The 55,631-nt window shown below is 67.4% G+C and carries 57 protein-coding genes (1 of these 57 running past the window's edge); 20 read left to right on the forward strand and 37 right to left on the reverse strand.

What is annotated here, in order from left to right:
- The 4 genes from AB4Y75_RS12955 to AB4Y75_RS12970 form a co-directional block, all read left to right on the forward strand.
- Positions 1-192, forward strand: a 192-nt coding sequence (locus AB4Y75_RS12955) for an HPr family phosphocarrier protein (protein WP_441436296.1), incomplete at its 5' end; no start/stop codon positions are given.
- A 94-nt stretch (positions 193-286) separates the two neighbouring features.
- Positions 287-712, forward strand: a complete 426-nt coding sequence (locus tag AB4Y75_RS12960; RefSeq protein WP_441436297.1) for a helix-turn-helix domain-containing protein — start codon at positions 287-289, stop codon at positions 710-712.
- Between the two features lie 4 nt (positions 713-716).
- Positions 717-1,172, forward strand: coding sequence for a hypothetical protein (locus AB4Y75_RS12965; RefSeq protein ID WP_441436298.1), 456 nt, complete (start codon positions 717-719; stop codon positions 1,170-1,172).
- 94 nt (positions 1,173-1,266) lie between these two features.
- Positions 1,267-1,584, forward strand: coding sequence for a hypothetical protein (locus AB4Y75_RS12970; RefSeq protein WP_441436299.1), 318 nt, complete (start codon positions 1,267-1,269; stop codon positions 1,582-1,584).
- 13 nt (positions 1,585-1,597) lie between these two features.
- On the opposite strand, the gene AB4Y75_RS12975 is transcribed toward AB4Y75_RS12970, so the two are convergent.
- Complete coding sequence (locus AB4Y75_RS12975) at positions 1,598-2,818, reverse strand: PucR family transcriptional regulator (RefSeq protein ID WP_441436300.1); 1,221 nt, start codon at positions 2,816-2,818, stop codon at positions 1,598-1,600.
- Positions 2,819-3,053: 235 nt separating this feature from the next.
- Between AB4Y75_RS12975 and ald the strand changes: the two genes are divergently transcribed.
- Positions 3,054-4,163 carry an alanine dehydrogenase gene (gene ald / locus AB4Y75_RS12980; RefSeq protein ID WP_441436301.1) on the forward strand — a complete coding sequence of 370 codons (1,110 nt, stop codon included), beginning with the start codon at positions 3,054-3,056 and terminating at the stop codon, positions 4,161-4,163.
- Positions 4,164-4,652: 489 nt separating this feature from the next.
- Positions 4,653-6,335 carry an ABC-F family ATP-binding cassette domain-containing protein gene (locus tag AB4Y75_RS12985; protein WP_441436302.1) on the forward strand — a complete coding sequence of 561 codons (1,683 nt, stop codon included), beginning with the start codon at positions 4,653-4,655 and terminating at the stop codon, positions 6,333-6,335.
- 100 nt (positions 6,336-6,435) lie between these two features.
- Here the strand turns inward: AB4Y75_RS12985 and AB4Y75_RS12990 are convergent, their stop codons facing one another.
- From AB4Y75_RS12990 to AB4Y75_RS13010, 5 genes are all read right to left on the reverse strand, one after another.
- Positions 6,436-7,497 carry a Gfo/Idh/MocA family oxidoreductase gene (locus AB4Y75_RS12990; RefSeq protein WP_441436303.1) on the reverse strand — a complete coding sequence of 354 codons (1,062 nt, stop codon included), beginning with the start codon at positions 7,495-7,497 and terminating at the stop codon, positions 6,436-6,438.
- Between the two features lie 216 nt (positions 7,498-7,713).
- Complete coding sequence (locus tag AB4Y75_RS12995; RefSeq protein ID WP_441436304.1) at positions 7,714-9,441, reverse strand: ABC transporter substrate-binding protein; 1,728 nt, start codon at positions 9,439-9,441, stop codon at positions 7,714-7,716.
- 53 nt (positions 9,442-9,494) lie between these two features.
- The gene (locus AB4Y75_RS13000) at positions 9,495-11,705 is read right to left on the reverse strand and encodes a dipeptide ABC transporter ATP-binding protein (protein ID WP_441436305.1); all 2,211 of its coding nucleotides are present in this window, start codon (positions 11,703-11,705) and stop codon (positions 9,495-9,497) included.
- Complete coding sequence (locus tag AB4Y75_RS13005) at positions 11,702-12,688, reverse strand: ABC transporter permease (protein ID WP_441436306.1); 987 nt, start codon at positions 12,686-12,688, stop codon at positions 11,702-11,704. Before AB4Y75_RS13005 ends, AB4Y75_RS13000 begins: the two co-directional genes overlap by 4 nt.
- Positions 12,688-13,671, reverse strand: a complete 984-nt coding sequence (locus AB4Y75_RS13010; RefSeq protein WP_441436307.1) for an ABC transporter permease — start codon at positions 13,669-13,671, stop codon at positions 12,688-12,690. Before AB4Y75_RS13010 ends, AB4Y75_RS13005 begins: the two co-directional genes overlap by 1 nt.
- A 391-nt stretch (positions 13,672-14,062) precedes the next feature.
- Here AB4Y75_RS13010 and AB4Y75_RS13015 point away from each other — a divergent pair, with 391 nt between their 5' ends.
- Entirely contained in the window at positions 14,063-14,482 is a 420-nt protein-coding gene (locus AB4Y75_RS13015) for a universal stress protein (RefSeq protein WP_441436308.1), read from the forward strand.
- 72 nt (positions 14,483-14,554) lie between these two features.
- Here AB4Y75_RS13015 and AB4Y75_RS13020 read toward each other — a convergent pair whose 3' ends face one another.
- From AB4Y75_RS13020 to AB4Y75_RS13040, 5 genes are all read right to left on the reverse strand, one after another.
- A complete protein-coding gene (locus AB4Y75_RS13020) occupies positions 14,555-15,010 on the reverse strand; it encodes a GNAT family N-acetyltransferase (RefSeq protein ID WP_441436309.1) in 456 nt (151 codons plus the stop codon).
- 66 nt (positions 15,011-15,076) lie between these two features.
- Positions 15,077-16,612 (reverse strand): dihydrolipoamide acetyltransferase family protein, encoded by a 1,536-nt coding sequence (locus AB4Y75_RS13025; RefSeq protein WP_441436310.1) that lies wholly within the window; start codon positions 16,610-16,612, stop codon positions 15,077-15,079.
- A gap of 23 nt (positions 16,613-16,635) precedes the next feature.
- Positions 16,636-17,616: an alpha-ketoacid dehydrogenase subunit beta gene (locus AB4Y75_RS13030; RefSeq protein WP_441436311.1), complete on the reverse strand. Its 981-nt coding sequence runs from the start codon at positions 17,614-17,616 to the stop codon at positions 16,636-16,638.
- A gap of 3 nt (positions 17,617-17,619) precedes the next feature.
- Positions 17,620-18,831, reverse strand: coding sequence for a pyruvate dehydrogenase (acetyl-transferring) E1 component subunit alpha (pdhA, locus tag AB4Y75_RS13035; protein ID WP_441436312.1), 1,212 nt, complete (start codon positions 18,829-18,831; stop codon positions 17,620-17,622).
- A 165-nt stretch (positions 18,832-18,996) separates the two neighbouring features.
- Positions 18,997-20,127: a histidinol-phosphate transaminase gene (locus tag AB4Y75_RS13040; protein WP_441436313.1), complete on the reverse strand. Its 1,131-nt coding sequence runs from the start codon at positions 20,125-20,127 to the stop codon at positions 18,997-18,999.
- A 54-nt stretch (positions 20,128-20,181) separates the two neighbouring features.
- Here AB4Y75_RS13040 and AB4Y75_RS13045 point away from each other — a divergent pair, with 54 nt between their 5' ends.
- A complete protein-coding gene (locus tag AB4Y75_RS13045; RefSeq protein ID WP_441436314.1) occupies positions 20,182-20,613 on the forward strand; it encodes a phage holin family protein in 432 nt (143 codons plus the stop codon).
- 88 nt (positions 20,614-20,701) lie between these two features.
- On the opposite strand, the gene AB4Y75_RS13050 is transcribed toward AB4Y75_RS13045, so the two are convergent.
- Complete coding sequence (locus tag AB4Y75_RS13050) at positions 20,702-22,147, reverse strand: hypothetical protein (RefSeq protein ID WP_441436315.1); 1,446 nt, start codon at positions 22,145-22,147, stop codon at positions 20,702-20,704.
- 534 nt (positions 22,148-22,681) lie between these two features.
- On the opposite strand from AB4Y75_RS13050, the gene purB reads away from it, so the two are divergent.
- The 3 genes from purB to AB4Y75_RS13065 all read left to right on the forward strand — a co-directional run bounded on the left by purB (position 22,682) and on the right by AB4Y75_RS13065 (position 25,146).
- Positions 22,682-24,112, forward strand: coding sequence for an adenylosuccinate lyase (gene purB / locus AB4Y75_RS13055; protein WP_441436316.1), 1,431 nt, complete (start codon positions 22,682-22,684; stop codon positions 24,110-24,112).
- A gap of 8 nt (positions 24,113-24,120) precedes the next feature.
- Entirely contained in the window at positions 24,121-24,711 is a 591-nt protein-coding gene (locus AB4Y75_RS13060) for a histidine phosphatase family protein (protein WP_441436317.1), read from the forward strand.
- 216 nt (positions 24,712-24,927) lie between these two features.
- The gene (locus tag AB4Y75_RS13065) at positions 24,928-25,146 is read left to right on the forward strand and encodes a hypothetical protein (RefSeq protein ID WP_441436318.1); all 219 of its coding nucleotides are present in this window, start codon (positions 24,928-24,930) and stop codon (positions 25,144-25,146) included.
- A 13-nt stretch (positions 25,147-25,159) separates the two neighbouring features.
- On the opposite strand, the gene AB4Y75_RS13070 is transcribed toward AB4Y75_RS13065, so the two are convergent.
- The gene (locus tag AB4Y75_RS13070) at positions 25,160-25,456 is read right to left on the reverse strand and encodes a MoaD/ThiS family protein (RefSeq protein ID WP_441436319.1); all 297 of its coding nucleotides are present in this window, start codon (positions 25,454-25,456) and stop codon (positions 25,160-25,162) included.
- On the reverse strand, positions 25,457-26,593 hold the full coding sequence (locus AB4Y75_RS13075) for a WD40/YVTN/BNR-like repeat-containing protein (protein WP_441436320.1): 1,137 nt from the start codon (positions 26,591-26,593) through the stop codon (positions 25,457-25,459).
- Between the two features lie 312 nt (positions 26,594-26,905).
- Here AB4Y75_RS13075 and AB4Y75_RS13080 point away from each other — a divergent pair, with 312 nt between their 5' ends.
- Together AB4Y75_RS13080 and AB4Y75_RS13085 are read left to right on the forward strand one after the other, a co-directional pair.
- Positions 26,906-27,232 (forward strand): metal-sensitive transcriptional regulator, encoded by a 327-nt coding sequence (locus AB4Y75_RS13080; RefSeq protein ID WP_441436321.1) that lies wholly within the window; start codon positions 26,906-26,908, stop codon positions 27,230-27,232.
- 37 nt (positions 27,233-27,269) lie between these two features.
- Entirely contained in the window at positions 27,270-27,512 is a 243-nt protein-coding gene (locus AB4Y75_RS13085) for a heavy-metal-associated domain-containing protein (RefSeq protein WP_441436322.1), read from the forward strand.
- Between the two features lie 114 nt (positions 27,513-27,626).
- On the opposite strand, the gene AB4Y75_RS13090 is transcribed toward AB4Y75_RS13085, so the two are convergent.
- Positions 27,627-28,637, reverse strand: coding sequence for an EamA family transporter (locus AB4Y75_RS13090; protein ID WP_441436323.1), 1,011 nt, complete (start codon positions 28,635-28,637; stop codon positions 27,627-27,629).
- Positions 28,638-28,707: 70 nt separating this feature from the next.
- Between AB4Y75_RS13090 and AB4Y75_RS13095 the strand changes: the two genes are divergently transcribed.
- Positions 28,708-29,247 (forward strand): CGNR zinc finger domain-containing protein, encoded by a 540-nt coding sequence (locus AB4Y75_RS13095; RefSeq protein WP_441436324.1) that lies wholly within the window; start codon positions 28,708-28,710, stop codon positions 29,245-29,247.
- Between the two features lie 27 nt (positions 29,248-29,274).
- On the opposite strand, the gene AB4Y75_RS13100 is transcribed toward AB4Y75_RS13095, so the two are convergent.
- The 5 genes from AB4Y75_RS13100 to dnaB form a co-directional block, all read right to left on the reverse strand.
- Positions 29,275-30,168 carry a cytochrome b/b6 domain-containing protein gene (locus AB4Y75_RS13100; RefSeq protein WP_441436502.1) on the reverse strand — a complete coding sequence of 298 codons (894 nt, stop codon included), beginning with the start codon at positions 30,166-30,168 and terminating at the stop codon, positions 29,275-29,277.
- Between the two features lie 179 nt (positions 30,169-30,347).
- On the reverse strand, positions 30,348-30,623 hold the full coding sequence (locus tag AB4Y75_RS13105; protein ID WP_441436325.1) for a hypothetical protein: 276 nt from the start codon (positions 30,621-30,623) through the stop codon (positions 30,348-30,350).
- 145 nt (positions 30,624-30,768) lie between these two features.
- Positions 30,769-31,377 carry a hypothetical protein gene (locus tag AB4Y75_RS13110; RefSeq protein ID WP_441436503.1) on the reverse strand — a complete coding sequence of 203 codons (609 nt, stop codon included), beginning with the start codon at positions 31,375-31,377 and terminating at the stop codon, positions 30,769-30,771.
- Positions 31,378-31,446: 69 nt separating this feature from the next.
- Positions 31,447-32,775, reverse strand: coding sequence for an MATE family efflux transporter (locus AB4Y75_RS13115; protein ID WP_441436326.1), 1,329 nt, complete (start codon positions 32,773-32,775; stop codon positions 31,447-31,449).
- Complete coding sequence (gene dnaB, locus AB4Y75_RS13120) at positions 32,775-34,151, reverse strand: replicative DNA helicase (RefSeq protein ID WP_066213631.1); 1,377 nt, start codon at positions 34,149-34,151, stop codon at positions 32,775-32,777. The genes AB4Y75_RS13115 and dnaB overlap by 1 nt, the downstream gene beginning before the upstream one ends.
- A 547-nt stretch (positions 34,152-34,698) precedes the next feature.
- Here dnaB and AB4Y75_RS13125 point away from each other — a divergent pair.
- Complete coding sequence (locus tag AB4Y75_RS13125; protein WP_441436327.1) at positions 34,699-35,247, forward strand: hypothetical protein; 549 nt, start codon at positions 34,699-34,701, stop codon at positions 35,245-35,247.
- Between the two features lie 17 nt (positions 35,248-35,264).
- On the opposite strand, the gene AB4Y75_RS13130 is transcribed toward AB4Y75_RS13125, so the two are convergent.
- The gene (locus tag AB4Y75_RS13130; protein ID WP_441436328.1) at positions 35,265-35,906 is read right to left on the reverse strand and encodes an FMN reductase; all 642 of its coding nucleotides are present in this window, start codon (positions 35,904-35,906) and stop codon (positions 35,265-35,267) included.
- 99 nt (positions 35,907-36,005) lie between these two features.
- Here AB4Y75_RS13130 and AB4Y75_RS13135 point away from each other — a divergent pair, with 99 nt between their 5' ends.
- Positions 36,006-36,428, forward strand: a complete 423-nt coding sequence (locus AB4Y75_RS13135; protein ID WP_441436329.1) for a DUF1801 domain-containing protein — start codon at positions 36,006-36,008, stop codon at positions 36,426-36,428.
- Between the two features lie 120 nt (positions 36,429-36,548).
- On the opposite strand, the gene rplI is transcribed toward AB4Y75_RS13135, so the two are convergent.
- The 4 genes from rplI to rpsF are packed head-to-tail and all read right to left on the reverse strand — an operon-like array spanning position 36,549 to position 38,282.
- On the reverse strand, positions 36,549-37,001 hold the full coding sequence (gene rplI, locus AB4Y75_RS13140) for a 50S ribosomal protein L9 (RefSeq protein WP_441436330.1): 453 nt from the start codon (positions 36,999-37,001) through the stop codon (positions 36,549-36,551).
- 17 nt (positions 37,002-37,018) lie between these two features.
- Positions 37,019-37,258, reverse strand: a complete 240-nt coding sequence (rpsR, locus tag AB4Y75_RS13145) for a 30S ribosomal protein S18 (RefSeq protein ID WP_026820365.1) — start codon at positions 37,256-37,258, stop codon at positions 37,019-37,021.
- A gap of 60 nt (positions 37,259-37,318) precedes the next feature.
- Complete coding sequence (locus AB4Y75_RS13150; protein WP_441436331.1) at positions 37,319-37,921, reverse strand: single-stranded DNA-binding protein; 603 nt, start codon at positions 37,919-37,921, stop codon at positions 37,319-37,321.
- Between the two features lie 55 nt (positions 37,922-37,976).
- Positions 37,977-38,282 carry a 30S ribosomal protein S6 gene (gene rpsF / locus AB4Y75_RS13155; RefSeq protein WP_066213614.1) on the reverse strand — a complete coding sequence of 102 codons (306 nt, stop codon included), beginning with the start codon at positions 38,280-38,282 and terminating at the stop codon, positions 37,977-37,979.
- 237 nt (positions 38,283-38,519) lie between these two features.
- Here rpsF and AB4Y75_RS13160 point away from each other — a divergent pair, with 237 nt between their 5' ends.
- On the forward strand, positions 38,520-39,167 hold the full coding sequence (locus AB4Y75_RS13160) for a DUF1345 domain-containing protein (protein ID WP_441436332.1): 648 nt from the start codon (positions 38,520-38,522) through the stop codon (positions 39,165-39,167).
- A gap of 71 nt (positions 39,168-39,238) precedes the next feature.
- Here AB4Y75_RS13160 and AB4Y75_RS13165 read toward each other — a convergent pair whose 3' ends face one another.
- The 12 genes from AB4Y75_RS13165 to AB4Y75_RS13220 form a co-directional block, all read right to left on the reverse strand.
- Positions 39,239-40,276: a CU044_5270 family protein gene (locus AB4Y75_RS13165; RefSeq protein ID WP_441436333.1), complete on the reverse strand. Its 1,038-nt coding sequence runs from the start codon at positions 40,274-40,276 to the stop codon at positions 39,239-39,241.
- Positions 40,251-40,841: an RNA polymerase sigma factor gene (locus AB4Y75_RS13170; RefSeq protein WP_441436334.1), complete on the reverse strand. Its 591-nt coding sequence runs from the start codon at positions 40,839-40,841 to the stop codon at positions 40,251-40,253. The genes AB4Y75_RS13165 and AB4Y75_RS13170 overlap by 26 nt, the downstream gene beginning before the upstream one ends.
- 119 nt (positions 40,842-40,960) lie before the next feature.
- The gene (locus AB4Y75_RS13175) at positions 40,961-42,265 is read right to left on the reverse strand and encodes a M18 family aminopeptidase (protein WP_441436335.1); all 1,305 of its coding nucleotides are present in this window, start codon (positions 42,263-42,265) and stop codon (positions 40,961-40,963) included.
- Positions 42,266-42,351: 86 nt separating this feature from the next.
- Complete coding sequence (locus tag AB4Y75_RS13180; protein ID WP_441436336.1) at positions 42,352-43,077, reverse strand: response regulator; 726 nt, start codon at positions 43,075-43,077, stop codon at positions 42,352-42,354.
- Positions 43,070-44,371, reverse strand: a complete 1,302-nt coding sequence (locus tag AB4Y75_RS13185; protein ID WP_441436337.1) for a sensor histidine kinase — start codon at positions 44,369-44,371, stop codon at positions 43,070-43,072. Before AB4Y75_RS13185 ends, AB4Y75_RS13180 begins: the two co-directional genes overlap by 8 nt.
- A 4-nt stretch (positions 44,372-44,375) precedes the next feature.
- Positions 44,376-45,278: an ABC transporter permease gene (locus AB4Y75_RS13190; RefSeq protein ID WP_441436338.1), complete on the reverse strand. Its 903-nt coding sequence runs from the start codon at positions 45,276-45,278 to the stop codon at positions 44,376-44,378.
- Positions 45,279-45,287: 9 nt separating this feature from the next.
- A complete protein-coding gene (locus AB4Y75_RS13195) occupies positions 45,288-46,262 on the reverse strand; it encodes an ABC transporter ATP-binding protein (protein WP_441436339.1) in 975 nt (324 codons plus the stop codon).
- A gap of 161 nt (positions 46,263-46,423) precedes the next feature.
- The gene (locus AB4Y75_RS13200) at positions 46,424-47,569 is read right to left on the reverse strand and encodes an MFS transporter (protein ID WP_441436504.1); all 1,146 of its coding nucleotides are present in this window, start codon (positions 47,567-47,569) and stop codon (positions 46,424-46,426) included.
- Between the two features lie 26 nt (positions 47,570-47,595).
- Entirely contained in the window at positions 47,596-49,125 is a 1,530-nt protein-coding gene (locus AB4Y75_RS13205; protein WP_441436340.1) for a glycosyltransferase family 87 protein, read from the reverse strand.
- A gap of 191 nt (positions 49,126-49,316) precedes the next feature.
- Positions 49,317-49,454 (reverse strand): hypothetical protein, encoded by a 138-nt coding sequence (locus AB4Y75_RS13210; protein ID WP_441436341.1) that lies wholly within the window; start codon positions 49,452-49,454, stop codon positions 49,317-49,319.
- Positions 49,455-50,291: 837 nt separating this feature from the next.
- Positions 50,292-50,876 (reverse strand): histidine phosphatase family protein, encoded by a 585-nt coding sequence (locus AB4Y75_RS13215; protein ID WP_441436342.1) that lies wholly within the window; start codon positions 50,874-50,876, stop codon positions 50,292-50,294.
- Between the two features lie 9 nt (positions 50,877-50,885).
- Positions 50,886-52,349 (reverse strand): CCA tRNA nucleotidyltransferase, encoded by a 1,464-nt coding sequence (locus AB4Y75_RS13220; protein ID WP_441436343.1) that lies wholly within the window; start codon positions 52,347-52,349, stop codon positions 50,886-50,888.
- Between the two features lie 170 nt (positions 52,350-52,519).
- On the opposite strand from AB4Y75_RS13220, the gene AB4Y75_RS13225 reads away from it, so the two are divergent.
- From AB4Y75_RS13225 to AB4Y75_RS13235, 3 genes are all read left to right on the forward strand, one after another.
- Positions 52,520-53,026, forward strand: a complete 507-nt coding sequence (locus AB4Y75_RS13225; RefSeq protein ID WP_441436505.1) for an NUDIX hydrolase — start codon at positions 52,520-52,522, stop codon at positions 53,024-53,026.
- A 99-nt stretch (positions 53,027-53,125) separates the two neighbouring features.
- Positions 53,126-55,246 (forward strand): murein biosynthesis integral membrane protein MurJ, encoded by a 2,121-nt coding sequence (gene murJ / locus AB4Y75_RS13230; RefSeq protein WP_441436344.1) that lies wholly within the window; start codon positions 53,126-53,128, stop codon positions 55,244-55,246.
- Positions 55,247-55,296: 50 nt separating this feature from the next.
- On the forward strand, positions 55,297-55,631 hold the 5' portion of the coding sequence (locus AB4Y75_RS13235; protein WP_441436345.1) for an ABC transporter substrate-binding protein. It continues 1,117 nt past the right edge of the window; the window shows 335 of its 1,452 coding nt (coding positions 1-335); it begins with the start codon at positions 55,297-55,299; its stop codon lies beyond the right edge, outside the window.

The raw sequence follows: 55,631 nt of genomic DNA on the forward strand, positions 1-55,631 counted from the left end.
GACGTCGAGGTCACGATCGCCCTGGACGGCACCCCCGAAGACGAGGCCATGGACGCCTCGAGCATCCTGTCCCTGATGACCCTGGGCGCCGGCAACGGCGACACCGTGATCCTGCGCGCCGAAGGCCCCGGAGCAGACGAAGCCCTGGAGAAGCTCGCCACCCTGGTCGAAACCGACCTCGACGCCGAGTAACACTCCGCCAGTCCCCGTCGACTGCTCCGTAAGTGTCGTTCTGAGCCTTCAGAACGACACTTACGGAGCAGTCGATGCTTAAGCTGCTTAAGCTGTGGTCATGACCGAGCCACGCACCACGGAAGCACTGCCCGACGCCGACGCCGCCGCCGGCCTGCGGAGAGCGCTCGACGGCGGCCAGGACGTCACCGTCTTCGTGGACGGGACGGTCTTCCGGCTGCCCGACGGCGCGCGGGACGCCGTCGTCGACCTGCTGTCCCGCCTGGCCCGCGGCGAGGCGGTCACCGTGAGCAGCGCCGACGGAGCCCCCGCGGATCGCCAGGACCCACGCGCCGAGGACCTCCTCACCACCAGCAAGGCGGCGGAGCTGGCCGGGATCTCGCACACCTATCTGCGGAACATGACGGACCGGGGCGAGATCCCGGTCCAGTACCGGGGCACGCACCGCCGGATCCGCCGCGGCGACATCCTGGCCTGGCTCGCAGCCCAGAAGACCGGGATCCCCGGAACCGTAGACTGATCCCGTGCCCAAACTCTTCGGTCTTCACAACCTCTACGGCGCCCTCGCGGCGATCTTCGTCGGGACGCTCCTGAGCCTGTTGAAGGCGGATGGGCTGATGCAGCTGCTCTTCGTCGTGGTCGCGTACGTGGGCGGCTCCATCGTGGCGCACGACGTGATGAAGAAGCGCCGCGCGGCCCGGGAGCCGGAGCGCGTTCCCGAGGAGGATCCGGAGCCGCGCTTCCACCACTTCGACTCGCGTGCGCTGGACCGGATCCAGGAGGAACGGGCCCATTCGGAGCGCCGGGAGACTACGGCCCAGGAACCGTCCCCCGCCCCCACGGTGCCGGCCGCGCCTCCCGCGCCGACTCCCGCCCCGGAGGCCGCTTCGCCCGACGGGCCGGTCCCAGGGCACTTCGACGCTCGCGCCCTGGAGCGGATCGAGCGCGAACGCCGTGAATCGGGCCGCCGGGACGCCTGAGCAGAGGGCTTGCCGGGGCAATCCTCGTCGTGGTCGACTGAGGGATCGTCACCGCTCCCGGCGCACAGGGAGCCTCAGCACGGGGGTGCACCTCATGGCCGAACGCATCATGTATGTCCAGCTCAAGACAGGACACAACACCGATACTGGCCCGGCATGGATTTCTCGCGTCCGCTTCTCGAAGTCCTGGCGGACCGCTTACTTCAAGGGCCGCACCTTGCAGAGATGGCGATCCTTCGACGGCAATTTCGTCGATGTGGACACTGACGAGGAATTCTGGCTCTCCGGGCCCAAGCGGGACCGCTCGGACGCCCGCTACGGCAGGGGCCTTCCGGAGGTCGATCCCGACGTGGCCGACGAATACCAGGCCTTTCTCAACGGCGCAGCTCTTCCGGGCCGCGAAAACGGCTGAAAGCCGCCCGCCCTCAGATCCGCGGGCGCTCGTGCCAGCGCGCCGCCTTCAGTGCGGCGTGCAGCTCCAGGCGGACCGAGCCCTTGAGCGGATCCGCGCCGATGATCTGCCGGACCTTGGCGAGCCGGTTGTAGACCGTGCTGCGATGCAGATGCAGCTCATCCGCCACATCCTGGACCGTCCCGCCGGTGTCGTAGATCATCTCCAGCACCGGCCGCAGCTCCTGGCTCTTGTCCCCGGCCTCGAGCGCCGCGAAGTTGAGCGTGCTCGCCCCGCCCCAGTCCATGGGCCCCTGGGCCGCCGTCGCGAAGAACTGGTAGATGCCGGTGTCGCGGCAGTCCACCAGTTCACCGAGGGACGGTTCGACGACGCCGGCGAGCGCCGCGGTGCGTGACTCCCCGTAGGCGTCCGGCAGCTTCCGGATCTCGGCGAAGGGCTCGCTGAGCCCCAGGACGATCCTCGGCCGGCCCTGCCCCGAACGTTTGGCGAGTTCGAGCTGATAGTGCACCAGCACCTGGGCGTGGACCGCGCGCCCCTGCGAGGCCCGGAACAGCATGACGGAGTGGCTCGGCCGGCCGGCGCTGAACAGCGCCTCCTGCACGCCCACCGTGGACTGCAGGGCTGCGCTGCGGTGCGTGAGGGAGGCCGCCAGGGGATCCTCCGGCTCGTGCCGCGCCCCGGCGTCGAGCACCGTGATGAGCTGCCAGGGACCCTTGCCGTGCACCTCGGACCAATTCCCGACGGCGGCGAGCGCACCGCGCTCCCCCGAGCAGGCGGACAGGAACTCGACCTCGCGGCGCTTGCGCTGTTCCGATTCGGCCGTGTTGGACTCGAGGAGGAGCGTGGCCAGCAGTTCGATCTCGTGACGGATCTCCGAGAGCTGACCGAGGATGGGAGCGGCACTGGTCTCCTCATTCCCTTGCTGGACCCAGAGATAGCCCACGCGGAAGCCACGGACCAGAAGGGGGACGCAGACCCGGCCCAGCATCCCGAGCTCCGCATTGGCCGGCACCACCACGGGCCGGACGGCGGCGGCGATGCCGTGGGACAGCTGCCAGGCGCTGACATCCGGCGGCACCCGCTTGGTGAGCAGGAAGTTCACCCGCACGCGGTCCGCCTGATCCTGATTGGAGCTGTACGCCACCAGGAGTCCATCCAGGTCCTCCAGGGACAGGCCACGCCCCAGGCGGGCGGCGAGCTGCTCGACGAGCTGTTCCACATCGGGTTGCTGCATGTCGTCCAGCCTAATGGACGGCAAGCTACACCAGGCGACACTTGACGCCACGGCCTTGAACAAATGTAGATTCATGGCGGGCGAAATCCCTGAAATTCCGGGGATTTCGCGCCTCCTCGGCACCGCTCCCCCTGTCGGGTGGCTCACACCGGACCTAAGCTGATCCCACAGAAACTTCCCCTGTCCGCGCCGGGCCAGAGACCGGCCCGCCGGACACGACCCCACGGAGCCCCCCATGATCATCGGTGTCCCCAAGGAAATCAAGAACAACGAATTCCGTGTGGCCATCACGGCCTCCGGTGTCCACGAACTGCGGCACCACGGCCACGAGGTCTTCATCGAGGCGGGGGCCGGCCTGGGCTCCGGTATCACCGACGCCGAGTACGAAGCCGCCGGAGCCACCCTCCTGGCCGACGCCGATGACGTGTGGGCCCGCGCCGACATGGTCATGAAGGTCAAGGAGCCCATCGCCGCGGAGTACCACCGTTTCCGCGAGGGCCTCATCCTCTTCACCTATCTGCACCTGGCCGCCGAGCCCGAACTGACCGCACGACTCGTGGAGTCCGGGGTCACGGCCATCGCGTACGAGACCGTGCAGGAGGGCCGCGCCCTGCCGCTGCTCGCCCCCATGTCCGAGGTCGCCGGCCGCCTGTCCGTGCAGGTGGGCGCCTCCTCCCTCCTGGCCCCGAACGGCGGCAAGGGCATCCTCCTGGGCGGCGTTCCCGGCGTCCGTCCGGCCAACGTCGTCGTGCTGGGCGCGGGCGTGGCGGGCACCAACGCCGCCGTCATGGCCATGGGCGCCGGCGCCGGTGTGACCATCCTGGACATCAACATCAACCGCCTCCGCGAACTGGACGCCCTCTACGGCGGCCGCCTGAAGACCGTGGCCTCCAACGCCTTCGAGATCGAGCGTGCGCTCGTCGAGGCGGACCTGGTGATCGGCTCAGTCCTGATCCCGGGCGCCAAGGCCCCCAAGCTCGTCACCAACGCGCTCGTCGCCAAGATGAAGCCGGGCTCCGTCCTAGTGGACATCGCCGTGGACCAGGGCGGCTGCTTCGAGGACACGCACCCGACCACGCACGAGAACCCCACCTTCCCGGTGCACAACTCGATCTTCTACTGCGTGGCGAACATGCCGGGCGCCGTCCCGAACACCTCCACCTACGCGCTCACCAACGTCACGCTCCGCTACGCGGTGGCCCTGGCGAACCTGGGCGTCAAGGCCGCTTTCGAGCGCGACGCCGCCCTGGCCGCCGGCCTGAACGTGGCGGCGGGCAAGGTGGCGCACCACTCGGTCTCCACGGCGCATGACCTGGAGCTGTCCGACTGGCGCGAGCTGGTCTAGTCCGCTCTCCTCGCTTGTGACGGGTGGGGAGGGGTGAAGCTCTGGCTGCTATCCCCGCGCCCTGTGGACAGCGTTCGCTGCGCTCAGGGCGCGGGGCCCCTTTACGCAGCCTTCCGCTTCACTCCTCCCCACCCGTTTGTCGTTGGCCGCGTCAGACCAGGCCGCACCACGCGGACACTCCTGGCCACCGGACGCCGGCCGGAGACCTCGCTCCCGAGGGATGAAAAGCCCCGGGCTCCTTCTCCCACTCGACCCTGCCGGCACCGTCGAGACGGCCCACGCTCATGTCCTGGCCCACGACGGCGGGGACCCGCCGAGGTGCGGGGTGAGGGGGTGGTGTTGCGGCCGCTTGCGTCAAGGGGCCCCATGCCCCGACCCGAGTGGAAGCCGACCCACCGCGCATGAGGATAGCAAGCAGAGCAATGCCACCCCCTCACCCCGCCAACCCACAAAACCCAGCCCCCGCCGTCGTGCCCATAAACTGAACCAATGGGCCATATCGACGTTGCCGGCATCGACTACTTTCTTTCGGACGGCACCCAACTCCTGAACGGCGTGACCTTCAAGGTCCCGGACGGCACCAAGACCGCCCTGATCGGGCCGAACGGCACGGGCAAGACCACACTTTTCCGCATCATCTCCGGCGATCTCAAGCCCGACGAGGGCGTGGTGGGCCGTTCCGGCGGCATGGGCATCATGCGTCAGTTCGTCGGCCAGGTGCGCGACGAATCCACCGTCCGGGACCTCCTGCTCACCACCGCCACTCCCGCCCTCGCAGCGGCCGGCAAGGCGGTGGAGGAGGCGGAGAACGCCATGCTGGAGCACGACGACGAGCCCACCCAGATGCGGTACGCCCAGGCGATCGTGGACTGGGGCGACGCGGGCGGCTACGAGCTCGAGACCGTCTGGGACGAGGTCTGCATGGCCGCGCTCGGGGTGTCCTTCGACAAGGCGGCCCACCGCGCGGCGTCGTCGCTGTCCGGCGGTGAGCAGAAGCGCCTCGTGCTGGAGGCACTGTTCGCCGGGCCGGACGAACTGCTGCTCCTGGACGAACCGGACAACTACCTCGACGTCCCCGGCAAGCGCTGGCTGGAGGACAAGCTCCGGGACTCCAAGAAGACGGTGTTCTTCATCAGCCACGACCGTGAGCTGCTGAACAACGCCGCGGACCGCATCGTGACCCTGGAACCGGGCATCAACGGCGCCGGCGCCTGGATCCACGGCGGCGGCTTCGGCACCTATGTGCAGGCACGCGAGGACCGGAACGCGCGTTTCGAGGAACTGCGCAAGCGCTGGGACGAGGAGCACGTCAAGCTCAAGGAACTGGTCACCATGTACAAGACCAAGGCCGCGTTCCGCTCCGATATGGCCAACAAGTACCAGGCCGCGCAGACCCGTCTGGCGAAGTTCCTGGAGGCCGGACCTCCCGAGGCGCTTCCTCTGGAGCAGAACGTCCAGATGCGCCTGCGCGGCGGCCGTACGGGCAAGCGCGCCGTGGTGGCGGAGAAGCTCGAACTCACCGGCCTGATGAAGCCGTTCTCCACCGAGATCTGGTTCGGCGACCGAGTGGGCGTCCTGGGCTCGAACGGCTCGGGCAAGAGCCACTTCCTGCGGCTGCTGGCCCTGGGCGGCACGGATCCCGAGCGGGAGCATCTGCCGGTCTCGGACATCCAGATCCGTGAGGTGCCGCACGAGGGCACGGTGAAGCTCGGCGCCCGCATCCGGCCCGGCTACTTCGCCCAGACCCATTCGCGCCCCGACCTTGCGGGACGCACGCTGCTGGACATCCTGCACCGTGGCGACGAACACCGTTCCGGACTGGGGCGCGAGGCGGCGTCCGGTGCGCTCGACTCCTACGGGCTCGTGGCGCAGGCGGAGAACAAGTACGAATCGCTCTCCGGCGGTCAGCAGGCACGTTTCCAGATCCTGCTGCTCCAGCTCTCCGGCGCCACGCTGCTGTTGCTGGACGAGCCCACGGACAACCTCGATCTGCACTCCGGCGAGGCTCTGGAACGTGCCATCGACGCCTTCGAGGGCACGGTGCTGGCCGTGACCCACGACCGCTGGTTCGCCAAGTCCTTCGACCGGTTCCTGGTGTTCGGCTCGGACGGCAAGGTCTACGAGTCCGAGGAACCCGTCTGGGATGAGAAGCGGGTCGAGCGCGCCCGCTGACCTTCCCCTCTCGCGGCCACCCCTTCCGCGAGAAGCCAGATGAGCACAGTCCGCGGCCCGGATACTGTGCTCATCTGGCTTTTCGCGGAAGGATCACGCCTCAGAGCGCTATCCGGCGGGCCTCCTCGATCAGCCGCAGCCCGGCCAGCGGCCCGGTCTCACCAGCCACCTCGACTGGCGCCGGCCCTTCGCCGCGCACGTGACGGGCCAGGAGACGGTAGAACTCCTGGTAACTGCCGGGCTCGCTCGTCACGGGCCGCACCGATGTCCCATCGCCGACCGTCCCGGAGGCTTCCTCCGGCTCCACCCCGTAGCCGGGGTCGGAGGGACGAAGCCCTGCCGAGAGCTGACGTTCCTGCGGGTCGAAACCGTATTTCAGGTAGCTCCCGGCGCTGCCTCGGACGTCGAACACCGGGCCCGGCTGGGCGGCGGAGAGTGTCATCGACAGGTGGCTCAGCACCGGCGACCCGGCACCCGCGGGGGTGTGCTCCAGGACCAGGAACACGTCGTCGTCGGCCGGCTCGCCGGGCCTGCGCGCGGCGATCTCCGCGTGGACCACCCGCGCCGGTCCGAAGAGCTGCAGGGCGCAGTCCACCAGATGGGTGCCCAGGTCGAAGAGCAGGCCGCCGCCCCGCTCCACCCCCGATGAGGCCTTCCACGCCTTCGAGAACCCCGGCGACCACCGCTCCATGGCGGCGTTGAAGCGGTGCACCTCCCCCAGCGTCCCGTCCGCCAGGAGTCCGCGGAGGGTCAGGAACGCGTTGTCCCAGCGGCGGTTCTGGTACACCGTCAGCGTGCGTCCCAGCCGCTCGGCGAGCGCCACCAACTCTTCGCCCTGTGCGCTGGTGACGGTGAACGGCTTGTCCACCACGACGTCGAGCCCCGCTTCCAGCGCGGCTTTCGCCTGCGGGTGGTGAAGTTCAGGCGGGGTCGCGATGACCACGACGTCCAGTTCCGCGGCGCGGGCGATCACGTCCTCGAAGCCGGGCACCACCGTCACCCCGGGATAGGTCGCCCGGGCCGCCGCCGCCCGTTCCGGATCGCCCGTGACGATCACGTCCAGGCTGAACTCGGGGCTGTGCTGGATCAGGGGCGTGTGGAAGGCGCGGCCGGCCAGTCCGTAGCCCACCACGGCGGTTCTCAAGGGTGCGGGTTGCTGCATGGTCCTCAGTGTCCCAGCAAACCGCCCGCGTGTCCCGTGCCTGCCCGGAAACGCACAGTACCGGTAACGCACAGCACCGGTAACGCACAGGGACCGGAAACAGACAGGGCCCCAGGGAACGCTGTACGTTCCCCGGGGCCGCAGGCTCCGTCGCCCGGAGGCTCACCTCACGGTGAACGGGGCGTCGACGGGCGGTGGTTCACCGCCCGGTGGTTTTTACTTGTGGGTGGAACCCTTTTCCCAGCCGACCGTGGTCCAGTCCGGGACGTGGGTGTCGGTGCCCTGGTTGGCGAAGAGCGTCGGGCCGTAGTTGGCCAGGCCCTTCCGGACGAATTCGATCTGCGGGCCGTTCAGGACCGGGCCGAGGGTGAAGTACTGCTTGGAGTAATCCTTCTCCACATCCAGGGCGGCCTTGTTGCGCTTGACGTCGTCAGATTCGGACTGCAGTTCCTTGATGCGCTTGTCCAGATCGGCGTTGCCGAGGCCGTTACGGTCGCTCTCGGTGGAGTAGTACTGACCCACGGCCTGCGTGGCGTCGGAACCGACCGTGTAACCGGACATGGTCACGTCGAACTCGCGGTCGCCCACGATCTTGCCGAACTCGGCGCTGCCGCGCTGGTCGATGCCGACATCCATGCCGGCGGCCTGGAGCTGCTTCTGCAGGGTCTGGACCGAGGCGAGGACGGTGGGGTCGTCACCGAAGTTGGTGATCTTGAAGGTGACGGGCTTGCCGTCCTTCTCCATGATGCCCTTGGCGTTCGGCTTGTAGCCGGCGTCGGTCAGGACCTTCTTGGCGGCGTCCGCACCCTGCTCCTGCACCGGCCAGTTGTCCTGGTAGTACTTGGAGAACGGCATCAGCATCATGGTGCCGGAGTTGGGCTCTTCCCAGTTCAGACCGTTGAAGCGAACCTTGCGGATGGCCTCGCGGTCGACGGCGGTGAAGATCGCCTTGCGGACGGCGACGTCCTGGACGCCCGGGCGCTTGGCGTTGACGTTCAGACCACCGGCGAAGAGGCGCTGACCGCGGCGGATGTCAGTGTCCTTGGTGCCCTCGAGCTGCTTGTAGCGGCCCACGGTGCGGCCACCGGTCGCGTCGATCTCACCGTTCTTGAACGCGGCGATGGTGGCGGAGTCCTCCATCTGGCGGAAGACGACCTTGTCCAGGACCGGCTTGGTGCCCCACCACTTGTCGTTCTTGACCATGCTGACGGTCAGCGCGGCGGAATCGAACTTCTCCACCTTGAACGGGCCGGCCATCCACTCGGGGTGCATGTTGTTGTTGAAGCCCTTGTTGAAGATCTCCGGGGTGTTGACCTTCGGGTGGACGATGCCGGCGAAGAAGGATGCCAGCGGGTACACGGGCTGCTTGACCGTCACGACGACGTCCTTGTCGGTCGCACCACGGGTCACAGACTCGATGTACTTGTAGGAACCGGCATCGACGATGTCGAAGTCCTTGTTGGTGCCGTTGAGCACCTTCCAGGTGTTCTCAAAGGTCTTCCAGTCGATGGGCGTGCCATCGTTCCAGGTGGCCTTCTCGTTGATCTTGATGTTCAGGATCTGCTTGCCGTCCTTGACCTCGGACTTGAAGTCCTCGCAGAAGTCCTTGTTCAGCTCGAAGTCGCCCACCGCGGTGGTCTTCCAGCAGCCGTAGTAGAAAGCCTGGTTGATCGGGCCCATCAGCGCGGTGTTGTCGGAGGAGTTTCCGCTGTTGCCGAAGCCGTTGAAATCGGGGCCGACGTTGCCCAGTTCCAGGGTCAGGGTGCCGCCCTGGTCCAGGTCCTTGACGTCTTTCGGGTTGGTCTGGATCAGCTTGGAGACGTCCGAGCCGGACCCTTCGGCCTTGGCGCTCTCCGGGCCCTTGGCCGTGCCGCCGCCGCAAGCGGTCAGCGCCAGCGTGACGGCCGCCAGAGTGGCGACGCCGAGCGTGACTTTCTTTTTCATACTGTTCCCTTCAAAGGAGCGAGGGTTGGGTTTCCCACTGTCATCAACGATATTCACGCAGCGCTGTCCGATGAGTCGTGCAGCACCAGCATGTCCGCATCCATCTCCCCGTTCGGGTAGAAGCAGGCGAACTGGTGGTCCCCTCCACCATTCTCGAGGGGAGGTTCAAGTTCAAGGCACTTGGTCCTCTTGTCCTCAGGCAAGGCAGCGAAAATGGGGCACCGGGAAGCGAAGTTGCATCCTCGGGGAGCGTCCAATGGCGTTGGAAGGTCTCCCTTGAGGATGATCCTCTCCCGTGAGCGCTCCGCTTCGGGATCCGGAACCGGAATCGCCGAGAGCAGGGCACGGGTGTAGGGGTGCCGGGGATTGTCGAAGACGCTGTCCACGTCGCCGACCTCCACGATCTTCCCCAGATACATCACAGCCACCCGGTTCGAGATGTGACGTACAACTGAGAGGTCGTGAGCCACCATGAGGTAGCTCAGACCGAGTTCCGCCCGGAGCTTGTCCAGGAGGTTGATGACACCGGCCTGCACGGAGACGTCCAGCGCGGAGACGGGTTCGTCCAGCACCACGAGCTTCGGGTTCACGGCCAGCGCACGGGCGATGCCGATGCGCTGCCGCTGACCGCCGGAGAACTGGTTGGGGAACCGGTTCACGTGGTCCGGCTGGAGGCCCACGAGTTTCATGAGCTCCATGATCCGCTTGCGGATCTCGGCCTTGGGTGTGCCCAGGTTCTCGAGGGGCTCCGCGAGCGCTTCGTACACGGTGAAACGGGGATCCAGGGCGCCGGTGGGGTCCTGGAAGACGATCTGCAGGGACTTCCGCATGGCGGTCGTCTCGCTGGCCGAGGTGGCGGCCTTCGAATTCACGCCGCCGATGGTGATCTCGCCCGGCTGATCCTTGCTGAACTCCATGATCTCCAGGAGCGTGGTGGTCTTGCCGCAGCCGGACTCACCCACGATCGAGAAGCACTCACCTTCGCGGATGTCGAAGCTGAGGCCGTCCACGGCCTTGACCGTGCCGATCCGCTTCTTGAAGAGCGACCCCTTCATCAGGGGGAAGTGCTTCTTGACGTCCTTGAGTTCCAGCACCGTGGTGCGGTCGGTCCGCGGGATGCCCTCGAACTTGGACACCGGCACGGGAGGCGCCTTGAAGATCTCGTGAACGTCGACGCCGGCACCGAACTCCTCCATCTTGACGCAGGCGGCGCGGTGGCCGTCGTCGCCGGGGACCAGGCGCAGCGGCGGCTCGCCGCTCAGGCACTCCGGCCCGGCCAGCGGGCAGCGCGGCGCGAAGGAGCAGCCGGTGGGCGCCGTGATCAGGTTCGGGGGCATGCCTTCGATCGGGACGAGCGAAGTCTCCGCGGAGACGTCGACGCGCGGCACGGCGCCCAGCAGGCCCATCGTGTAGGGCATGCGCGGGGCGTAGTAGAGCTGGTCCACGGATCCGGTTTCCACCGGCTTGCCCGCGTACATGACCATGATGTCGTCGGCCATGCCGGCCACCACCCCGAGGTCGTGGGTGATCATGACGAGCGCGGCGCCGGTCTCCTCCTGCGCCTTGTGCATGACTTCCAGCACCTGGGCCTGGATGGTCACATCCAGGGCGGTGGTGGGTTCGTCCGCGATGAGGACACGCGGGTCGTTGGCGATCGCGATCGCGATCATCACGCGCTGGCGCATACCGCCGGAGAATTCATGCGGGAAGGACTTCAGACGAGCCTGCGGGCTGGGGATGCCCACCAGGGTCAGGAGCTCGACGGCGCGCGCTTCCTTGGCCTTGCTGCTCATCTTCGGGTTGTGGACCGTCAGTGCCTCGATGATCTGGGTGCCGATGGTGAAGACGGGCGTCAGCGAGGACAGCGGGTCCTGGAACACCATGGCCAGGTCGTTGCCGCGGTACTTGCACATCTGCGCGTCCGTCAGGCCCAGCAGTTCCTGGCCGTGCAGCCGGACCGAGCCGGTGACCTCGGCCGTCTCCGGGAGCAGGCCCATGATCGCCATGGACGTGACGGACTTGCCGGAGCCGGACTCGCCCACGATCCCGAGGGTCTTGCCGGGCAGGAGGTCGAAATCGACACCCCGGACCGCGTGCACCACGCCGTTCTCCGAGTTGAAGCGGACGTTCAGGTCCCGGACGGAGAGCACCGGTTCGCCGGGGGCGTGCAGTCCTGCGACGTGGAGGCGTTCGGTGGTGTCCAGTGCTCCGGTGCCTTGTGTCACGGTGCCTTCCTGCGTGCTGTCGTGCTGGGAAGCGCTCATGCCGCCGCCTCCACGGTGTTCTTGCGGGCCTTGCGGGACTTCTTCGCCTTGCCCACCGAACTCGAGCTCGGGTCGAAGGCGTCCCGGAGGCCGTCGTTCATCATGGCCATCGAGCCGGTCAGCGCGAACATGGCAAGAAGCGGGAACCAGAACATCCACGGGAAGCTGCTGACCTGCTGGCTGGCCTGACCGATCAGGATGCCGAGGCTCATGTCCGGCGGCTTGATGCCGATGCCGATGAAGGAATAGGCCACCTCGGAGAGGATCGCCAGGGTCACGCCGCGGGTGATCTCGAGTACCAGCAGGGAGCCGATGTTGGGGATCAGGTGCTTCCAGACGATGCGCCAGGTGGAGACGCCCATGTAGCGGGCGGCCTTGACGTAGTCCCGTTCGATGAGGGACATGGAGATCGAACGGATGAGACGCGCGGCGCCCATCCAGCCGAACACCAGCAGGACCACGGTGAGCAGGAACCAGCTCGGGAGCGCGTCCTTGAGGTCACCACCGTTGCCGCTCGTGACCACGGCGACCACAAGGAGTGACGGCATCATGATGAGCGCTTCAAGGATGAAGAGCATGACCTTGTCGACCTTGCCGCCGTAGAAGGCCATGACGCAGCCGTACACGGCGGCCACGAGCATGGACCCGACACCCACGATCAGGCCGATCAGAATGGACGTCCGCACGCCCTCGACCATGAGGACGTAGAGGTCCACGCCGGCCTGGGTGGTGCCGAAGAAATGGTCGGCGGACGGTCCCTCACCGATGAAGGCGGGATCGATGTCGTTCTTGGTCCAGGGGGTGAGGAACTGCCCCACCAGGGAGAACACCGTCAGGGCCAGGAAGAGGATCAGGCCCGCCACGGCGGTCTTGTTGCGGAGGAAGCGGCGGAAGATGATGACGCCCTTGGCGATCACCACGCCGTCGTCCGTCGTGAGAATATCCGCTTCGGTCTCAGGCTGGACCGCGTCGACTGTGGACATCAGGAAACCCTCACTCTCGGGTCGACCAGGGTGGTGGCAAGGTCCGCGAGGATGGCGCCGACGGCGAAGATCACGGAGCCGTAGGCCAGGGTCGCGGTGGCCGCGTTGACGTCCTGCTTGCCGATCGCGTCGATGCTCCAGAATCCGACGCCGGGCCAGGCGAAGATGGCCTCGGCGAAGAAGCCGCCCGCGAAGATGGCCGGGACGGTGAACGCGATGGTCTGGGCGACGGGGATGAAGGAGACGCGCAGTGCGTGGCGGCGGATGGCCTGGTTCCGCGTGAGGCCCTTGGCCCGGGCGGTTCGGACGAAATCGGCGTTGACGTTGTCCAGAAGGTACTGGCGCTGCGCGATCTGGTAGCCGCCCCAGCCCACCAGGGTGATGGCGAAGGTCGGCACCACATAGTGCGCCACGAGGTCAACGAAGGCCGGCCAGCCCGGTTCGACTCCGGGGGTGGAGATGCCGGTGACGAAGAAGATCTGCTGACCGGTGGCGTCATTGATCCAGATCGCCGCGAGCTGCACCAGGAAGTAGGCGATCGGAGCCGGGACGATGTAGGTGAGGTACGAGTAGCTCGTGATGACGCGGTCCGAGGTCTTGTACTGCCGTGCCGCAGTGAACACGCCGAGTGCCACACCGATCACCAGCGTCAGGAAGATCGCGGCGATGAACAGGCGGGTGGAGACCCAGACCCGGTCACCGAAGGCCGCGTTGACCGATCCGCCGGCCGGGCTCATGCCCCAGTCCCAGCGGGTGACGATGCCGGTGAGCCACTGGATGTAGCGGTCCCAGGGGCTCATCGCGGGATCCAGGCCCTTGAGGGCCAGAGAATGCGCCACCTGTTCGGGGGTGGGCCGCGGGATCTTCTCCTGCTCGATCAGGGCAGGCTTCATCGTGGAGACCGCCAGGAAGTACCCGGCCGTGGTGGTCAGGAAGATCATGACCACATACGTCGCCAGGCGCTTGAAAAGATACTTGATCACGGACGCCCGTCCTCCTGACGCACGGCGTGCAGGCGTGAGGGCGTACGGCTACCGCGCAAGGCAGGGGCCGTGGATTTTTGGTGCACGGGGTTTCCTTCCAGACTGCCGCGGGCTCGTGGCCTGTGCGGCGCGTCACATTCCACCCGAAAAGTACCACGAACTTCGCGGTCTGAAAGGCCTATTTCACTCCTTGGCAATCAGATCGTTATCTGGCTACCCGCCGGTAACGCAGAGTTGCGATCAGAATGGACAGCCCGAGGTCGCCACTATAAAGTGACCGTTTCACATCTCGTGTGGAGTCGCCGAACGTTCCACCCGCGCACACGCACTTTTCCGCCGTGCCGCCGCCGTCTACAGTTACTTGCAACATAAGCATCAACGAGGAGCGGATATGTCCGGAATTGTGATTGTTGGCGTCGACGGAAGCGAAACGGCGGCCCGGGCTGCCGCGGCGGCCTACAAGCTGGCCCAGGGTCTCGAAGCCCGGCTTCACGTGATCACCGCTTTCGACAAGGACAACGTCGAAGTCTTCGGCAGCGGCAGCGACACCTTCATCATGTCCGACGCCGACGACGCGCAGCGCGTGGCGAAGCAGGTGGCCGAGGGCCTGGGCTCCGACGTCGAGTACCTGTCGGCCCGCGGCAAGCCCGCAGACGCCCTGCTGAGCGAAGCGGAGCGCCTCGGCGCCGATGTGATCGTGGTCGGCAACCGCCGTATGAGCGGCATCGGCCGTGTCCTGGGTTCGGTGGCGAACACCGTGGCGCACAACGCCCCCTGCGACGTCTACATCGTCAACACGACGGTGGCATAACCAGCCACCGGAGACACGAAGGCTCCTCGTCCCGTCGGGACGAGGAGCCTTCGTCATATCGGCCGCCGGCCGTCAGTCGCCGAGGTCCAGGTGATACGTCAGGAACTGCGTGCGAGTCGCCAGGCGGTCGTAGACGGCCCGGGCGCGGTAGTTGTCCTCCGAGGTGATCCAGCGGACGTGATTCCAGCCTTCCGTCCGGGCCTGGGCGCGGATGGCCTCGAAGAGTTCGTCCACCACGCCTCCACCACGCTCCTCCGGGTCCACGAAGAGATCGTCAAGGTAACCGGCCACCTCACCCACCGTGGGGCGGACGACGGCGCGGACGTGCGCCAGCCCCACGAGACGGCCCTGCACCGCCGGGTCCTCGGCCACCAGCCCGATCAGATCCCCGCCCTGGAGCCAGGCCCATACCCGGTCCAGGTGCTCCGGGGTGAGCTCACGCTGGTAGAAGGCGCAGTACCCCTCGAACAGCCGTGACCACTCGTCGCGGTCATGTTCCATCAGGGTGCGGGTGGTCCATTCCGTCATCGGGGTCCTCTCTCACGTCGTCCGTCAGGCGACTCTGCCTGCCCGCAGCACTCAGTCCAGCGGTCCTCAGTCCAGCAGCAGAGCCGGCTCCTCCATGATCGCGGCCACGTCGGCCATGAAGCGGGCCGAGAGGTCGCCGTCCACCACGCGGTGATCGAAGGAGCCGCCGAGCGTGGTGATCCAGCGCGGGATGACCTCTCCGGAGACCACCCAGGGCTTCTGCTTGATGGTGCCGAAGGCGACGATCGCCACCTCGCCGGGGTTGATGATCGGAGTGCCCGTGTCGATGCCCAGGGCGCCGATGTTGGTGACCGTGAGAGTCCCGTCCCTCATGTCCGCCGGGCTCGTCTTCCCCGCGCGGGCCGTGGTGGCCAGGTCGTTGAGCGCCACCGCGAGCTCCTTGAGGGAGAGGTCCTGGGCGTCCTTGATGTTCGGGACCAGCAGCCCCCGCGGCGTGGCTGCGGCGATGCCGAGGTTCATGAAGTGCTTGACGTGAATCTCGTCCCCGTCCGGACCGGCCACCCATTCCGAGTTCACGCTGGGGTTGCGCGCGGCAGCCCAGATGACGGCCTTGGCCAGGATGAGCAGCGGCGAGACCTTGATGCCTTCGAAATCGCGGGACTTCTTCAGCCGCTGCACGAACTCCATGGTCCGGCTGGCGTCGATGTCCACGAAAATCGAGACGTGCGGGGCCTGGAAGGCGGAATCCACCATGGCCTTCGCCGTCGCCTTGCGCACACCCTTCACCGGAATGCGCTCGATCCGGCGTTCCGGGTTCCTGGCCTGCGGGGTCCAGAACTTGCCGGCCTGGTCCTGCTCGGCCTCGCGCTGCGACTGGTAGCTGACCAGATCCTCACGGGTCACTTCGCCGCGGGCGCCCGTGGGGGTCACCAGGGCGAGATCGATCCCGAGGTCGCGGGCGATCTTACGCACCGGGGGCTTGGCCAGCACCCGGCTGACCAGGCCGGTCAGGGCACCACCCAGCCCGGGACGCTCCTCCCCCGCAGAACCGGAAGCGGTGGACCCGGCAGGCGTGGACGGAGCCTGAGAAACCGCCTGGGCGGGGGCAGCCTGGCTGACGGCAGGCTGAGCGGGCGCTGCCGGGGCCGCCGGAATCTGCGGAGCCGGCGCCGGAGCCTGTGCAGCCGGAGCCGCTGCTGCAGCCCCGGCGGGTGCGACGCCGTTGCGGCGCGGGCGGCGCTTCACGGCGTCGGCCTTCGGGCCGGAACCCACCAGCGGGCCGGGCGCCTCGGAGTCATCCACCGGCAGCGTGCCGTAGGCGAGCCGGGGGGTCTCCGCAGCGGCCGGACCGGCTGCCGGGGAAGCCGGGGACTCGCCGTCGTCGTCCGAAGAGGTTTCGCCTGCGGCGCCCACCGCGATGATCGGCGTGCCGACGTCGACGGTCTTCCCTTCGGGAACCAGGAGCGCGGTCACCGTGCCGGCGAACGGCGAGGGGAGTTCCACCAGCGACTTGGCGGTCTCGATCTCGCAGAGGACGTCGTTGATCGCGACGGTGTCCCCCACCTTGACCTTCCAGGAGACGATCTCGGCCTCGGTCAGACCCTCGCCGACGTCCGGGAGATTGAATTTCTGCGTGCTCATGATTTCCCTAAACTCCGTGGCCCTCAGTACGAGAAGGCGCGGTCGAGTGCTTCGAGGATGCGGTCGATGTCCGGCAGGTAATGCTCTTCCACCTTCGCGACCGGATACGGCATGTGGAAACCTCCCACGCGGATCACGGGCGCCTCCAGGCTGAGGAACGCCCGCTCGCTGATGCGGCTGGCGATCTCACCGCCGATTCCACCGAACGTGGGGGCCTCATGGGCGACCAGGAGACGACCGGTCTTCCGGACCGAAGCCTCCACGGTGTCGAAATCGATCGGGGAGATGCTCCGCAGATCGATGACCTCGACGCTGCGGCCGTCCTCCTCCGCGGCAGCGGCGGCCGCCAGGGCCACCGGAACGAGCGGACCGTAGGCCACGAGCGTGGCGTCCGAGCCCTCCCGCACCACGTGGGCGCTGAACGGGTCCGCGGAGGTGCCGGGGTCCTGCGTGTCCACCTCGCCCTTGAGCCAGTACCGCTTCTTCGGTTCGAAGACGATCACCGGATCCTGGCATTCGATGGCCTGACGGGTCATCCAATAGGCGTCGTGCGGGTTGGACGGGGTGATGATCCGCAGGCCCGCAGTGTGCGCGAACAACGCCTCCGGGGACTCCGAGTGGTGCTCGATCGAGCCGATGCCCCCACCGTACGGAATGCGGATGGTGACGGGCAGCGTCACGGCGCCACTGGTCCTCGCGTGGTACTTGGACAGCTGCGTGGTGATCTGGTTGAACCCGGGGAAGACGAAGCCGTCGAACTGGATCTCGCAGACCGGGCGGTAGCCGCGCATGGCCAGGCCGATCGAGGTGCCGATGATCCCGGCCTCCGCAAGCGGCGAATCGACCACGCGATCCTCGCCGAACTCCTGCTGCAGACCGTCGGTGACGCGGTAGACGCCGCCGAGCGCTCCGATGTCCTCGCCCATCAGCAGGGTCTTCTCATCCTGGCCCAGGGCCTCGCGCAGGCCTTCGTTGATGGCCTTGGCAATGGTCATGGTGGTCATGGCTCAGCCCTCACCTGCGTCGTCCGCGTTCTCGAATCCTGCCTCGTACTCCCGGTACCACCGGAGCTCCTCCTGGACCAGCGGGTGGGCCTGCGCGTACACGTGCGCGAAGGCCTCCTCCATGCTGGGTCCCTCCATGGACTGGACGGCCAGGCGGACCGCGTCCGCCAGTTCCTGCCCCTGACGCTTGACGTCCTCGAAGAAGGCGTCGTCCGCGTGACCCTCGGCGCGGAGGTAGGTCTCCAGCCGGGCCAGCGGATCCTTCGCCCGCCACTGGTCCTCTTCGGAGCTGGTCCGGTACTTGGTGGGATCGTCGGCCGTGGTGTGAGCGCCCAGACGGTAGGTGAAAGCCTCGATCAGCACCGGCCCCTCGCCGTTGCGGGCCCGGTCCAGCGCCCACTGGGTCACCGCGTGCACCGCAAGGACGTCGTTGCCATCCACGCGGATTCCCGGGAAGCCGTAGCCCTGCGCGCGGTGCGCCAGCGGCACCTTGGTCTGCACCTTGGACGGGACGGAGATGGCCCAGTGATTGTTCTGGCAGAAGAACACCACGGGCGCCTTGTAGCTGGAGGCGAAGACCATCGCCTCGTGGACGTCGCCTTCACTGCTGGCGCCGTCACCGTAGTACGCGACGACGGCGGCATCGTCCGCGGCCTGTCCCTTCGCCTGCGCGGACTGCTGGTCACGCTGGATGCCCATGGCATAGCCCACCGCGTGGAGCACCTGGGCGGCGAGCACCAAGGTGTAGATGTTGAAGTTCTTCTCCCGGGGATCCCAGCCGCCGTGGGTGACTCCACGGAAGATCCTGAGCAGATCCGCCATGTCGAGGCCGCGCGAGAGCGCGACGCCGTGCTCACGGTAGCTGGGGAACACGAAGTCCTCACTCCGCAGCGCATGGCCGGAACCGATCTGGGCCGCTTCCTGGCCGGTCAGAGGCACCCACAGCGCCAGCTGGCCCTGGCGCTGCAGCGCAGTGGCCTCCTGGTCGAACCGGCGGACCACCGCCATGTCCCGGTAGAACGCCCGCAGCGCCTCAGCGTCCAGAGATTCCACGTAGGGACCGAATACCGGGTCCTCCCGACGGTTCCCCTGAGCGTCCAGGAGCTGGACCATGTCCCCACCTGCCGGCTCCGAGGCCGGGTCCTGGTGGGACTCCGGGTGGTCGTCGAGTTCCTCATCGTTGAATTCAGTGGTCGGCAGCTGCCCTACGCCCATGCCGTCTCCTTGCATCCGTCCCACACCACGTGGGAAACAAACGATATATTCCATTTGGGGAATGCATTCCCGAGGTGGAATATATCTGGTCCGGGGATCACTTTAGCCGGATTTCCGGGAGAAGTGATCATTAAGTCGTGAACGCAACGGAATACACGCGGCCCTTCAGGACCGGCGGAATTCCTCGCAGAGTTCGATGAAACGGGTGTTCGCCTCCGGCTCCCCGATACTGACCCGCACGCCCTCCGGAGCGAACGCCCGGACCGAGAGTCCGTGCGTTCCAGCCAGCTCGGCGAAGCGGGCGGTCTCCTCACCCAGCGGCAGCCAGACGAAATTGCCCTGCGCCTGAGGGATCTCCCAGCCCTGGGATTCCAGCGCGGCGACCACTCTTTCGCGTTCCGCCACCACGCCGTCCACACGCTCCAGGACCTCCGGAAGATGATCCAGGGATGCGATGGCCGCGCGCTCCGCCACCTGGGACACGGCGAAGGGAGTGGCCGAGAGGCGGAGGTACTGCGTCACCTGCGGATGAGACACCGAGTATCCGACGCGGAGACCCGCCAGACCATGAGCCTTGGAGAAGGTCCGCAGCACCACCACATTGGGGTAGCGCTCCAGGAACTCCAGACCCTTGACCGCATCGGGATCCCTGACGAACTCGACGTAGGCCTCATCGATGACCACCAGCACGTCGGCGGGGACCTGGGCCAGGAAATCGTGCGTCTCCTGCGTCCGGAGGACCGGTCCTGTGGGGTTGTTGGGCGTGCACAGGAGGATCACCTTGGTGTTTTCGGTGATCGCCGCGGCCATGGCCACCAGGTCGTGGCGGCCATCGGAAAGCAACGGCACCTGGACGCTGCGCGCACCGGCCAGGCCGACGCAGATGGGATACGCCTCGAAGGAGCGCCAGGCGTACAGGACCTCGTCCTGGCTTCCGTCCGGGTTCTGACCCGCGAAGGCCCCGATGATCTGGTTCAGCGCACCGAGGCTTCCGGCGCCCGTGACCACGTCCTCCGCAGGGACCCCGAACTCCTGGGCGATCCGTTCCCGCAGCTGGGTGACCAGAGGATCGGGGTAACGGTTGAAGCCGTCAAAACCCGCCACGGCCTCCCGGACCTGCGGCAGAGGGCCAAGCGCCACCTCGTTGGACGAGAGCTTGTAGCTGGTCAGCCCGTCCAGCACCCGCGGCGGCTTGCCGGCGGTGTACTTGGGAAGAAGTCCCACCGCGGGGCGGGGAAGGATTTCCTGACCGTGGTCTGCGGACACGCCCTCCGAGGGCGACACATGAGAGCTCATGTGTCCAGCCTAAATGCCGGGGATACGCCCAGACAGGTATGACAGCATGGTCGCATGGCGAAGTTCCTCCTGCGTCTGGCGATCAACGCGTTCTCCCTCTGGGTGGCCACTTGGCTGTTGCCTGGACTGACACTGACCACCGGCGCCGCCCAGGACCTGGTGGCGGGCGCGGCGCCGTCGGCTCCCGCAGACACCCTGGGGAGCATCCTGGCGTACCTCTTCATCGGCCTGATCTTCGCCGTGGTCAACGCGTGGATCCGGCCTGTGGTCCGTTTCCTCGCCCTTCCCGTGACGGTCCTGACCCTCGGCCTGTTCACCATCGTGATCAATGCCGCCATGCTGTACCTGACCTCCTGGCTCAGCGGATTCACCCCGGTGCATCTGGGGATCGACTCGTTCTTCTGGACCGCGGTCCTGGGCGCGCTGATCATCAGCCTGATCTCCCTCGTGACGGATCGTCTCTTCAACCGGGACAAGGACCGCTGAACCCCGGACGGGCCGTTTCCGGGCGCGCAGTTTCCGGGCGGCAGGTTCCGGATGGAGTTCCAGTTTCCGGACAGGACCCCGAACCGGCTCATCGCCGGCGTCCGGCCTGAGCCGGCCCCGACTCGTGCGCGGTGTAGACCGTCCGGGTGGCTCTCCGCGCCGACCCCGGCGAGGTGTCGATCCGATCGGGTCCCAGGACTTCCTCAAGGAGCTTCCGGTGCCGCAGCACCGCGGGATCGTGGCCGGCATCCAGCCGGTCCGCCGCGGCGATGTAATTCCCCAGATCATGGGCGTTCCGGATCTTGGCGGGGACGTCGAGCGACCCCTTGATCGCATCCGCCGGCCTGCCCGAGGCGAGGCCTGATAGGAGCGGGTCGACCGTGGCCGGCTGGGACGAGAAACGAGCTGTCACCACATTCGGCTTCCGGGGGTTGGGAACCCCGTCGAGCGCCGGGACCACGTCCCGCTGGTTCTCCAGCAGCAGCACGCTCGCATCGACCCGGCCGAGGAACCGGCCGACCGGCGAGCCTGCGGCATTGACAGCGCGGACCCGGTACCGGGCGGTGAACTCCTTGTTCGCGGCGAGCGCCACGGCATTGATCCCACCCTGGCTGTATCCGTTCAGCACGAGGTCGTCCCGCGCGGTGACCTTTTCGGCCTCCAGGGCCTTCACCACGGCGGCCTGAGTCTGGGTCAGATACGTCCGCCGCTCCGTGCCCTGCGCCATCGCGGAGATGTTGCCTTTGAGGTCATCGGTGGTGTCCGCCGAGTTGAAGGGCTCCCACTTCTGGGTGCCCGGAATGCTCACGACCACGGCATAGCTGCCGTCGGTTCTCGGGTACTTGTCCACCACCACCGAGGACAACGGGATGGGCTTTTCACCCGGACCCGCGGAGTCCCGGCCACCTGCGAGCCCTGCGGTCCGGAGTGCTGAGCCCAGAGAGGACCCAGGAGCCGGTGGCGCAGCGTCCCACCGCTCCCCCGTCACCGTCACCGCGTTCTGCCGGAGAAGGGCCTCGTCCACTCCGCCGTCCCAGGCCGACAGGGCATGGGTGAGAGCATCCACTCCGTCGCTCTTTCCGGTCGCCCTGAGCGCTCTGAGATATGCGTCCCGTGACGGCGGATCCACCGCTCCCAGAACATACGCCACCAGGCCGGGTACCAGCACCAGTCCCCACTGGACCACATCACCCGCACCGGCCACCCTGGATTCCGTCCGGGATTCGGACTCCTGGTAAGCCGTGGCGGAGTCACGGACCGAGCCCGCGAGTGATCGCAGCGCCGACACCTCCCCTTCGAGGAGCACCGTGGCCCGGTTCACCGCCCATCCACAGTCGCTCAGACCGGATCCCGGCGTCGGGGACGAATCCAGAATCGCCTCCCACCGGCTCTGGATTCCTTGCAGGCACCTCACCAGCCGGTCGGTGAGGAGATCCAGACGCCCCGAAGCCGTCCGGAGTTCATCAGGGTCGACGCTGACCAGGCTGTACCGCCCGTTGATCCAGAAGCCGGTTTCTCCCGGGTCCTCAGACATCAGCGCCCCTCATAGTGAACGGCCGGTCCGGCGTCACCGCTGGAAACGGTCCCCGGACGGCGGACCGGCTCCGCACTCGTCCCACAGCGAAGGGAGGCCAGCCAAGCGGCCTGAAGCACGAGAGCCGAGCGGGCCGCCTCCAATGCGCCATTCGCCCGGACGAGGCCCCGCCGTCGTTCCTCGAGGGCTGCTCTGAACGCCGCGCCGGCGGCTGATTCCCAGCGCACGCCATCCACCTGACGGACAGAGGAGAGCGCAGAGGACACCTCGTCCCTCTGCTGCCCGAGCCAGGCCGCGAGCGCGAGGAATCGCTCCTCCGCACCGTCTTCCCCACGCGGGAGTGTGGCCCCGCGAAGATGGACCGTGTCCATGCCGTACCTCCTCATGCGGTGACTGTGGACCGGACACCACCTTAGGAATGAGGGGAGACGGGCGGACGGAGGAAAGACCGCCATGTGGATGGGGTTCGTCACGCGCTGTCCACATGGCCGCACGAAGATGAGACCGCCTCCCCGCACATGAAAGAATGGGCACATGGCTGAAACCACTGCGCGCATCCCGTCCGGACGTCTCTCCCTGGCTGCAGGCGAGGGCCAGATCGCCCTAGGGCCCCTGGACGGCCGGTACCGCGCTGCGGTCGCCCCCCTGGTGGACTACCTGTCCGAGGCCGGGCTGAACCGTGACCGCGTCGCCGTGGAAGTGGAGTGGCTGATCCACCTCACCTCCCAGTCGGTTCTGCCCGGCTCCGCGCCGCTGACCGCGGAGCAGCAGGATCAGCTGCGTTCCATCGTCACCGAATTCGACGCCGCCTCCGTGGCCGAGCTCGCGGAGATCGAAGCCGTGACGGTCCACGATGTGAAGGCCGTGGAGTATTACATCGGCCGCCGCCTGCCGGCCATCGGCATCGAGTCCCTGACCCCCATGGTGCACTTCGCGTGCACTTCCGAGGACATCAACAACCTCTCCTACGCTCTCGGAGTCAAGGGTGCCGTGGAGGACGTCTGGCTCCCGGCCGCGCGTGCCCTGGTGGACCAGATCAGCGCCATGGCCACGGAGAACCGTGACGTGCCGATGCTGTCCCGCACTCACGGCCAGCCCGCCACCCCCACCACCCTGGGCAAGGAACTCGCCGTGGTGGCCCACCGCCTGAGCCGTCAGCTGGACCGTGTCTCCCGCACCGAATACCTCGGCAAGATCAACGGCGCCACCGGCACCTTCGCCGCTCACGTCTCCGCCGTGCCGGGTGCGGACTGGGCTTCCATCTCCCGCACCTTCGTCGAAGGCCTGGGACTGGACTGGAACCCACTCACCACCCAGATCGAAAGCCACGACTGGCAGGCCGAACTGTATGCGGACATCGCACGGTTCAACCGCATCCTGCACAACTTCTGCACCGATGTGTGGAGCTACATCTCCATCGGCTACTTCGCGCAGATCCCCGTGGCCGGCGCCACCGGATCCTCCACCATGCCGCACAAGGTCAACCCCATCCGTTTCGAGAACGCCGAGGCCAACCTGGAGATCTCCAGCGGGCTGCTCGACGTGCTCGCCTCGACCCTGGTCACGTCCCGCTGGCAGCGGGACCTGACGGACTCGTCCTCGCAGCGCAACATCGGCGTAGCGTTCGGCCATTCGTTGCTGGCCATCAGCAATGTGGCCAAGGGTCTGAAGCAGCTCAAGGTCTCCGAAGGGGCCCTGGCCGCCGACCTGGATGACAACTGGGAGGTCCTCGGCGAGGCCATCCAGACCGTCATGCGCGCCGAGGCCATCGCCGGTGTCCCCGGCATGGAGAACCCCTATGAGCGTCTCAAGGACCTGACCCGCGGCCACCGCGTCGACGCCGCTCGGATGCAGGAGTTCGTCAACGGCCTGGGCCTCTCGGACGAGGCCCGGGACCGTCTCCTCCAGCTGACCCCCGCGTCGTACACCGGCGTGGCCTCGGCTCTGGTCGACTACCTCAAGTAGCCACGGCCATGCGCCTGTTCCTGGTCCGGCATGGTCAGACCCCCAGCAATGTGCTCCGGGCTCTGGACACGGGACGCCCCGGCCCGGGGCTCACCGAGCTGGGACAGGAACAGGCGCGGGCACTCGTGGAGCGCCTGGCCGAGGAACACCTCGACGCCGTCTACGCTTCGCCCCTCCTGCGGGCCCAGCTCACGGCCGGACCGCTGTCCCAGTCCAGGAACCTCCAGGCCAGGGTTCTGGAGGGACTCGAAGAAATCGGCGCCGGCGTCCTCGAGATGCTGAACGACGACGACTCCTGCGCCAGCTACGGAGCCCACGTCATCGCATGGGGCCGGGGAGATGCCGCCTCCAGGATCGACGGCGCGGAGGACAGCGCGACCTTCTTCACCCGCTTCGACGCCGCAGTGGAAGAGATGGCCAGGACCCACGGTCCGGAATCCACGGTGGTGGCAGTGAGCCACGGCGCCGCCATCCGGTGCTGGACCGCGGCACGGGTCGCCCACGAAGGGGTCTTCGACGTGCGTCAGCCGCTGGCCAACACCGGCATCGTGGCCCTGGAGGGTCTTCCCGGGTCGTGGCGCCTCCACGGCCTCCTCTGAGGTCCACCCCGCCGCACGGTTCCTCCGCGCCTCCGCGGCTCACGTCATCAGCATCCCGGAGCCGATCCATCGGGCTCCGGACGGCCGCCCACCGGGCCGTCGCGCGTCGCCTGTAACCGCGTCCTCACCCACTTCTTACGGTGCCGAAACCCGGACGAAATCCCGGAGCGGTTGACTGGAAGCACCGAAAAGTTCTCCCAGTGGAGGTGAAGGGACATGACCGCACGAACCCTCATCAGTTCGCTCCACCAATTGCGCCGTGGTGACCAGGTGGAGGCCGAACGCTTCCATCTGCTGCCCCGGACGACGTTCATCCGGCGCGGCCAGGTCCAGGACATCGCTCCGGGCCTGGGCGTGGTCTGGATCCGGGACTCGGAGACGGGCCAGCGCCGCGTGCTCGACTCCCAGGACTATCAGCTCTGGCGGGTGGCCTGACGGGCGGGAACCCCTAGCCGCCGGCCACGGACTGGATGATCATCAATTCCGCCCCCGCAGGGACTTCGGTTTCGAGCCCCTGAAGCCTGCGGACCTCGTCGGGTCCCAGGTACACGTTCACATGACGCCGGAGCGCTCCCGTCTCATCACGGAGCCGCCGGCCCAGCACGGGATGGTCGGCCGCCAGAGAGCCCAGGACGCGGGCCACGGTGGCCGGCCCTCCGTCGTCCGGCAGGACCACGTCCAGAACATCCGCATCGCGCACCAGAGGCCGAAGGACGCTCGGGATGAGGACCGTGTAGGCAGCCATTCAGCTCGCCACCGGGACTCCGGCGTCGGCCCCGCGCTCAGATCCCGCACCCTCGATGACCGCCGCCCGCACGCAGAGCACATCGGGCAGATGCGACGCGATCTCCTGGAACGTCGCGCCTTCGTCGGCGCTGGCGTAGACGCTGCCTCCGCGCGTCCCGAAATAGACACCCACCGGATCGGCGGTGTCCACGGCAGCGGCATCCCGCAGGATCGAGTTGTAGTCCTTGGGCGGAAGTCCGGCGTCGAGCATCTCCCAGCTCTCCCCCGCGTCCAGCGTGCGGCCCACGGCCGGATGCCCGTCCACCGGGATGCGTTCCACATCGGCGGCCAGCGGGATCACCCACGCCGTTCCGGCGTTCCGGGGATGGCTCAGCATGACGAATCCGAAGTTGGCCGGCAGCCCCTGCTCGATCGCCTGCCAGCTGTCCCCTCCGTCGCGGGTCCGGTACACGCCGCCGTGGTTCTGGGCGTAGATCTGCTCCGGATCGGTGGCGTCGGCTGCGATCTTATGGACACACTGCCCGAATTCGGGGAGTTCGCCGGGCAGGAAGGACGCCCCGATGCCCCGGTTGGTGGCCTGCCAGCTGCCGCCGCCGTCCCGGGTCCGGTAGACACCGCCGGTACTCATGGCGACGTGCACGGTGGAACCGTCCGGGGCCGGGATGATGGAGTGCACCGCGCCGCCGCCGGCGCCTTCGCCCCATTCGGGGCGATGGGGGTGATTCCAGAGGCCGCGGTTGAGTTCGAAGTGCTCACCGCCGTCGTCGGACCGCCAGAGGGAGATGGGCTCGACGCCGGCCCACACCACGCCCGGACGGTCTTCCCGGTCGGGCTGGAGCTGCCAGATACGTTCGACGGCGGCGCCATCACCTTCCGCGAAGGCGATCCCTCCCCCGTCGGGTTCGGTCCAGGTGGCGCCGAGGTCGTCGGAGTGCGCCACGGTGGGTCCCCAGTGCTCGGACCGGATGCCCACGAGGATGCGGGTCCCGTTCCGGGTGTCGATGCCGATGCTGGGGATCTCCGTCATGAGGAAGTGGGGGCCGTCCAGCACCCACTCTTCGCGGTCCGTGCTTCGGGCCAGCCAGAGGCCCTTCTTCGTACCGATCGCCACCAGGTACTGCGTCGCCGTTGACATGCCTCCATGCAAGCACTGCTTCAGAACACCCGCAAGAGTGCGGATTTCTAGGCGGTTTTTCTCCGCATCTGCGATTCACGCGGTTGTTGATTTTCTGTCATGTAAGTCCTCTGCGATTAGTAATCCGCAGAAGTGGCGAACGGCCCGAACTTGCCGCTAAGCTCGATCCAGCGACGAAGAAGTTGCCCCAAGAGCTGCCCCGGAGCACGTATCCCCCAATGACGTGTTCCGGGGCTTTCCAATGTCCAGGGTCGGGCATCGCCTCCCGCCGGACCCCTTGCCTGATACCCCTAGGGGGTATACGCTCGGCATATGAGCGAGTCCGGCATCCAGGAACACCCGCACCAGCACGGCTACTCCGCCAACAAGGAGGCGTATCAGCGCCGTCTGAAGCGGATCGAGGGCCAGGTCCGGGGCATCGCGCGCATGGTCGAGGAGGACAAGTACTGCATCGACATCCTCACGCAGATCGCCGCGGTCAATAAAGCCCTGCACGCCGTGAGCCTGGGTCTGGTGGAGGAGCACATCGGCCACTGCGTGGTGGGCGCCGCCGAGGAGTCCGACAGCGCGCTGCGCCAGGAGAAGGTCGACGCCAAGGTCAAAGAGGCCACGGACGCCATCGGCCGCCTGCTCCGCTGACCGGCCACCCGAAAACCGTCACCCCGAGGAGAACATCATGAGCACCCCCGAATCCCTGACCACCACCCAGGTCTCCGTCTCCGGCATGACCTGCGGCCACTGCGTGTCCTCCGTGACCGAGGAACTGGAGGCCGTGGAAGGCGTGGAGCGCGTAGACGTGGACCTGAACGCCGGCGGCATCTCCACCGTGACCATCTCCTCCCGCGGGGAGCTCTCCCCCGAGGAGATCGGCGAGGCCGTGGCCGAAGCCGGTTACGTCGTGGTCGCAGACCGCGCCTGACCTCCGGCCATCGACGACGACGGCGCCCACCCCCGGCGCGCCCGCTCCCGGAAGCGGGTGGCACCCGGGGGTGGGCGCCGTCGTCGTGTGAACGTCAGGTGCGAGGCAGCCGCCTCACGCCCCGACCCGGGCATCCTGTGCCCGGTCGGCTGGCACGGCCTCGGCGACCATGGCCGATTCGTCGGCGAAGTCGGGGTCCTTGAGCTCGTCCACCCGCACCAGGAGGACGCCGAGGACGATCAGGAGGCCGCCTCCGATCTGGATGGGCGCCGGCAGTTCGCCGAGCAGCAGCCAGGCCCAGACGACCGCGAACAGGACCTCCGTGAGGGACACGAACGACGCGACCTTGGAGCCGAGGGCCCGGGCGGCGTAGATGCCCGTCACGTAGGCGATCACGGTGGACAGGATGACCATTCCGGCCAGGGAGATCCACCAAGGGACCGCCACGCCGCCGAGGTGCGCCTCGCCGAAGGTGAAGCGCAGCGGCATGATCCCGGTGAGGACCACAGTCCAGAGCACGGCGGCGCCCACGAGCATTCCGCCCGAGGCGAGCACCAGGGGCGGGAGCCCCTCGTTCTGGCGGGCGGTGATGAAGAAGTAGACCACCAGGCAGACCGCAGCGGCCACGCCCCAGAGGACGCCCACCGGGTCCACCCGCGCGCCGCCGAGGTCCAGCACCAGAAGCAGGCCCGCGATCGACACGACCGTGCCGGTGATGGTGAGCCAGCGGGGCGCGTGCCGCTTGACCAGCCAGAGCCAGAGCACGATCATGACCGGCGCCAGGTACTCCAGGAGCAGCGCGACGCCCACCGAGAGCGTCTGGACGGCGTTGAAGTAGAAGAGCTGACAGGCGGCCACTCCGAACACGCCGAAGAGGACGATGGTGAGCCAGTTGTCGCGCACCTGGTGCCATTTGCCACGCAGCGACCACAGGGCCGGAAGCGTCAGGATGACGACCGCGCCACTCAGGCGCATCGCGACCGCGGCGCCGGGGGACCAGCCCATCTCCAGGAGGGACTTGCCGAAGGACCCCGAGGTGGCGAACACCGCCGAGGAGAGCAGCGCCACGGGGACGCCGACGAAGGCCGAAGGGGCGCGGCGCGCGGTCGCTGCGGTACGGGACATGGCGAGTTCCTGTCAGGAGTGAAACGTGCTTTACTCGTGACAGTAGTGGCAGGACAAGTAAGGAGTCAACATGGTTTTTGCTCATGACACCGAGGTGGCCCTCCGTTCCGCCATGAACCTCATCAACACGGGGGCGAACGGGGCGGAGCTCCTCCCCGACGATGAACACCTGACCGCGTTCCTGGCGCGCGAGGAGTTCTACGGCTCCCGCACGCACGACGACGCCGAGCTCGCCTCGGTGCGGCGGCTGCGGGACGTGCTGCGCGCCCTCTGGACCTCCCCGGAGGACGCGGCGGCGGAAGAGGTCAACAGGATCCTGCGGGACGCCCACGCGCTGCCACAGCTGATGAAACACGACGGTCTGGACTGGCATCTCCACGCGACCACCCACGCCGCCCCTCTGGCGGACCGCATCGGGACCGAGACCGCCATGGGCATCCTGGACGTCATCCGTTCGAAGGAGCTCTCCCGGCTGGCGCTGTGCGCGGCCGAGGACTGCGACGCCGCGGTGCTGGATCTGAGCCGCAACCGCTCCAAGCGCTTCTGCGACACGGGCAACTGCGCCAATCGCACCCACGTCGCCGCGTACCGGGCACGTCAGCGGGGCTGAGGTCGGGCGCAGCCCCGGCCGGAACCCCTAGCGGCCGACCTTGCCCATCAGGGACGCCAGCGGCCGCAGGAAGACGGGGCGGGCGAGCAGCCAGGCCGCCGCCATGACCACGAGCGAGGCAACGAAGAGCCAGAAGCCCAGCCAGTCCTCGCCGTCGTGATTGCCGTACATGTGGTTGAGGTTCCGCAGAACGCCCGTGCTGAGCACCAGGAACACGTGGACCGCCACGAAGGCCACGAAGTAGATCATGACCGGGAAGTGGATCTTGCGGGCCAGTTCCAGCGGGTAGAACTTGTTGATGGCGGCCTTCTTCGGCCAGGCGCCGGACATCCGGATGCCCGTCAGGAGGGCCAGCGGCGCCGCGATGAACACCGTCAGGAAGTAGGTCAGCAGCTGCAGCGCGTTGTAGTTGACCCAGCCGTTCTCCGTGGGCCAGTTCAGTGAGGCGTACTGCAGGCCCGCCGAGACCGCGTTCGGGAAGACGTCCCAGCTCGTGGGGACGATCCGGACCCAGTGGCCGGTGGCGAAGACCAGCACGATGAACACCACGCCGTTCAGGACCCACAGCGCGTCGAGGCAGAGGTGGAACCACAGATCCAGTGAGATCTTCGTCGGTGGGTTCTTGGTCTTGATCAGGCCCTTGTTGTTGCGCGTGAAGTACGCCGCGGGGCGCTGGACCGTCCGCACCTGGATGCCCGTGCGCACGATCAGCAGCAGGAAGAACGCGTTGAGGAAATGCTGCCAGCTCAGCCAGAGGGGGAGACCTTCCCGGGTCCCCTCCGGAAGCTCGGAATGCCCCGGGTATGCGCGGATGAAATCCTGCCCCGCGCTGGTGGACCGGATCCACATCGCCAGGAGCACCACCAGGACGGCGCCCACCACGACGGCGCCCGTGGTGATCAGCGTCTTCCGGGACGGCATCGCCAAGGCTCCGCCGCGCGCGTTCTTGGAGGCGCCGCTTCCCGGTTTACGGGCTGCTTTGGGAGCTGGGGGAACGCGGGACATGGACCGGACACCTCATCTGTTGGCGGCGCACAGGATGTCTGCGCCGTGGCGGTATGCGAAGTGCAGCCAGTCTAACGAGTGGTCAGGAATTCTCCCTAGTGGCGTGAACCGCGCTCGTCTTCCGGCTTCTCGGGGCCGTCGGAGTCGTCATCCTGGTCCGTGGAGGAGAGGTGCACTCCGGAGCCCTGACCGAGGTGAGGGGCGTTGTCCTTGTGCGTCAGGGAGAGCATGGCGGAGAGGACGAGGGTGACGATGAACGCGATCCCGGCCCCCGTGAACGCGAGGTCGAAGCGCTGCATCTTGGCACTGCCGCCGGAGGCGAAGATCAGGACGCCGAAGAAGGCCACCACGGCCCAGAAAGCGGAGAACATCAAGGGACCCTTGATGGACGACCGCACTGAACGCTGTTCTTCCGGCTGCTGCCCGTCCACTGTCCAACTCCTGGCTTTGTCGTGCGTCTGAATCGTTCGTGCCTCCCGGGCACCGGTTTCTACCTCGCGTAGAACCTCTACTAGTTTACGCGTTCAGCGTTCCGGGGCTGCGCCGGGCATCGTGCCGCAGCGTGAGGGCGCCCAGGATCCACAGGACACCGGTCAGGACGGCCCCGCCGCCGGCCACTCCGAGGAGCGCATGCGCGCCCAGGGAGATGAAGAAGGGGAGCAGCAGTGCGGTGCCGAGACCGACGACGCCGGAGATCAGCAGGTCACGTCCCAGCAGACGCGCTTCGGCCGAGGTGCGGCGCTTGAGGAACAGCCCGACCTCGACGGCGCCCGTCACGGCCAGCGCCGCGGAGAGGGCGAGGGTGACACCCGCGTCGGTATGAGGGTTGAGCACCAGGATGACGACGGCGGCGGCCACCTGGGCGATCGCGGCAACGGTCAGCGGCGTGCGCAGCGAGTCTGAGGAGAGCCGGGAGAGCCACAGGAGCGCGGCGGCGCCGGCCAGCAGGTACCCGCACGCGGCGTAGGCGTAGACCGCCAGGCTGGGCCCGACCCAGAAGACGGTGATCGCTCCGAACACCAGGGCTACGAGGGAACGGACCAGCAGCGGCGCCCACAGGGTTCCGGCGCCCGCAGACGTGTTCTGAAGCCCGGACGGCTCGTTCGGGGGGAGTTCCTGGTCCATAGTCACGCTTCCAAGCTTAAAGCCGCAGCGATCAGGCGCCGAATCGTGCCCGGCCGGTCCGCCCCGGGGTCATGCCCCGGCGACCATCCATTCGTCCTTCCGGACACGCCAGCCGAGCGTCAATGCCCGAGCGGACATATAACCGATGCCGAATGCGAGCCAGAGCCAGAACAGCGCCCACGGCCCTTCCCGCGGCCCCAGGAAGTACACCCCGAGCAGCAGGGGCGCATAGACGAGCACGTTCACCACACCGGCCAGCGCCAGGTACCGGGCATCCCCGGCGCCGATCAGCACGCCGTCCAGCACGAAGACCAGACCGGCGATGGGTTGACCCACCGCCAGGACCAGAAGGGCGGCCAGGAGAGACTGGTGGACCCGTTCGTCCGGGGTGAAGAGCCAGCCGGCCCAGGGGGAGACCGCCGCCAGGAAGACCCCGGTGATCACCCCGAAACCGAGACCCCAGCGCATCATGGTGCGGGTCAGCTCCCGGACCTTGGCCAGGTCATGAGCTCCCAGTTCCTTGCCGATCATCGCCTGTGCGGCGATGGCGAGTGCGTCCAGCGCGAAGGCCAGGAAGCTGAAGATGGTCATGGTCAGCTGATCGGCTGCGAGGTTCACGGGACCCTGCGCGCCGGCCACGAACACCGTGGCCAGAATGGCCAGCCGCATGGAGGCCGTGCGAAGCATGAGCCAGGAGCCCACCTGCGCCAGGGAGAGCACTCCGCGCAGATCCGGCGCCATTCTCACACCCAGACCGGCCGCTCGCCGGGCCACCATGACGATGTAGACGAGCGCCATGAGCCATTGGGCGATGCTGGTGCCCAGGGCCGAGCCCGCCACGGAGAGTCCCATGCCGTAGACCAGGATCCAGTTGAGGACGATGTTGATCCCGAAACCGGCACCGGCCACCACCAGCGGCGTACGGGTGTCCTGGAAGCCGCGGAGGACCCCCGTCCCGGCGAAGACCAGGAGCATGGCCACCAGTCCGGGCAGGGACCACAGAAGGTACTCCGCAGCGAAGCCGAGCACCGCCTCGTCGCTGGCTCCGAGAGTCGCCAGAAGGGGGCGCGCCGTCCAGAGGCCCAGAAGGGCGAGGATGACGCCCAGGACACCGGCCAGCCACAGTCCGTCCCGGCCGGCGGCCAGGGCCTTCTCCGGGTGCCCGGCCCCCACGAGCCGCGCGACGGCGGGCGTGGTGGAGTAGGCCAGGAACACCATGAGCCCCACAGCGGTGTGCAGGACCGTGGTGGCCAGGCCGGCCCCGGCCAGCTCCGCGACGCCGAGGTGCCCGATGATGGCGGAGTCCGCCAGGAGGAACAAGGGCTCTGCGATGAGCGCGCCGAAAGCCGGGACGGCCAGCCGGAGGATCTCCCGGCCCAGGCGCGCCTCACGCGCCATCAGAAGCCTTCTTGTTCTGCGGCCATGTCCTTGAAGCGCGAATAGCGGCCCTGGAATGCGACCACCAGGTCCTTGGTGGGACCGTTACGGTGCTTGGCGATCAGGATGTCCGCCTCACCGGCGCGGGCCGTCTCCTTGTCATACACCTCTTCACGGTGGAGAAGGATGACCATGTCGGCGTCCTGCTCGATCGAGCCGGATTCACGGAGGTCGGAGACCATGGGCCGCTTGTCGGTGCGCTGCTCGGAGCCACGGTTCAGCTGGGACAGTGCGATCACGGGGACCTGGATCTCCTTGGCCAGCAGCTTGAGGGCACGGGAGAATTCCGAGACCTCCTGCTGGCGGGACTCGACCTTCTTGCCGCTGGTCATGAGCTGGAGGTAGTCGAGGATGACGAGCTTCAGACCATGCTGCTGCTTGAGCCGCCGGCACTTCGCGCGGATCTCCATGAGGGTCATGTTCGGGCTGTCATCGATGAAGAGCGGAGCATCGTTCATGCTGGCCATGCTGCCGGCGATCTTGTCCCACTGATCCTGTTTGACCGTGCCACGGCGCAGGTCCTGGAGGTTGATCTCCGCCTCCGCGGACAGCAGACGCATCGCGATCTCGTTCCGGCCCATTTCGAGTGAGAAGAAGACAGTGGGCAGATTGTTGGCGATGGCCGCCGACCGGGCGAAGTCGAGGGCGAACGTCGACTTACCCACGGCCGGACGTGCGGCGATCACGATCATCTGGCCGGGGTGCAGGCCATGCGTCAGTTCATCGAACTCACGGAAGCCCGTGGGGATGCCGGAGATGCCGCCCGTCTGGGTGCCGGCCGCCTCGATCTCGTCGAGGGTCGGCTCCATGACGTCCTTGAGGGCGACATAGTCCTCGGTGGTGGTGCGTTCGGCGACGGCGTAGACCTCGGCCTGCGCCTGGTTCACCAGCTCCTCCACCTCGCCGTCCTGGCCGTAGCCGAGCTGGACGATCTTGGTGCCGGCCGTGATGAGGCGCCGCAGGACGGCGCGCTCGGCGACGATGTCCGCGTAGTAGTTGGCGTTGGCGGCCGTGGGGACGGTCTGCAGCAGCTCGTGGAGGTAGGCGGGTCCTCCGATGCGGTTGATCTCACCGCGCTTGGTCAGCTCGTCCGAAACGGTGACCGCGTCCACGGGCTCGCCGCGGGAATCCAGGTCCAGGATCGCGTCGAAGATCGCCTCATGGGCCGGACGGTAGAAGTCGTTGCCACGCATGACCTCACTGACGCTGGAGATCGCGTCCTTGGAGAGCAGCATGGCTCCCAGGACGGATTGTTCAGCGGCGATGTCCTGCGGGGGAGTCCTCAGGTTGTCGTCTTGACGCGGGCCATCCACGGCCTCGATGGGCGCTACGGACACGATTGCCTTCCTTCATTTCCTGCTGTCTGCCAAGAAGATCATCTCCGGGAGGACTGACAGGAATTCGGACTGCCAGGATTTCCCGGCCGGAATGGATCTCCGCCTTCCGGACCGTCCAGGAACCGGTCCGGGCCGATGGTCCGGACTTCGCGGTTCCCCGGGGATGCGCACCCTCGGCGAACCGCTCGTGGAGGCGTTTCCGCCCCGCGGTGCGGGCCGTTCCGGGTGGAGTACCCACTCACGGTAGTCGGGTTTCCCACAGGCTCAAAGCCCACATTTCCTCACAGCTGTGGATAACTTGTGGATGACCCGGGTGTGTCTGTGCGCTTCTCCGGGCCTACTTGTGGGTAAGTAGGTTCCGCGACCACCAGAAACCGGCTCTGACCTGCGGAAATGCTGTCTACATCGTGTGGAGGGAAGAAATTTCGGGATATTTTTTCATCCACAGGCGCCGGACTTCCTTGTGGACAACTCCCCCTGCCGCATCGCCGCGAATCCGCCGACCGGTCCCATGCACGGCGCGGCCGACTGGAATAGGCTTGGGGGCGTGGAACCTCTCCTGATCCCGCTTCTCATCCTGATCGCCGTCGTGGTCGTGGTTCTGCTGCTCGCTCGCCGCTGGAACCGCCCGTCGGAATCCCGCGAGGAGCAGGATCCGAGAGAGCTGGCCCGTGAGGCCACCCGTGGGCTGACCTCGGAACAGCACCGCGTGCTGTACTCCCTCATCGCCCAGGAGCAGCTCGTCGGAGCCATCAAGGTGTATCGCGAAGCCACCGGGGTCGGACTGCGGCAAGCCCGCGACACCGTCCTGGCCATGGCCCGCTACCCACAGCCCTACCTCGCCGCGCCGCAGGCGGACGCGGCCTCGGAGGCGGCGGAGGACGACGCTCCCGAGGTGTTCGGTTACCGTTACCGGGCCATCGCCAGCAGCGGGGACACCACCCTGGAAGTGAGCAGCAACATGCTCAACGACCAGATCTACGGCCGGATCAGGGACCTCGCCGTGCATGGCGAGCGGGAACAGGCCGCGGCCCTCCTCGCCCGCCACTCGACGATCTCACTCGACGAGGCCCGGGAGTTCGTCTCCCTGCTCTGATCCCGGCTCCGCCGGCTCTACCGGCCGCTGATTCCGGCCAGGAGCTGCTCGAAAGGGAGGGACACCATGTCGTCCTCCCGCTGCCGTGCGGGAGTCTCCGCGATGACTCCCGCGAGCTCACGTCCCGCACGCTCGACCCGATCGGCGAGCGATCCTCGCTGTGCGCCGTCGTCGGCGGCCCCCCAGTCCTGCGGCCCCGCGAAGACCGCCGTGGGCACCACCCGCGAGCGGAGGTAGCCGAACAGGGGACGCATGGCGTAATCCAGGACCATCTGATGACGGTCGGTTCCCGCGGTGGCGCCCAGGAGCACGGGGGTGCCTTCCAGCGCCTTCGGGTCGACGACGTCGAAGAAGGACTTGAAGAGGCCGCTGAAGCTTGCGCTGAACACCGGGCTGACGGCCACCAGACCGTCGGCGTTCTCCACGGCCGAGATGAGCTCGGCGAGGCGGGGCGCCGCGAAGCCGGTGACGAAGTTGTTGGCGATGTCCACGGCGTAGTCGCGCAGCTCCACCACCTGGACCTCCGAGGGGAGGCCGAGGTCCGTCAGGGAGCGCTGAGTCGCCGCAGCCAGTTGATCCGCCAGCAGACGGCTCGACGACGGCACGCCCAGGCCTGCCGAGAGAACCACGACCTTGCGGGGCTCAGTTGCTGATTCCATGTGATCCACACTCCCATAGTAGATGCATTTGCATTTACTTTCGTTAACGTCCGATCCCCGGATCTATTCCCGGGGCTGTCCCGGTGCTTGGATGGAGTCATGCAACCTCTCGACGCAGCACCCGGGACATCGCCCCTGGAGGAGCTGCTCGGCTCCCTGGACCGTGCGGAGCAGCGAGCCGACTCCCAGGTCCTGGTCGAGCTCTTCAGCGCCCTCACGGGGCACCAGGCGGTTCTCTGGACCGGGAGGATCGTGGGGTTCGGGCTGTACCACTACCGCTACGAGAGCGGCCATGAAGGCGACGCCCCTCCACTCGGCTTCTCGCCGCGGAAGGGGAAGTTCGCACTGTACGGGCTCCTGGCCTCTCCGGAGACGGAGGCCTTGCTGGAGCGGCTGGGCAAGCACCGGCGAGGCGTGAGCTGTCTGTACGTCAACCGGCTTTCCGACGTCGATCTGGAGGTGCTGGGCGAGCTGGCGCGTCTCGGATACGCCCACACCATGGATCACGATCACCGCCCCTGACCGGCACCCCACGGGTAGTCCAGGGTCACGAGGTCTGCGAGGCGGAGAGCATCCGGACATGACGAAGGCGCCCCACCCAAAGGGCGGAGCGCCTTCCGAAGTCCTGCGTCAGCTTAAGTGCTACTTGCTGGCGACGATCTCCAGGTTGACCACAGCGGTCACGTCGTCGTGCAGACGGACGTTCGCGGTGTAGGTACCGGTGGACTTGATGTGAACCGGCAGCTGCACGGAGCGCTTGTCGACGGAGCCCAGGCCTGCGGCCTCGACAGCGGCGACGACGTCGCTCGGCTTGATGGTGCCGAAGAGACGACCGGCGACGCCGGCCTTTGCCTTCAGGACGACCTTCTTGGCGGACAGCTGGGCAGCCTGAGCCTGAGCGGCCTCGAGGCTGGCCTGCTGACGAGCAGCGCGGGCAGCCTTGATGCTCTCAACCTGCTTCTCGCCACCGCGAGTCCAGGTCAGAGCGAAGCCGCGGGGCAGCAGGTAGTTACGGGCGTACCCGTTCTTGACCTCGACCACGTCGCCAGCAGCACCGAGACCGGTGACTTCCTGGGTAAGAATGAGCTTTGCCATGGTAGTGAATCCCTTCCTTAGCCGCGGCCAGCGCCGGAGTAAGGGAGCAGGGCAACTTCGCGGGCGTTCTTGATAGCCTGAGCGATCTTGCGCTGTTCCTGAACGGAGACACCAGTGACACGGCGGGCACGGATCTTGCCACGGTCAGAGATGAACTTGCGCAGAAGTGCGACATCCTTGTAGTCGATGACGGTGATGTCAGCGGCCTTCAAGGGGTTGGACTTTGGTTTGGGCTTACGGATTTCAGCCTTAGCCATCGTGGAGCTCCTTTTCCTGGGAGCCCGTGGAGTGATCCACGGGATGGTGAATGTTGTGGTTTAGAAAGGCGGTTCGGAGTCCGGGCCGTTGCCCCAGCCGTCGGACACACCCGGGGTCGCCCACGGGTCGTCCTGCGGCTGAGCGGCCGGACGCTGCTGCGGACGGCTGTTGCCGCCCCAGTTGCCACCCTGGTTTCCACCAGAGGGAGCGGCAGAGCCACCACCCTGGTTGCCCCAGGAGTCGCCACCGTTGCCGGACTGGCCACCGTTCCAGCCGCCGCCACCCTGACCGCCGGAGCGCTGGTTGCGGTTGACCTTCGCGTTGGCGTACCGGAGGCTCGGGCCGATCTCGTCGACCTCGAGCTCCATGACGGTGCGCTTCTCGCCTTCCTTGGTCTCGTAGGTGCGGCTCTTCAGACGGCCGCTGACGATCACGCGCATGCCCTTGGTCAGGGATTCTGCGACGTTCTCGGCAGCCTCCCGCCAGATCGAAGCGCGAAGGAACAGGGTTTCCCCGTCCTTCCATTCATTCGACTGGCGGTCAAAGGTCCGCGGGGTGGAAGCAATGGTGAAGTTCGCAACGGCCGAACCGGACGGTGTGAACCGCAGCTCGGGGTCGTTGGTCAGATTGCCAATAACGGTGATTGGGGTTTCGCCTGCCATCTGCTTCCTCCTGGGGGTTCCTGCGAGAAATGTGGAGGACCGAAGTCACGCAGAATTACTCTGCGGAAACCTTCTGGTCTTCCGGACGGATGATCTTGGTGCGCAGAACGGTCTCGTTGAGGCCGAGCTGGCGGTCCAGTTCCTGAGCGGTAGCGGGAGCAGCGGTGAAGTTGACCACTGCGTAGATACCCTCAGACTTCTTCTTGATTTCGTAGGCCAGACGGCGACGGCCCCAGATGTCAACGTTGTCGACGGTTCCACCGTCGGTGGTGATGACATTCAGGAACTTCTGCAGCGACGGCTCAACGGCGCGGTCTTCGACCTCGGGGTCGAAGATCACCATCAACTCATAAGGACGCATATGTGAACCCACCTCCTTTGGGCTGAACGGTTACGGTCTCTCCGTAACAGGAGGTTCATTGCGACTGTCGGTGGCCCAACCCTCCGATTGAGGGCGGGGCGCAACACAGACTTCACAATCTTAGTGCATTTCACGTCTCAAGCCTATTCGGCGGCCCCGCAGGAGGACAGGGGCAGCGTACGTATGTGGACGGACCTTCGACAGTCCTATGCACAGCGCGCGGTTTAGCCTTGGGTCATGACTCCCTCACGACAGGTCCACCGGGCACGCCTGCGCTTCCTCATCATGCTGATCGTCGGGCTGACGGCCGCAGCGATCGTCTTCTTCACCGGACACCACATCCAGGCCCCTGCGGCGGGATGGGCTGCGGCGGCCGCCGCCTACGTGGGCTGGGTGATGTCCCGGACCATCAGGCTCAACGCGGAGCAGACCCGCTCCCATGCGACGTCGGAGGACCCGTCGCGCGGCGCCACGGAGGTCCTGATCCTGAGCGCCAACATCGCGGCGATCGCCGCCGTCGCGGTCCTGGTGTTCTCCTCCCACCAGGGGGACTCCTCCCAGCGGCTCTCGAACGCCGCCCTCGGCTTCGTGACCGTGGCCCTGTCCTGGATGCTCATCCACACCCTCTTCACCCTCCGCTACGCCGAGCTCTACTACAGCGGGGACGAGGTCGGCGGGATCGCCTTCAACCAGAAGGAGCCCCCGCGGTACACCGACTTCGCCTACCTCGCCACGAGCATCGGCATGACCTATCAAGTCTCGGACACCAACCTGGAGACCACCGTCATCCGCACGGAGGCACTCAAGCACTCACTGCTCTCGTACCTCTTCGGCACGGTGGTCCTGGCCAGCACCATCAACCTGGTGGTCAGCATCGCGGCCTGAATCCGCCCCCAATGCGCCCGGATTCAGGCCACGATGCTCCCTCCGCGTGCGTGATCCCGGCACGCACGGGGTCACGGTGCCGAATCGACCACGCTGGTCCGCATCGACATCTCGTTGTGCACCGTGCCTGCAGGGTCGCCCTGGTAGGCCTTCAGCAGCACATACCGCTGCCCGATCATCTCCCCGGTTCCCGGATCCACCACGATCTCCTCACGAGTGATCCCTCCCGGCACCGCCACCCCGACAGCGGTGCCAGTCCGGCCGTCCATGGTGGCCTGCCGATCGCTCAGCACGGCGCTGGGAATCAGCGCAGCGGCTCGGAACAGGGCGGCACGCAGATCGGCGGGGACGACGCCGGTGCGCAGCGTGTCCGCGATGGTCACCAGGACCTCGAGGTCGGGCGACTGGCCGGCGCCCTGAGTGCGCTGTCGGATCAGTTCGAGAAGTGCTTTGGGGTCACGGGTCACCGTGGCCTCCTCCTCGATGGGGATCCCGTTCAGAATAGTGGTCGGTCTGTCGAAGAAGTGGCCCGCTTTGGCACGCACGACGTAGCCCGTGAAGGGATTGCCCGGACGCTTGTCATGGGCGGCTCCGGCGGCCGCCTCTCCGTAGAACGCCTTCGCTTCAGGGCTGGAGAAACTCAGGGGAATCTGCTTCTCACGTTTGAGAACCCAGGTCCCGGAACGGTCCGCCGGGACATAGGTCCGTGTCACCGACCTCGCGGACCAGCGCAGCTGCCCGTAAGAACCGCCCGAATCCATGAGCATGTCTACCTTCAGGTACTGCCCGGGTTTTAGGACGGGATCGGAGGCTTCGATGGCAGCGTCTGCGGCTTCATTGAGCACCGCCGCAGCCTCTGCCGACGCCGTCAGCTGCGGTGGTCGCAGCGCCTCGACGGCGACGACACCGGCGACGGCGACTCCCGCTGCCACGGCGCCGAGGATGACACGACGGCGAATGGTCCGGTTCCGTTCGGTCCGCCACCGGAGCGTGGTCGCCGTCTGAGCTTCGAGCGTGCGCATCAGCCGTTCGCGGCCCTCGGCCAGCGACTCGGGGGCGGGAGCTCCGGACTCACTCCGGAATTCACGGAGCAGTTGCAAATCGTCCATGGTCGTTCTCCGTTTCTTCCTCAGAGGTGAAAAGTTCGAGCTTGCTCTTCAGGATCTTCCGGGCACGGTTCAGCCGTGACCGCACGGTTCCGATGGGAACGTTCATCGCGAGGGCGATGTCCTCGTAACTGAGGTCGCCCCAGGCGTAGAGCAGCAGTGTGTCCCGGTCGATGCTCGCCATGCCGCGCAAAGTGCGCGCGATGCGTCCCGTGGCGGCTAAGGCGTCGACCTGCGCGGTGACGCGGTCGGCGTCGTCCGCCACCGCTTCCGGTGCTGCGGCGCGCGCGGCGCTCTTCAGAATCCTCGCCTCGGCGCGGTGATGCTTCTTCAGCAGATTGGTCGCGATGCCCAGCAGCCAGGGTCTGGCATCCTGCCGATGCAGGTCATAGGAGTCGAGCCGTTCGAACGCCACCAGGAACGTCTCCGAGGTGACGTCCTCCGCGGCGGACTGCCCGGCTCTCCGCGCGGCGTAACGATGGACGACGGCGGCGTGACGGTCGTAGAGCTCCGCGAACGCCGCCGGGCTGTCCCGGGCCCTGAGAATGATCTCGCTGTCTGTGCTCACACCCTGTATTGCTCTCTTCCCCCAGGAGAGTTCACGCGGCGGACACTCCGTCCAGCCACGCAGGCATTAAAAACGCCGGAGACCCCACCGTAAGGGTGAGGTCTCCGGCCGAGGAAGTCTCAGACCGCCGTCCGGAAGAACAACTCCGCAGCCTTCGCCAGGCGGAACGGATCCTCCACCCCGCAGAGCTCGCGTGCCGAGTGCATCGACAGCAGGGCGACGCCCACATCCACCGTCCGGATGCCCAGACGGGTGGCCGTCAGCGGCCCAATCGTGGACCCGCAGGGCACATCGTTGTTGGAGACGAACTCCTGGTACGGCACCCCGGCCTCGGCGCACAGCCGGGCCCAGAAAGCCGCCCCGGTGGCGTCCGTGGCGTAGCGCTGATTGGCATTGATCTTCAGCAGCGGGCCACCGTTCAGCACCGGACGGTTGGCGGGGTCGTGCCGCTCCGAATAGTTGGGGTGCACCGCGTGGCCGGCATCGGCGGACACGCAGAACGACGACGCCAGGGCCTGCCGCCGCTGGCTCACCGTGGCGCCGAGACCGTCCGAGATCCGGGTCAGGATGTCCTCGAGGATGGGGCCGCAGGCTCCGGACCGTGAGCCGGACCCAATCTCCTCGTGGTCGAACGCCGCCAGCACCGCGATCGGCCCGCCCGCGGGAACACCCGCCTCGGCGTGCCGGATCAGAGCCACCAGCCCCGCATGCGTCGCCGAGAGGTTGTCCAGACGCCCGGAGGCGAAGAACTCGTCCTTCGCCCCGAACACCGCGGGCTGCTGCGAGTCCGCCACCACGACGTCGTATCCGCCGATCTCCGCCGGATCCACGGCGCCGTCAGCCACGTTCGCGGCCAGTACGGCCAGGAGGTCCTCCTGGAGCGGGTCGCCCAGACCGAACACGGGGTTCATGTGGTGCTGCTTGTCCAGGGTGAGGCCGTCATTGACGCCGCGGTCCAAGTGGATGGCCAGTTGGGGGAAGCGGAGCACGGGCCCGGTGGCGGTGAGGTGCTCGGTGCCGTCCAGCATGACCAGCCGCCCCGCCAGACGGAGCTCGCGGTCCAGCCAGGAGTTCAGCAGCGGGCCGCCGTAGACCTCCACACCGGCCTGGAGCCATCCGAAGCGGCCCGTGGTGGGGCGGGGCTTCAGCTTGAAGGAGGGGGAGTCCGTGTGCGCCCCCACGATGTTGAACGGCGTGGTGGGGCCGGCGCCGTCGGGCGTGACCCAGGCGATGAGCGCTCCGTCCCGGATCACGTAGAACGCGCCGGGGCCGCCCGCCCAGGGCTCACGTTCGTCGAGCGCGGCGAACCCTGCCGCGTCGAGCCGGGCGGCCGCCTCATGGGCTGCGTGGAAGCTCGACGGCGAGGCGCTGACGTAGGCGCCCAGGTCCTGGATGTGTTCGTATGCGGTGGCAGGTGAAGACATGCTTCAAGGCTAGTCCTCCGCCGGCGCCGGCCCCGGCGGACGGGGCCCACCCGGCGGGAAACGACCACGGATGACCAGGGAGAGCCTCAGTAGTCCGGGTTGCTCGGGACCACCAGGCCGGTCTCGTAGGCGTAGACCACGGCCTGAACGCGGTCACGCAGATGGAGTTTGGCCAGGATGCGGCGGACATGCGTCTTCACCGTGGCCTCGGAGAGGAAGAACTTCAAGGCGATCTCCCCATTGGTGAGTCCCTCCGCCATCGCCAGGAGGACTTCGGTCTCCCGCGGCGTGAGCTCCTCCAGCATCGGGTCACGGGGGGCCGCCTGCCCGTCGCCCTGACCCCGGCCCGCGCCGCGGACATAGGTCTCCAGCAGCCGCTGCGTGACCCGCGGCGCCACGACGGCGTCCCCGCTCGCCACGACGTGCACCGCATGGATCAGTTCCTCAGGCGCGACGTCCTTGAGCAGGAAGGCGGAGGCTCCCGCGCGAAGACCGGCGAACGCGTATTCGTCCAGATCGAAAGTGGTCAGGATGATCACCTTCGTCTCCGGGTGCGCGGCGGCGATCAGACGCGTCGCCTCGATCCCGTCCATGCCCGGCATCCGCACATCCATGAGCACCACGTGCGGTTTCAGCGCGGTCACCTGCCGCACGGCTTCGGCGCCGTTGGAGGCCTCGCCCACCACCACCAGACCTTCGTCGCCCTCGAGCACCAGCCGGAATCCCACCCGCAGCAGCGGCTGGTCGTCCACCAGCAGCAATCGCACGGGACCGCTCACGGTCCCGCCCGTCTCATTCACCAGCTCAGTCATCGCCCGAATCCCCCTTGTCATAGTGCAGTTCCGCGGTCACCAGCCAGCCACCGGCGGGCAGCGCGGACGCCTGCACAGTGCCACCGTACATGCCCGCACGGGCCCGCATGCCCGGGATGCCCTGACCGCTGCCGAGGGCGCCGGCGGCCCCCGCCGCGTACCCCGACCCCACGCCGTCGTTCTGCACGCGGATGTGCACGACGCCGGGGGTGTGCTCCACCACGGCGTCCACACGGGAGAGCCCCTTGCCGTAGCGCAGGACGTTGGTCAGCGACTCCTGGACGATCCGGTGGACGGAGAGCCGCAAAGTGGTGTCCCCGGGCAGGACGGGACCGCTGAAGGTGAAAGTCAGCGGCAGTCCGGCCGTGCGGAATCCGGCGACCATCCGTTCGAGGTCGGTGTCCCCGTTCAGCGGGGTCAGGGGAGCTTCGCCGTCCTCCTCCCGGAGGACCCCGAGCACCCTCCGGGTGTCCGCCAGTGCCGCGCGACCGGTGCGGGAGAGCTCGGAGAGGACCTCGGCGGCCCGGTCCGGATCCCTCTTCAGCACCGTGGACGCGCCATCCGCCAGGGAGACCATGACCGTCAGGGAATGCGCCACCACGTCATGCATCTCGCGCGCGATCCGGCTGCGTTCCGCGGACCGGCCCCACTGGGTGGACTGCTCGGCCCACGAGGCGATCGCGGCCTCGTACTGCCGCCGCTGACGCACCGCGATGCCGAACCCGACGGCGATCACGCAGCTCAGATAGGTGGTCAGAACCACCGACAGCCGCAGGGCGATGTCACTGACACCCGGGTTGCCGCTCGTGAAGGCCTCGGCGTACTGCTCCGCCGTCGTTCCGAAGACATAGCGCCACACCAGCGGAGCGGGGCCGACCAGCAGGGCGATGACGGCCACCCGGCGCCGGTACGCGACGCCCACGGCGTAGAGCGCGAACCACAGTCCGGCGCTCAGATTGGAGGCCCACAGATCGGTCAGAGCCAGGACGAACTCCAGCACCGTCACCACACCGAAGACCACCAGAGGCACCCGCCTCCGGAATAACAGCGTCCCCGCGATCGCCAGCACCACCACGGGGACCAGCCAGCTCCCACGGGCGGTGTTGTTGACGGCGGTCGTGAGCGACAGCAGGAGGTAACAGACCACCACGACGGCGTCCATCACCAGCGGGTGCGCGGCGAAGTACCGCCGGATTGCGCCGCGGTGGCGGGCGTTGATCTCCGCCAGCGAAAGCGGCGCGGGCGCCGCCCCCGAGGGGGACGGCGCCACGAAGGTGTCCTTGGAGCGGGTCACGTGCTCAGACGTCCCGTTTCTTCAGGACGAACAGGGCCGGGATGGCCAGCAGCAGGACCCAGCCGAGCAGGACGAGGCCCGCGATGCCCGGATCCAGCATCCCGTCGATGTGCCCGATCGCGAGGAAGCGGCCACCCGCCTGGCTGGGCAGGTACTGCGGGACGTACTTCCAGAACTCGCCCGGGATGAGCTGCATGAAGTTGCCCGCGAAGTCCAGCACGAACAGGAGCGCCACCAGAATGGTCACGCCACCGGCCGAGCTCTTCAGGAGCGCGGCCAGGGAGAGGCCGATGATCGCCACGGCGGCCACGTAGAGGCCACCGGTGAAGACGCCCTGCAGCACGCCGTCGGTGTCCCAGCTCAGCTTGAAGTCGGGCATGTCGGAGAAGATCGCCAGGGAGATGAGGAAAGTGATTACGCCGGTCACGGTGGCCAGGACGTACCCGATCACGGCCAGGATGATGGCCTTGGCGGCGAACACGGGCAGCCGCTTGGGAGTGGCGGACATCGTGGAACGGATCATTCCCGTGGCGAACTCGCTCGACAGGAACAGCACCGCGAGGGAGCCGAGGACCAGCACGGCGATCTGAAGGCCCGCGTTGGGCAGGTTGTAGAGTTCGAAACCGGATCCCGGGGGAAGGTTCGCCTGCAGCTCCGTCGCAGTCGGCTTCGCCCCATGCTCGGTCGCCATGTCGATCATCTGCTGGAAGAAGGTGTGCCGTACCCACGCCGACAGCGTGCCGATCCCGACGGCGGCGACGGTGGTGCACGCCAGCAGCCAGATCGTGGAGCGGAGGCTCCAGAACTTGATCCACTCGCTGCGCAGCAAGCCGAGGAAGCTCCAGTTTCCGGTGGAGGTCGCCTTGGCGGGGGTGGTCTGCGTGTTGCTCAAAGTCTGTGTGCTCATCACTGTCCCCTAGTTCCCGAAGCCCTGGCCGGCGGCGGGGTCGACCGCCGCGGCGTTGGCGTGCGTGGCGTTGGCCATGCTGAAGTCCGATTGGTATTCGGCGGCCCCTCGCGTCAATTCGAAGTAGGCCTGCTCCAGGGAGGCCTCCTGCGGAGTGAGTTCGTACAGGAGGATCTGGCGCTCCAGTGCGGCGCGGGCGATGTCCCGCGTGTCCAGACCGGACACCTCCAGCGTCTCGTGGGCCGACTGGCTGACGGAGACACCGGGCGCCGCGAGAGCCGCGGCGAGCTCCGCCGACTGCGGAGTCCTGACCAGGGCCTTCTTCTGCTGGACACCCGCGATCAGCTCCTGCACGGACATGTCGGCAAGGATCTGTCCGCGGCCGATCACCAGCAGGTGGTCAGCGGTCTGAGCCATTTCGCTCATCAGATGGGAGGAGAGGAAGACCGTCTTGCCCTGGCCGGCGAGGTAACGGACCAGGTTCCTGACCCAGTGCACACCTTCCGGGTCCAGGCCGTTGACGGGCTCGTCCAGGATGAGGGTCTGAGGGTCTCCCAGCAGCGCGTTGGCGATGCCCAGGCGCTGGCCCATGCCCAGCGAGAATCCGCCGGCGCGCTTCTTGGCCACCTCGGTCAGGCCGGTCATGGCCATCACCTCGTGCACCCGGCTCAGCGGGATGTCATGCGTGGCGGCCATGGCGCGGAGGTGGTTGTAGGCGCTCCGGCCGGTGTGCACGGCCTTGGCGTCCAGGAGCGCGCCCACCTCACGCAGTGGCGCCTTGTGCTGCGCGAACGGCTTCCCGTTCACGGTCACATGTCCGGCGGTCGGCTTGTCCAGCCCCATGATCATGCGCATGGTGGTGGACTTCCCGGCGCCGTTCGGTCCCAGGAAGCCCGTGACCCTGCCTGGCTGGACGGTGAAGCTGATGCCGGAAACAGCGGTCTTGGGTCCGTACTGTTTGCGCAAGCCTTCTGCTTGGATCATGCCTGGTCCTCGCTTTTCGATGATGCGATCGGTGTCGGCTCCCGCCAGAGCTGGCCGGCGGAATGCCCTGCATCCAGGCTATCCAGTGCACTCCCGCCGTGCCTCTGTCCGCCGGATGATTCCCGACGACGGCGGTACGCCCTCAGGTGGACCCCGGACGGTCAGCGGGGCGTACGCTCCACGCTGAGCGGCTTGGCCGCGGACGCCAGGACCGCGGCGAGCACGATCGGGATCCCGATGAAGAGCAGTGCGTTGCGCACCCCGAGGTGGTCGGCCAGGAATCCGAGCACGGGCGGGCCCGCCAGGAACGCCACGTAGCCCACCGTGGAGACCACGGACACCCGGGCGGCGGCCAGGCGTGGATCGTCCGCGGCGGCCGACATGCCCATGGGGAAGGTCAGCGCGGCGCCCGCGCCCCACAGCAGCGCGCCCAGGATCGCGAGCCAGAGGGTTCCACTCCAGCAGAACAAGGCCAGACCGGCGGCGGCCGCCAGCATGCTGCCCCGCAGCACCGCCACACGTCCGAACCGGTCGATCAGCCCGGCTCCGAGCACCCGGAAGACGGTCATGCCGGCCACGAACACGGCGAAGACCAGGGCTCCCGTGGATTCGCTCTGGTGCAGCCCGTCCACGGTGCCCTTGGCGATCCAGTCGTTTCCGGCGCCTTCGCTCAGAGTGGCGCCCATGACCACCACGCCGATCAGCAGGGTGCGCAGTTCCTTCCAGGCGAACATCCGGCCTCCGGCGGGCGCCTCTTCGTGCTCCTCCGGCGTGTGGGGCAGGAAGTACCGTGGTGCGGCCAGGCCCATCACCACGACGAGCACCGCGATGCCGATCATGTGAACCGGCAGCCCCACGCCCGCAGCGGAGAGCCCGGCGCCGAGCAGTGCCCCCACGAACGCCCCGCCGCTGAACGCCGCGTGGAACTGCGGCATGATGGTGCGCCCCAGTTGATGTTCGACGTCGGCGCCCTCGATGTTCTGGGAGACGTCCCACAGCCCGATGCCCATGCCGATCACCACGAGGCTGGCGCCCGTGACCGGGACAGAGTGGAGGGCGAGACCGGTGGCCACCCCGGAGACGGCGAGGGCACAGAGCACGCTCGCCACCCGGATGGTGTTCGCCACCCCGATCCGGTTCACACACCAGCCCGCGCTGGGCAGGGCGACGAGGGATCCGACAGCCATGCAGAGCAGGAGACCGCCGATCTCGCCGGGGGAGAGCTGCAGGGTCGCGGCGACCGCCGGGATGCGTGACGCCCAGCTGGCGAACACGAGTCCGTTGATGCCGAAGACCACGAAGGTCATGATGGTTGCGCGTCGGAGCTGGATGTTCACGGCTGGGCCTCGGCCTCTTCCTTCGGTGTTTCCGAGTTCGGGGTGTCTGAGTTCGGTGATGCTGTGTTCAATGGCCCTGGGTCCGCGAGTGCCGGTGGCACGGTGCGGGGACGGCGGGGCTGAAGCCTCAGCCGGTCCGGGCTGCGGTCGAAGACGCCGCCCTGAGGGTCGTCCACACCGCCGGCCTGCACTGCGTCGTCGTCCGGATGCATCATGTCCCAGGCGACGCGGACCATGAGGTAGAAGGTGGCGCCCATGTGCAGGAGCACGGCGCAGACATAGTAGGGGACGTCGATGTTGTGCTGCGGACCGCTGCCGCTGGCGCCGGCGCCCAGATACATCCAGATGGCGGCCCAATGCAGCACTTCCGCGGCCTGCCACAGCAGGAAATCACGCCACACGGGCCGGGCGAGAGCGGCCAGCGGGATCAGCCAGAGGACGAACTGGGGTGAGTAGACCTTGTTGCAGAGGATGAACGCGGCCACCAGGAGGAACAGGACCTGCGCCAGCCGCGGTCGCCGCGGGACCGCGAGGGCCAGGGCGGCGATCAGCAGCACCGCGACGGCGAAGCACAGCACCGCCGCCACGTTCACCTGGGTGGCGCTCAGGGCGGGCTGCCCCAGCCGGGCGGCCACGAGGTTCCAGGATTCCCAGAGGGAGGAGAACCCCGCTCCCCGGGAGAAGGCGAAGTCGAAGAAGTACCGGAACGCCCCCGGGTTGAACAGCGCGAACGGGACGTTGACCGCGAGCAGCGCCGCGCAGCAGCCCAGCACCGTCCGCCCGAAGGTGCGGATCGTCCCGCTCCGGATCGCGAGGATCAGGACGGCGATCAGCAGGAGGAGCGGGTAGAACTTGAACGACGCACCCACCCCGATCCACACCCCCGCCCACACCGGACGCCGCCGGGCGAAGCAGAGCAGGGCGAGGGAGAGCGCGAACACGGCCCACAGGTCCCAGTTGATGAAACCCGCAGTGATGATCCCGGGCGCCAGCGCCACCATCGCGGCGTCCCATTTCCTCCGGTGGGCCAGCCGCGCGGTGACCAGCACCGTGCCGATCCACAGGGCCACGACCAGGAAGGAATTGAGGTCGAAGTAGCCGAGGGCGCGCTGGGCATCGCCCCCGCTTCCCGGCACGGCCAGTGCGGTGAGCGCCGCGACGACGCCGAGCAGCACCGGATACTCGAAGCGGACGTCCGGGGTGAAGACGGGTAGGGATCCACCGGTGAAAGCCGGCCCGCCGAGGAGCGTGGGGAAGTCCGAGTAGCACGTGCCGTAATACGCCCCGGCGCCACCCCAGCCCTGGACCCGGCAGAAGGACTTGATGGCCAGGGCGACGAGCGCGGCGACGACCGTCAGCAGCACGAGGACGCGGTCCACGGTGAAGAAACCGGGGGAGACCACGCCCGGCGCGGTCCGCCGCCCCAGGGGACCGCCCACCAGTTCCGTGAAACGGCTCAGGAGCGAGTCCGCGCGGGTGGGGACCACCAGCCGCGTCCGGGTCCTGGGAGCACCATGTCCTGCCATGCCACGAGCCTACCGGCCACGATGCGGCCGATGCTGGGGATGACGTGCGCGGTGGCCCCGGGCCGGGACCGCGGGCACACGGAAGCCCCGGGTGTCTGCTTCACCCGGGGCTTCCGCCGGTGTTGCGATGCCTCTGCGTCGTGAGGCGCCGCGGTCTGTGAGCGCCATGCTGTGCCGTCTGTCAGTACGGCTCAGCGCAGCGTGTTCATCAGGTGGATCTGGACGAACACGTCATCACGGGTCTGCTCCAGGGTCCGGCTGCTGATCTCCTGGTTGCTGAACCGGCTCTGCTGCTGGAAGACCAGGGATTCTTTGGGAAACTTCCTCATGAGGGCACACCCCCCTTCGTGTGGTGCGGGTTCTTGTCGCGGAGCTCGGGGCTCCGGGACCTGGACGTTGCCTCGCTGACACGCTCCTTGTGTCTCGGCGAGGCGGGAATGGGGTCGTCGAAAGCGACGATGATCATGATTTCCTCTGTTTTCGGGCGCAGTGAATCATCAGTGGAATGAAAAGGAAAGAATTCAGTGCCGAGGCATGGGAATTCCACGAAAAGAAATTCACAAAGAATTCAGGGTGCGACTGATGCGAAACGCCGGAATTCAGAGAATGCCGGGATGCATCAGGGTGAGAATGCCCGCAGGCGGAGTGGCAGCGCTACTGCTGCCGTGAGGAGCGGTCCCCGCTCCATGGCGGGACCGAACGCAGAACTATGCTGCGCGCCGGGGCCAGGTACGGGAGGCTGCCACTCCGCCAAACGTGTGCACATCCGTGTACAGTGCGGTGATCTTGGTGATATTCATGTCGCAACCTCCTTTTCTCTTGACGCCGATAGTTACCATCCCGGTCCGGCACGCAGTGGTCACACGAGGCGACGACACGGGGCACTGACCGGGTTTCGCTCCCTTGCTCTGAAGGGAACGTTAAACAACGTACAGGAAGTTTTCAGGGTCCGCCACCCCGGAACGGCACTTTCCCGGAAAATTTCTTAAATTCTTTTCCGGGAAACGCGCTCGAACGTTATCGGACGTCGACCGCCGGTAATTCGCACGGCCTTCCGGAACGGTTGATACGGCCCGTCACCGTGGCTTGTCCGGGACGGAGAACGCCCCCGGCCGACGGGGCCGGGGGCGTTCTCAAAGCTCTCTCCAGGAGGGCCTCCGAAGGGCCTACAGCCCCCAGGACACCACGGCGGGGGTCTTCTTGTCCCAGCCGAGCGTGCACACCCGCGCGGTGCCCAGCAGGAAGTGGCGCCCCTCGACGGGGTCGAGCTCCAGCCAGCGGGCCGCCAGAATGCGGCAGAAATGACCGTGGGCCACCACCAGCACGTCACCGGCGCCCCCGGCCCGGACGCGCTCGACGATCCGGTCCGCCCGCTCGGCCACCTGCGTGATCGTCTCGCCGTTGGGCACACCGTCCGTCCAGATCAGGTAGCCGGGATTCTGGGCCCGCACGTCCGCGGAGTTGACACCCTCGTAGTCGCCGTAATCCCACTCCACGGCGTCCGGCTCGGGCTGAGCATCGGGGAAGCCTGCGAGTTCAGCCGTCCGCCGGGCACGCTGCAAGGGCGATGTGAGCACCTCACGGAACTCCATCCCCTTCAGAACCCCGCCCGCGCGGAGCGCCTGGCGCTCACCCTCCTCGGTGAGCGGCAGGTCGGTCAGGCCGGTGTACTGGCCGCTCTTGGACCATTCGGTCTCTCCGTGGCGCAGGAGCCACAGCTGGGGGAGATCCGGGTTGGGGGAGGCGTTCATGGCTGTCCTTCAGTTGTCAGGGCCGTCGACGGCGGCCTGGGACTCGGGCTGCTGCGCCCACCAGGCGCGCAGCTCCCGCTCGGCCCGCTCGGCGTCGAGGGGCCCGTGCTCCATCCTCAGCTCGAGGAGGTGCTTGTACGCGCGGCCCACCACGGGCCCGGGGCGGAGATCCAGAAGCTGCATGATCTGCTGGCCGTCCAGGTCCGGGCGGACCGCGTCCAGCGCCTCCCGCTCCCGCAGCTCGGCGATCCGCTGCTCCAGATCGTCGTAGGCGAACGCCAGCCGCTCCGCCTTCCGACGGTTCCGGGTGGTCACATCGGAGCGCGTGAGACGGTGCAGCCGTTCGAGGTGCGGGCCGGCATCCGTGATGTAGCGGCGGACCGCGGAATCGGTCCAGCCCGCGTCGCCGTAACCGTAGAAGCGCATGTGCAGCTCCACCAGACGGGCCACGGCCTTGATGGTGTCGTTGTCGAAACGCAGCGCCTTCATCCGCTTGGTCACGAGCTTGGCGCCCACCACATCGTGATGGCGGAAGCTCACGGCACCACCGTCTTCGAAGCGGCGCGTCGCCGGCTTGCCGATGTCATGCATGAGCGCCGCGAACCGCAGCACGAAGTCGGGACCCGGCACCGCGCCGTCGTCGTCCGTCTCCAGATCGGCGGCCTGCTCCAGCACCTGCAGCGAGTGCTGGTAGACGTCCTTGTGACGGTGGTGCTCGTCCGCCTCCAGGCGGAGCGCGGACACCTCGGGCAGCACACGGTCGGCCAGCCCGGTCTCCACCAGGAGGTCGACGCCGACCCGCGGGCGGGCGCCGTTGATGAGCTTCACCAGCTCGTCCCTGACCCGCTCGGCGGAGATGATCGAGATGCGGTCAGCCATGTCGGTCATCGCCGCGCGGACGTCCTCGCTGACCCCCACATCCAGCTGCGAGGCGAAACGCGCGGCCCGCATCATGCGGAGAGGATCGTCGGAGAAGGACGCCTCGGCCGTTCCCGGCGTGTCAAGGATCCCCGCCCGGAGATCCCTCAGCCCACCGAAAGGATCCACCAGCTGGCGGCTGGGCAGGCGGAGCGCCATGGCATTGATCGTGAAGTCACGGCGGAAGAGGTCGTCCTCCAGGGAGGTGCCGAATGCGACCACCGGCTTGCGCGACTCCGGGTCATAGGACTCGGCGCGGTACGTGGTGATCTCGATCTGGAACCCGGACTTCCGCAGTCCGATGGTGCCGAAGGCCTTGCCGATCTCCCAGTGCGTGTCCGCCCACGGTTTGATGAGGGCCAGGGTGCGGTCCGGGGTTGCGTCGGTGGTGAAGTCCAGGTCCAGGGCATCCCGGCCGAGGAACAGATCGCGTACCGGTCCGCCGACCAAGGAGAGGTCATGCCCTGCATCCGCGAAGAGCCGGCCCAGTTCCAGGATCACGGGGTCGAGATGGAAACCGACGGAATCGGCTGCGCCACCCTGAAATTCACTCACCATAGTGGTCCAAGCTTGTCATGTTTCCGGCACTGGTCCCCAATGCGGTCCCGGGCCGCGTCAGCCCGCGCCAAGACAGGGACCGGTCCTCAGGCACCTGAAAGCTCGATAGAGTTATGGGCATGGCCAATCCAGTACCGAGCGCTCCGAACAGGAGGAACAGCGCGCCCCTGCCCTCGGCGATCGGTGCCCACATTGCGCCAGCAAACCAGAACTTCACCACCCCTCTGCCCACCGTGGAGGAGGTCTCGGCCGGCGGCGTCGTCGTGGACACGTCCTCCCCGCAGCTGCCGGTGGCCATCATCGCCCGCATCAACCGCGGAGGCCGCCTGGAATGGTGCCTGCCGAAGGGCCATCCGGAAGGCTCCGAGAGCAATGAGGCCGCCGCGGTCCGCGAAATCGCGGAGGAGACCGGCATCGAGGGAAGCATCCTCACACCCCTGGGCAGCATCGATTACTGGTTCACCGTGACCAGCCACCGGGTTCACAAGACCGTGCACCACTATCTTCTGGAAGCCACGGGCGGCGAGCTCACCATCGAGAACGATCCGGACCATGAGGCGGTCGACGTCGCCTGGGTCCCGCTGGCCGATCTGGCACGCCGCCTCTCCTTCCCCAACGAGCGGCGGATCGCCGACCTCGCCCGGGAACTCCTTCCCGGTCACCTGCCCTCCTGAGAGACGGTCGCGGCCTGCGCCTCAGACCCGCGCCTCAGACCTGCGCCTCAGACCCGTGCCTCAGACAAGTGAGCGGCCAGGAGTGAGACGATACTGGGGATGTCTCACGCGAAAAAGGCCGATGCGGCCCTGAACTCCCCGACCTCCGCAGCCTCCCGCGCCAGCGATTCACGCGCCAGCGCCCTCATGGCGGCGGGCACCCTGATCTCCAGGATCCTCGGCTTCGTGAAGTCGTGGCTGCTGATCGCGGCGCTCGGCCTGGGCTCCTCGGTCACGGACACGTTCGTCAACGCCAACAACCTGCCGAACATGGTCTTCGTGCTCGTGGCGGGTGGCGTCTTCAACGCCGTGCTGGTGCCGCAGATCCTCAAGGCGAGCCGCGCGCCGGACAGCGGGGCGGATTACATCAGCCGCCTCATGACCCTGGCCGTGCTCGTCATGTTCACGCTGACGGCGCTGGTCACGCTGTGCGCGCCCCTGCTGATCCAGGCCACCACCTCGGGATACGGTCCGGCGCAGATGAGCCTGGCCGTCACCTTCGCGGTCTACTGTCTGCCGCAGATCTTCTTCTACGGGCTGTACGCGCTTCTCACGCAGGTCCTCAACGCACACGGCGCCTTCGCGCCGGCCATGTGGGCGCCCATCGTCAACAACCTGGTGGCCATCGGCGGCCTGGGACTCTTCGTCGCCATCTTCGGCGCCAGCGCCGGCAATCCCCACACCCTGGACAATTGGGGGACCACCCAGACCATCCTGGTTGCGGGCTTCTCCACCCTGGGTGTCATCGTGCAGACGGCGCTCCTGTTCATCCCGCTGCGCCGCCTCAAGCTGGGTCTGCGGCCCCGTTTCGGCTGGCGCGGAGTGGGTCTCGGTGCTGCGGCCAAGGTCGGCTCCTGGGCGCTGCTGACCACGGTGGTCAGCCAGCTGGCCTTCCTCTACGTGATGAAGATCGCGACCATCCCGGGCGCCGTGCGCGCCAACGCACCGGAGGGCTCGCCGCCCATCGCCGGTAACGCGGTGCTGGAGATCGCCAGCCAGCTGTACTTCCTGCCGCACTCGATCATCTCGCTGTCCCTGGCCACGGTCCTGTTCAACCGCATGGCCAAGGCGTCCCTGGACAACGACGTGCGCGGCCTCCGCGCGGCCCTCTCCAACGGCCTCCGCACCAGCGCGGTGGCGATCGTGTTCAGCGCCATCGCCCTCCTGGTCCTGGCCGCGCCGATCGGCATGTTCTTCTCGGCCGGCAAGCCGCAGGACGGCGCCCTCCTGGCCATCACACTGTCCATCCTGGCGCTGACGAGCCCGTGCCTCAGCATCAACTTCATGATGACCAGGGTGTTCTACTCCCGCGAGGACGCCCGGACCCCGTTCTATGTGCAGCTCGCGCTGGCCGTGCTGAACCTGGTGGGCGCCTTCGCCATCCAGTTCCTGCCGGCCGAGATGATCATCTACGCGATCGCCGGCCTCTACTCCGTGGGGAACATCCTCTCCGTGCTCATCAGCGCGTTCTTCCTGCGCCGGGTCCTGGGCCACCTGGACGGCCCGCGGATCATCAACTCCTACATCCGCATGGGGTACGCCGGCATCGGCTCAGCTCTGGCCGGCGGAGTGGTCCTGTGGCTGTTCGGCGCCTACCGTGCGGACGGTTTCCTGTGGCATAACCAGGCGGCGGCTCTGCTGTCGATCTGCGTGGCGGCCCCCGTCATGCTGGCCGCCTATGTCCTGCTCCTGCGGGTCTTCCACGTCGAGGAGCTCCGTGACCTGCTGCGCCCGCTGCTGGCCCGCTTCATCCGCCCCACAAGCGGTGAGAGCACGACGACGGCGCCCGCCGCGCCGTCGTCGGTCCCCTCCGCCCCGGCGGAGCACGTCCGCCGTGACGCCGCCCGGGAAGAGCTCCCCACGGGCGCCGTCCCCGCCGTCTCCATGGACACCGGACTGCTGCCCCGGATCTCGGGTGGTTTCGACTCCGAGTCCTTCCGTGCCGCACCGAGCGCCGAGGACGTGGGGGAGGGTCTCTCACGGCCCGTGGGAGGCGGCCATTCGTCCACGCCGCACTACGGGGACGAGGACACCGCGGTTCGCGCGGACGGCCGGAGGAGCCTGCTGACGGTGTTCCGCGACTGGCTCTGGGCGCCGCCGTCGGAGCTGCCGCAGCTCGGCCGTCACACATACCAGGGGCGCTCGGGGGAGAATCCCCACTTCCCATCTGACCTCCGATAGGATCGAAACTCGAAACACCCCGTGTCTTCCCGGGGCCTGAGGAGGTTGTGATGTCCCAGCAGATCGAGGCAGGATCCGTCCTGGGTGGCCGCTACAAGGTCACAGGCTCGGTGTTGCTCTCCCATGACCGCGATCAGGTGCTGGACGGTGTGGACCAGGTCCTGAACCGCCCGGTCAGCATCCTGGTGGCGAGCGACCAGAACTCGGAACAGCTCTCGCAGAGCGCCCGCGAAGTGGCCACCGGGGAACGCCCGGGAGCCATGCAGGTGCTGGACCTGGGAGTCACCGATGGCCTGACCTACTTGATCACCAGCCATTCGAGTGCCCCTGATCTGCTGGATCTGCTGGTCGCCACGGACGCGCCATACGTCGAGCCGTTCTTCAC

This window comes from Arthrobacter sp. RAF14 (genome assembly GCF_052114185.1).
Lineage (GTDB): Bacteria > Actinomycetota > Actinomycetes > Actinomycetales > Micrococcaceae > Arthrobacter_E.

Coding starts and splice junctions, on each gene's coding strand:
- AB4Y75_RS12970 (WP_441436299.1), top strand. CDS start 1,267: ATGGCCGAACGCATCATGTATGTCCAGCTCAAGACAGGACACAACACC.
- AB4Y75_RS12975 (WP_441436300.1), bottom strand. CDS start 2,818: ATGCAGCAACCCGATGTGGAACAGCTCGTCGAGCAGCTCGCCGCCCGC.
- ald (WP_441436301.1), top strand. CDS start 3,054: ATGATCATCGGTGTCCCCAAGGAAATCAAGAACAACGAATTCCGTGTG.
- AB4Y75_RS12985 (WP_441436302.1), top strand. CDS start 4,653: ATGGGCCATATCGACGTTGCCGGCATCGACTACTTTCTTTCGGACGGC.
- AB4Y75_RS12990 (WP_441436303.1), bottom strand. CDS start 7,497: ATGCAGCAACCCGCACCCTTGAGAACCGCCGTGGTGGGCTACGGACTG.
- AB4Y75_RS12995 (WP_441436304.1), bottom strand. CDS start 9,441: ATGAAAAAGAAAGTCACGCTCGGCGTCGCCACTCTGGCGGCCGTCACG.
- AB4Y75_RS13000 (WP_441436305.1), bottom strand. CDS start 11,705: ATGAGCGCTTCCCAGCACGACAGCACGCAGGAAGGCACCGTGACACAA.
- AB4Y75_RS13005 (WP_441436306.1), bottom strand. CDS start 12,688: ATGTCCACAGTCGACGCGGTCCAGCCTGAGACCGAAGCGGATATTCTC.
- AB4Y75_RS13015 (WP_441436308.1), top strand. CDS start 14,063: ATGTCCGGAATTGTGATTGTTGGCGTCGACGGAAGCGAAACGGCGGCC.
- AB4Y75_RS13020 (WP_441436309.1), bottom strand. CDS start 15,010: ATGACGGAATGGACCACCCGCACCCTGATGGAACATGACCGCGACGAG.
- AB4Y75_RS13025 (WP_441436310.1), bottom strand. CDS start 16,612: ATGAGCACGCAGAAATTCAATCTCCCGGACGTCGGCGAGGGTCTGACC.
- AB4Y75_RS13030 (WP_441436311.1), bottom strand. CDS start 17,616: ATGACCACCATGACCATTGCCAAGGCCATCAACGAAGGCCTGCGCGAG.
- pdhA (WP_441436312.1), bottom strand. CDS start 18,831: ATGGGCGTAGGGCAGCTGCCGACCACTGAATTCAACGATGAGGAACTC.
- AB4Y75_RS13040 (WP_441436313.1), bottom strand. CDS start 20,127: ATGAGCTCTCATGTGTCGCCCTCGGAGGGCGTGTCCGCAGACCACGGT.
- AB4Y75_RS13045 (WP_441436314.1), top strand. CDS start 20,182: ATGGCGAAGTTCCTCCTGCGTCTGGCGATCAACGCGTTCTCCCTCTGG.
- AB4Y75_RS13050 (WP_441436315.1), bottom strand. CDS start 22,147: ATGTCTGAGGACCCGGGAGAAACCGGCTTCTGGATCAACGGGCGGTAC.
- purB (WP_441436316.1), top strand. CDS start 22,682: ATGGCTGAAACCACTGCGCGCATCCCGTCCGGACGTCTCTCCCTGGCT.
- AB4Y75_RS13060 (WP_441436317.1), top strand. CDS start 24,121: ATGCGCCTGTTCCTGGTCCGGCATGGTCAGACCCCCAGCAATGTGCTC.
- AB4Y75_RS13065 (WP_441436318.1), top strand. CDS start 24,928: ATGACCGCACGAACCCTCATCAGTTCGCTCCACCAATTGCGCCGTGGT.
- AB4Y75_RS13070 (WP_441436319.1), bottom strand. CDS start 25,456: ATGGCTGCCTACACGGTCCTCATCCCGAGCGTCCTTCGGCCTCTGGTG.
- AB4Y75_RS13075 (WP_441436320.1), bottom strand. CDS start 26,593: ATGTCAACGGCGACGCAGTACCTGGTGGCGATCGGTACGAAGAAGGGC.
- AB4Y75_RS13080 (WP_441436321.1), top strand. CDS start 26,906: ATGAGCGAGTCCGGCATCCAGGAACACCCGCACCAGCACGGCTACTCC.
- AB4Y75_RS13085 (WP_441436322.1), top strand. CDS start 27,270: ATGAGCACCCCCGAATCCCTGACCACCACCCAGGTCTCCGTCTCCGGC.
- AB4Y75_RS13090 (WP_441436323.1), bottom strand. CDS start 28,637: ATGTCCCGTACCGCAGCGACCGCGCGCCGCGCCCCTTCGGCCTTCGTC.
- AB4Y75_RS13095 (WP_441436324.1), top strand. CDS start 28,708: ATGGTTTTTGCTCATGACACCGAGGTGGCCCTCCGTTCCGCCATGAAC.
- AB4Y75_RS13100 (WP_441436502.1), bottom strand. CDS start 30,168: ATGCCGTCCCGGAAGACGCTGATCACCACGGGCGCCGTCGTGGTGGGC.
- AB4Y75_RS13105 (WP_441436325.1), bottom strand. CDS start 30,623: ATGTTCTCCGCTTTCTGGGCCGTGGTGGCCTTCTTCGGCGTCCTGATC.
- AB4Y75_RS13110 (WP_441436503.1), bottom strand. CDS start 31,377: ATGGACCAGGAACTCCCCCCGAACGAGCCGTCCGGGCTTCAGAACACG.
- AB4Y75_RS13115 (WP_441436326.1), bottom strand. CDS start 32,775: ATGGCGCGTGAGGCGCGCCTGGGCCGGGAGATCCTCCGGCTGGCCGTC.
- AB4Y75_RS13130 (WP_441436328.1), bottom strand. CDS start 35,906: ATGGAATCAGCAACTGAGCCCCGCAAGGTCGTGGTTCTCTCGGCAGGC.
- AB4Y75_RS13135 (WP_441436329.1), top strand. CDS start 36,006: ATGCAACCTCTCGACGCAGCACCCGGGACATCGCCCCTGGAGGAGCTG.
- rplI (WP_441436330.1), bottom strand. CDS start 37,001: ATGGCAAAGCTCATTCTTACCCAGGAAGTCACCGGTCTCGGTGCTGCT.
- rpsR (WP_026820365.1), bottom strand. CDS start 37,258: ATGGCTAAGGCTGAAATCCGTAAGCCCAAACCAAAGTCCAACCCCTTG.
- AB4Y75_RS13150 (WP_441436331.1), bottom strand. CDS start 37,921: ATGGCAGGCGAAACCCCAATCACCGTTATTGGCAATCTGACCAACGAC.
- rpsF (WP_066213614.1), bottom strand. CDS start 38,282: ATGCGTCCTTATGAGTTGATGGTGATCTTCGACCCCGAGGTCGAAGAC.
- AB4Y75_RS13160 (WP_441436332.1), top strand. CDS start 38,520: ATGACTCCCTCACGACAGGTCCACCGGGCACGCCTGCGCTTCCTCATC.
- AB4Y75_RS13165 (WP_441436333.1), bottom strand. CDS start 40,276: ATGGACGATTTGCAACTGCTCCGTGAATTCCGGAGTGAGTCCGGAGCT.
- AB4Y75_RS13175 (WP_441436335.1), bottom strand. CDS start 42,265: ATGTCTTCACCTGCCACCGCATACGAACACATCCAGGACCTGGGCGCC.
- AB4Y75_RS13180 (WP_441436336.1), bottom strand. CDS start 43,077: ATGACTGAGCTGGTGAATGAGACGGGCGGGACCGTGAGCGGTCCCGTG.
- AB4Y75_RS13190 (WP_441436338.1), bottom strand. CDS start 45,278: ATGAGCACACAGACTTTGAGCAACACGCAGACCACCCCCGCCAAGGCG.
- AB4Y75_RS13195 (WP_441436339.1), bottom strand. CDS start 46,262: ATGATCCAAGCAGAAGGCTTGCGCAAACAGTACGGACCCAAGACCGCT.
- AB4Y75_RS13200 (WP_441436504.1), bottom strand. CDS start 47,569: ATGACCTTCGTGGTCTTCGGCATCAACGGACTCGTGTTCGCCAGCTGG.
- AB4Y75_RS13205 (WP_441436340.1), bottom strand. CDS start 49,125: ATGGCAGGACATGGTGCTCCCAGGACCCGGACGCGGCTGGTGGTCCCC.
- AB4Y75_RS13210 (WP_441436341.1), bottom strand. CDS start 49,454: ATGAGGAAGTTTCCCAAAGAATCCCTGGTCTTCCAGCAGCAGAGCCGG.
- AB4Y75_RS13215 (WP_441436342.1), bottom strand. CDS start 50,876: ATGAACGCCTCCCCCAACCCGGATCTCCCCCAGCTGTGGCTCCTGCGC.
- murJ (WP_441436344.1), top strand. CDS start 53,126: ATGTCTCACGCGAAAAAGGCCGATGCGGCCCTGAACTCCCCGACCTCC.